The sequence below is a fragment of the Mammaliicoccus sp. D-M19 genome (assembly GCF_022386695.1).
GTDB classification, from domain to species: Bacteria; Bacillota; Bacilli; order Staphylococcales; family Staphylococcaceae; genus Mammaliicoccus; species Mammaliicoccus sciuri.
Genome location: NZ_JAJNHW010000011.1, coordinates 1 through 57,671 on the forward strand (window position 1 = coordinate 1; position 57,671 = coordinate 57,671).

At 34.2% G+C, this 57,671-nt stretch carries 63 protein-coding genes and 2 riboswitches (1 of these 65 running past the window's edge); of the genes, 27 read left to right on the top strand and 36 right to left on the bottom strand.

What is annotated here, in order from left to right; genetic code table 11:
* Nucleotides 1-98 precede the first annotated feature (98 nt).
* Nucleotides 99-1,439 carry a sodium-dependent transporter gene (locus LQ675_RS14025; RefSeq protein WP_107609134.1) on the bottom strand — a complete coding sequence of 447 codons (1,341 nt, stop codon included), beginning with the start codon at nt 1,437-1,439 and terminating at the stop codon, nt 99-101.
* Nucleotides 1,440-1,616: 177 nt separating this feature from the next.
* Nucleotides 1,617-2,276, bottom strand: a complete 660-nt coding sequence (locus LQ675_RS14030; RefSeq protein ID WP_048540236.1) for a nitroreductase family protein — start codon at nt 2,274-2,276, stop codon at nt 1,617-1,619.
* Nucleotides 2,277-2,376: 100 nt separating this feature from the next.
* On the opposite strand from LQ675_RS14030, the gene LQ675_RS14035 reads away from it, so the two are divergent.
* Complete coding sequence (locus LQ675_RS14035; RefSeq protein WP_084756607.1) at nt 2,377-3,417, top strand: NAD(P)H-dependent flavin oxidoreductase; 1,041 nt, start codon at nt 2,377-2,379, stop codon at nt 3,415-3,417.
* 28 nt (nt 3,418-3,445) lie between these two features.
* Here LQ675_RS14035 and LQ675_RS14040 read toward each other — a convergent pair whose 3' ends face one another.
* Together LQ675_RS14040 and LQ675_RS14045 are read right to left on the bottom strand one after the other, a co-directional pair.
* Nucleotides 3,446-4,102 (bottom strand): GNAT family N-acetyltransferase, encoded by a 657-nt coding sequence (locus LQ675_RS14040; protein ID WP_107609133.1) that lies wholly within the window; start codon nt 4,100-4,102, stop codon nt 3,446-3,448.
* A 137-nt stretch (nt 4,103-4,239) separates the two neighbouring features.
* Nucleotides 4,240-5,823, bottom strand: a complete 1,584-nt coding sequence (locus tag LQ675_RS14045; RefSeq protein ID WP_239728236.1) for a DUF2382 domain-containing protein — start codon at nt 5,821-5,823, stop codon at nt 4,240-4,242.
* Nucleotides 5,824-6,078: 255 nt separating this feature from the next.
* A riboswitch (purine riboswitch) is annotated at nt 6,079-6,181 on the top strand.
* Between the two features lie 108 nt (nt 6,182-6,289).
* On the opposite strand from LQ675_RS14045, the gene xpt reads away from it, so the two are divergent.
* The 4 genes from xpt to guaA are packed head-to-tail and all read left to right on the top strand — an operon-like array spanning nt 6,290 to nt 11,203.
* Nucleotides 6,290-6,865 (top strand): xanthine phosphoribosyltransferase, encoded by a 576-nt coding sequence (xpt, locus tag LQ675_RS14050; protein ID WP_037589423.1) that lies wholly within the window; start codon nt 6,290-6,292, stop codon nt 6,863-6,865.
* A gap of 1 nt (nt 6,866) precedes the next feature.
* Nucleotides 6,867-8,135 (top strand): nucleobase:cation symporter-2 family protein, encoded by a 1,269-nt coding sequence (locus LQ675_RS14055; protein WP_048540250.1) that lies wholly within the window; start codon nt 6,867-6,869, stop codon nt 8,133-8,135.
* A 34-nt stretch (nt 8,136-8,169) separates the two neighbouring features.
* The gene (gene guaB, locus LQ675_RS14060) at nt 8,170-9,639 is read left to right on the top strand and encodes an IMP dehydrogenase (protein WP_048540251.1); all 1,470 of its coding nucleotides are present in this window, start codon (nt 8,170-8,172) and stop codon (nt 9,637-9,639) included.
* A 19-nt stretch (nt 9,640-9,658) separates the two neighbouring features.
* Nucleotides 9,659-11,203: a glutamine-hydrolyzing GMP synthase gene (gene guaA / locus LQ675_RS14065; RefSeq protein ID WP_048540252.1), complete on the top strand. Its 1,545-nt coding sequence runs from the start codon at nt 9,659-9,661 to the stop codon at nt 11,201-11,203.
* A 67-nt stretch (nt 11,204-11,270) separates the two neighbouring features.
* Here the strand turns inward: guaA and LQ675_RS14070 are convergent, their stop codons facing one another.
* The 4 genes from LQ675_RS14070 to LQ675_RS14085 all read right to left on the bottom strand — a co-directional run bounded on the left by LQ675_RS14070 (nt 11,271) and on the right by LQ675_RS14085 (nt 13,836).
* On the bottom strand, nt 11,271-12,464 hold the full coding sequence (locus LQ675_RS14070; RefSeq protein ID WP_000237798.1) for a site-specific integrase: 1,194 nt from the start codon (nt 12,462-12,464) through the stop codon (nt 11,271-11,273).
* Nucleotides 12,465-12,490: 26 nt separating this feature from the next.
* A complete protein-coding gene (locus LQ675_RS14075) occupies nt 12,491-12,691 on the bottom strand; it encodes a DUF3173 domain-containing protein (protein ID WP_000633909.1) in 201 nt (66 codons plus the stop codon).
* A 495-nt stretch (nt 12,692-13,186) separates the two neighbouring features.
* Entirely contained in the window at nt 13,187-13,417 is a 231-nt protein-coding gene (locus tag LQ675_RS14080) for a helix-turn-helix domain-containing protein (protein ID WP_000845144.1), read from the bottom strand.
* The gene (locus LQ675_RS14085) at nt 13,414-13,836 is read right to left on the bottom strand and encodes an RNA polymerase sigma factor (RefSeq protein ID WP_000804878.1); all 423 of its coding nucleotides are present in this window, start codon (nt 13,834-13,836) and stop codon (nt 13,414-13,416) included. Before LQ675_RS14085 ends, LQ675_RS14080 begins: the two co-directional genes overlap by 4 nt.
* Before the next feature lie 531 nt (nt 13,837-14,367).
* On the opposite strand from LQ675_RS14085, the gene LQ675_RS14090 reads away from it, so the two are divergent.
* Nucleotides 14,368-14,721, top strand: a complete 354-nt coding sequence (locus tag LQ675_RS14090) for a helix-turn-helix transcriptional regulator (RefSeq protein ID WP_001227349.1) — start codon at nt 14,368-14,370, stop codon at nt 14,719-14,721.
* Between the two features lie 57 nt (nt 14,722-14,778).
* Here the strand turns inward: LQ675_RS14090 and LQ675_RS14095 are convergent, their stop codons facing one another.
* From LQ675_RS14095 to LQ675_RS14185, 18 genes are all read right to left on the bottom strand, one after another.
* A complete protein-coding gene (locus tag LQ675_RS14095) occupies nt 14,779-14,946 on the bottom strand; it encodes a cysteine-rich KTR domain-containing protein (RefSeq protein ID WP_001803271.1) in 168 nt (55 codons plus the stop codon).
* Between the two features lie 118 nt (nt 14,947-15,064).
* Complete coding sequence (gene tet(M) / locus LQ675_RS14100) at nt 15,065-16,984, bottom strand: tetracycline resistance ribosomal protection protein Tet(M) (RefSeq protein WP_000691737.1); 1,920 nt, start codon at nt 16,982-16,984, stop codon at nt 15,065-15,067.
* Between the two features lie 15 nt (nt 16,985-16,999).
* Nucleotides 17,000-17,086 carry a tetracycline resistance determinant leader peptide gene (locus tag LQ675_RS14105; protein ID WP_011058339.1) on the bottom strand — a complete coding sequence of 29 codons (87 nt, stop codon included), beginning with the start codon at nt 17,084-17,086 and terminating at the stop codon, nt 17,000-17,002.
* Nucleotides 17,087-17,360: 274 nt separating this feature from the next.
* Nucleotides 17,361-18,290, bottom strand: a complete 930-nt coding sequence (locus tag LQ675_RS14110; RefSeq protein WP_000584387.1) for a conjugal transfer protein — start codon at nt 18,288-18,290, stop codon at nt 17,361-17,363.
* 16 nt (nt 18,291-18,306) lie between these two features.
* Entirely contained in the window at nt 18,307-19,329 is a 1,023-nt protein-coding gene (locus tag LQ675_RS14115) for a bifunctional lytic transglycosylase/C40 family peptidase (RefSeq protein ID WP_000768374.1), read from the bottom strand.
* Nucleotides 19,326-21,353 (bottom strand): CD3337/EF1877 family mobilome membrane protein, encoded by a 2,028-nt coding sequence (locus LQ675_RS14120; RefSeq protein ID WP_000192390.1) that lies wholly within the window; start codon nt 21,351-21,353, stop codon nt 19,326-19,328. The genes LQ675_RS14115 and LQ675_RS14120 overlap by 4 nt, the downstream gene beginning before the upstream one ends.
* Nucleotides 21,350-23,803 carry a conjugal transfer ATPase TcpF gene (tcpF, locus tag LQ675_RS14125; RefSeq protein ID WP_000941001.1) on the bottom strand — a complete coding sequence of 818 codons (2,454 nt, stop codon included), beginning with the start codon at nt 23,801-23,803 and terminating at the stop codon, nt 21,350-21,352. The genes LQ675_RS14120 and tcpF overlap by 4 nt, the downstream gene beginning before the upstream one ends.
* Complete coding sequence (locus tag LQ675_RS14130; protein ID WP_000723886.1) at nt 23,787-24,182, bottom strand: conjugal transfer protein; 396 nt, start codon at nt 24,180-24,182, stop codon at nt 23,787-23,789. The genes tcpF and LQ675_RS14130 overlap by 17 nt, the downstream gene beginning before the upstream one ends.
* Nucleotides 24,183-24,252: 70 nt before the next feature.
* On the bottom strand, nt 24,253-25,278 hold the full coding sequence (locus LQ675_RS14135) for a hypothetical protein (RefSeq protein WP_000234705.1): 1,026 nt from the start codon (nt 25,276-25,278) through the stop codon (nt 24,253-24,255).
* A gap of 78 nt (nt 25,279-25,356) precedes the next feature.
* Nucleotides 25,357-26,523 (bottom strand): IS256 family transposase, encoded by a 1,167-nt coding sequence (locus tag LQ675_RS14140; protein WP_000195404.1) that lies wholly within the window; start codon nt 26,521-26,523, stop codon nt 25,357-25,359.
* 162 nt (nt 26,524-26,685) lie between these two features.
* Complete coding sequence (locus LQ675_RS14145) at nt 26,686-27,186, bottom strand: antirestriction protein ArdA (RefSeq protein WP_000421245.1); 501 nt, start codon at nt 27,184-27,186, stop codon at nt 26,686-26,688.
* A gap of 61 nt (nt 27,187-27,247) precedes the next feature.
* Nucleotides 27,248-28,009 carry an abortive infection family protein gene (locus tag LQ675_RS14150; RefSeq protein ID WP_000494842.1) on the bottom strand — a complete coding sequence of 254 codons (762 nt, stop codon included), beginning with the start codon at nt 28,007-28,009 and terminating at the stop codon, nt 27,248-27,250.
* A gap of 59 nt (nt 28,010-28,068) precedes the next feature.
* Nucleotides 28,069-28,290, bottom strand: a complete 222-nt coding sequence (locus LQ675_RS14155) for a hypothetical protein (RefSeq protein WP_001009054.1) — start codon at nt 28,288-28,290, stop codon at nt 28,069-28,071.
* A 265-nt stretch (nt 28,291-28,555) separates the two neighbouring features.
* Complete coding sequence (gene mobT, locus LQ675_RS14165; RefSeq protein ID WP_000426691.1) at nt 28,556-29,740, bottom strand: MobT family relaxase; 1,185 nt, start codon at nt 29,738-29,740, stop codon at nt 28,556-28,558.
* 181 nt (nt 29,741-29,921) lie between these two features.
* Complete coding sequence (locus tag LQ675_RS14170) at nt 29,922-31,325, bottom strand: FtsK/SpoIIIE domain-containing protein (RefSeq protein ID WP_001130247.1); 1,404 nt, start codon at nt 31,323-31,325, stop codon at nt 29,922-29,924.
* 21 nt (nt 31,326-31,346) lie between these two features.
* Nucleotides 31,347-32,120: a Mom family adenine methylcarbamoylation protein gene (locus tag LQ675_RS14175; protein ID WP_000185760.1), complete on the bottom strand. Its 774-nt coding sequence runs from the start codon at nt 32,118-32,120 to the stop codon at nt 31,347-31,349.
* Between the two features lie 9 nt (nt 32,121-32,129).
* On the bottom strand, nt 32,130-32,507 hold the full coding sequence (locus tag LQ675_RS14180) for a YdcP family protein (protein WP_001234189.1): 378 nt from the start codon (nt 32,505-32,507) through the stop codon (nt 32,130-32,132).
* A 20-nt stretch (nt 32,508-32,527) separates the two neighbouring features.
* On the bottom strand, nt 32,528-32,842 hold the full coding sequence (locus tag LQ675_RS14185; protein WP_000421280.1) for a YdcP family protein: 315 nt from the start codon (nt 32,840-32,842) through the stop codon (nt 32,528-32,530).
* Between the two features lie 430 nt (nt 32,843-33,272).
* Between LQ675_RS14185 and LQ675_RS14190 the strand changes: the two genes are divergently transcribed.
* From LQ675_RS14190 to LQ675_RS14220, 7 genes are all read left to right on the top strand, one after another.
* Nucleotides 33,273-33,593 carry an antibiotic biosynthesis monooxygenase family protein gene (locus LQ675_RS14190; RefSeq protein WP_037589416.1) on the top strand — a complete coding sequence of 107 codons (321 nt, stop codon included), beginning with the start codon at nt 33,273-33,275 and terminating at the stop codon, nt 33,591-33,593.
* A 189-nt stretch (nt 33,594-33,782) separates the two neighbouring features.
* Entirely contained in the window at nt 33,783-34,565 is a 783-nt protein-coding gene (locus tag LQ675_RS14195; protein WP_048540255.1) for a hypothetical protein, read from the top strand.
* A gap of 170 nt (nt 34,566-34,735) precedes the next feature.
* Complete coding sequence (locus LQ675_RS14200; RefSeq protein ID WP_075578215.1) at nt 34,736-35,497, top strand: zinc ribbon domain-containing protein; 762 nt, start codon at nt 34,736-34,738, stop codon at nt 35,495-35,497.
* Between the two features lie 10 nt (nt 35,498-35,507).
* On the top strand, nt 35,508-36,857 hold the full coding sequence (locus tag LQ675_RS14205; protein ID WP_107602205.1) for a TcaA NTF2-like domain-containing protein: 1,350 nt from the start codon (nt 35,508-35,510) through the stop codon (nt 36,855-36,857).
* Between the two features lie 274 nt (nt 36,858-37,131).
* Nucleotides 37,132-37,710, top strand: a complete 579-nt coding sequence (gene isaB / locus LQ675_RS14210) for an immunodominant staphylococcal antigen IsaB family protein (protein ID WP_048540256.1) — start codon at nt 37,132-37,134, stop codon at nt 37,708-37,710.
* A gap of 138 nt (nt 37,711-37,848) precedes the next feature.
* Entirely contained in the window at nt 37,849-38,427 is a 579-nt protein-coding gene (locus LQ675_RS14215) for an ArsR/SmtB family transcription factor (RefSeq protein WP_048540259.1), read from the top strand.
* Nucleotides 38,427-39,698: an MFS transporter gene (locus LQ675_RS14220; protein WP_048540261.1), complete on the top strand. Its 1,272-nt coding sequence runs from the start codon at nt 38,427-38,429 to the stop codon at nt 39,696-39,698. Before LQ675_RS14215 ends, LQ675_RS14220 begins: the two co-directional genes overlap by 1 nt.
* A 1-nt stretch (nt 39,699) precedes the next feature.
* Here the strand turns inward: LQ675_RS14220 and LQ675_RS14225 are convergent, their stop codons facing one another.
* Entirely contained in the window at nt 39,700-40,281 is a 582-nt protein-coding gene (locus LQ675_RS14225) for an alpha/beta hydrolase (protein WP_048540262.1), read from the bottom strand.
* A gap of 36 nt (nt 40,282-40,317) precedes the next feature.
* Here LQ675_RS14225 and LQ675_RS14230 point away from each other — a divergent pair, with 36 nt between their 5' ends.
* Nucleotides 40,318-41,280 carry a VOC family protein gene (locus tag LQ675_RS14230; protein WP_239728259.1) on the top strand — a complete coding sequence of 321 codons (963 nt, stop codon included), beginning with the start codon at nt 40,318-40,320 and terminating at the stop codon, nt 41,278-41,280.
* Nucleotides 41,281-41,386: 106 nt separating this feature from the next.
* Nucleotides 41,387-41,749, top strand: a complete 363-nt coding sequence (locus LQ675_RS14235) for a hypothetical protein (protein ID WP_048540265.1) — start codon at nt 41,387-41,389, stop codon at nt 41,747-41,749.
* 170 nt (nt 41,750-41,919) lie between these two features.
* Here LQ675_RS14235 and LQ675_RS14240 read toward each other — a convergent pair whose 3' ends face one another.
* Entirely contained in the window at nt 41,920-42,264 is a 345-nt protein-coding gene (locus LQ675_RS14240) for a nuclear transport factor 2 family protein (protein WP_048540267.1), read from the bottom strand.
* A 143-nt stretch (nt 42,265-42,407) separates the two neighbouring features.
* On the opposite strand from LQ675_RS14240, the gene LQ675_RS14245 reads away from it, so the two are divergent.
* Both LQ675_RS14245 and LQ675_RS14250 read left to right on the top strand, forming a co-directional pair.
* The gene (locus tag LQ675_RS14245; protein ID WP_048540269.1) at nt 42,408-42,590 is read left to right on the top strand and encodes a hypothetical protein; all 183 of its coding nucleotides are present in this window, start codon (nt 42,408-42,410) and stop codon (nt 42,588-42,590) included.
* 183 nt (nt 42,591-42,773) lie between these two features.
* On the top strand, nt 42,774-43,346 hold the full coding sequence (locus tag LQ675_RS14250) for a helix-turn-helix domain-containing protein (RefSeq protein WP_207593325.1): 573 nt from the start codon (nt 42,774-42,776) through the stop codon (nt 43,344-43,346).
* A gap of 53 nt (nt 43,347-43,399) precedes the next feature.
* Here LQ675_RS14250 and LQ675_RS14255 read toward each other — a convergent pair whose 3' ends face one another.
* A complete protein-coding gene (locus tag LQ675_RS14255) occupies nt 43,400-43,876 on the bottom strand; it encodes an SRPBCC domain-containing protein (protein WP_048540274.1) in 477 nt (158 codons plus the stop codon).
* A 170-nt stretch (nt 43,877-44,046) separates the two neighbouring features.
* On the opposite strand from LQ675_RS14255, the gene LQ675_RS14260 reads away from it, so the two are divergent.
* The 3 genes from LQ675_RS14260 to LQ675_RS14270 are packed head-to-tail and all read left to right on the top strand — an operon-like array spanning nt 44,047 to nt 45,711.
* Nucleotides 44,047-44,370 carry a PadR family transcriptional regulator gene (locus LQ675_RS14260; protein ID WP_239728261.1) on the top strand — a complete coding sequence of 108 codons (324 nt, stop codon included), beginning with the start codon at nt 44,047-44,049 and terminating at the stop codon, nt 44,368-44,370.
* Nucleotides 44,363-44,923: a DUF1700 domain-containing protein gene (locus LQ675_RS14265; RefSeq protein ID WP_048540275.1), complete on the top strand. Its 561-nt coding sequence runs from the start codon at nt 44,363-44,365 to the stop codon at nt 44,921-44,923. Before LQ675_RS14260 ends, LQ675_RS14265 begins: the two co-directional genes overlap by 8 nt.
* On the top strand, nt 44,920-45,711 hold the full coding sequence (locus LQ675_RS14270) for a DUF4097 family beta strand repeat-containing protein (protein ID WP_048540276.1): 792 nt from the start codon (nt 44,920-44,922) through the stop codon (nt 45,709-45,711). The genes LQ675_RS14265 and LQ675_RS14270 overlap by 4 nt, the downstream gene beginning before the upstream one ends.
* 49 nt (nt 45,712-45,760) lie before the next feature.
* Here LQ675_RS14270 and LQ675_RS14275 read toward each other — a convergent pair whose 3' ends face one another.
* Nucleotides 45,761-46,096, bottom strand: coding sequence for a helix-turn-helix domain-containing protein (locus LQ675_RS14275; protein ID WP_048540278.1), 336 nt, complete (start codon nt 46,094-46,096; stop codon nt 45,761-45,763).
* Between the two features lie 138 nt (nt 46,097-46,234).
* Nucleotides 46,235-46,334, top strand: a riboswitch (guanidine-I (ykkC/yxkD leader).
* A 47-nt stretch (nt 46,335-46,381) separates the two neighbouring features.
* Here LQ675_RS14275 and LQ675_RS14280 point away from each other — a divergent pair.
* Nucleotides 46,382-46,705: a DMT family transporter gene (locus LQ675_RS14280; RefSeq protein ID WP_025906137.1), complete on the top strand. Its 324-nt coding sequence runs from the start codon at nt 46,382-46,384 to the stop codon at nt 46,703-46,705.
* A gap of 1 nt (nt 46,706) precedes the next feature.
* On the top strand, nt 46,707-47,021 hold the full coding sequence (locus LQ675_RS14285) for a DMT family transporter (protein ID WP_037589390.1): 315 nt from the start codon (nt 46,707-46,709) through the stop codon (nt 47,019-47,021).
* Between the two features lie 12 nt (nt 47,022-47,033).
* On the opposite strand, the gene LQ675_RS14290 is transcribed toward LQ675_RS14285, so the two are convergent.
* A complete protein-coding gene (locus LQ675_RS14290) occupies nt 47,034-47,486 on the bottom strand; it encodes a GNAT family N-acetyltransferase (protein ID WP_048540280.1) in 453 nt (150 codons plus the stop codon).
* Nucleotides 47,487-47,571: 85 nt separating this feature from the next.
* On the opposite strand from LQ675_RS14290, the gene LQ675_RS14295 reads away from it, so the two are divergent.
* The 3 genes from LQ675_RS14295 (at nt 47,572) to LQ675_RS14305 (ending at nt 50,997) form a co-directional block, all read left to right on the top strand.
* Nucleotides 47,572-48,468: a TIGR01777 family oxidoreductase gene (locus LQ675_RS14295; RefSeq protein WP_239728263.1), complete on the top strand. Its 897-nt coding sequence runs from the start codon at nt 47,572-47,574 to the stop codon at nt 48,466-48,468.
* Nucleotides 48,469-48,604: 136 nt separating this feature from the next.
* Nucleotides 48,605-49,810: an ornithine--oxo-acid transaminase gene (gene rocD, locus LQ675_RS14300; protein WP_239728265.1), complete on the top strand. Its 1,206-nt coding sequence runs from the start codon at nt 48,605-48,607 to the stop codon at nt 49,808-49,810.
* Nucleotides 49,811-49,926: 116 nt separating this feature from the next.
* Nucleotides 49,927-50,997 (top strand): NAD/NADP octopine/nopaline dehydrogenase family protein, encoded by a 1,071-nt coding sequence (locus LQ675_RS14305; protein ID WP_048540286.1) that lies wholly within the window; start codon nt 49,927-49,929, stop codon nt 50,995-50,997.
* Nucleotides 50,998-51,040: 43 nt separating this feature from the next.
* Here LQ675_RS14305 and LQ675_RS14310 read toward each other — a convergent pair whose 3' ends face one another.
* Complete coding sequence (locus LQ675_RS14310) at nt 51,041-52,201, bottom strand: MFS transporter (RefSeq protein ID WP_107602200.1); 1,161 nt, start codon at nt 52,199-52,201, stop codon at nt 51,041-51,043.
* Between the two features lie 128 nt (nt 52,202-52,329).
* Between LQ675_RS14310 and LQ675_RS14315 the strand changes: the two genes are divergently transcribed.
* On the top strand, nt 52,330-53,088 hold the full coding sequence (locus LQ675_RS14315; RefSeq protein WP_048540289.1) for a nucleotidyltransferase domain-containing protein: 759 nt from the start codon (nt 52,330-52,332) through the stop codon (nt 53,086-53,088).
* A 122-nt stretch (nt 53,089-53,210) separates the two neighbouring features.
* Nucleotides 53,211-54,140, top strand: a complete 930-nt coding sequence (locus LQ675_RS14320; protein ID WP_048540291.1) for a VOC family protein — start codon at nt 53,211-53,213, stop codon at nt 54,138-54,140.
* A gap of 106 nt (nt 54,141-54,246) precedes the next feature.
* Here LQ675_RS14320 and LQ675_RS14325 read toward each other — a convergent pair whose 3' ends face one another.
* The 4 genes from LQ675_RS14325 to gltC all read right to left on the bottom strand — a co-directional run.
* Nucleotides 54,247-55,005: a YibE/F family protein gene (locus LQ675_RS14325; protein ID WP_048540293.1), complete on the bottom strand. Its 759-nt coding sequence runs from the start codon at nt 55,003-55,005 to the stop codon at nt 54,247-54,249.
* Nucleotides 55,005-56,120: a YibE/F family protein gene (locus LQ675_RS14330; protein WP_058590778.1), complete on the bottom strand. Its 1,116-nt coding sequence runs from the start codon at nt 56,118-56,120 to the stop codon at nt 55,005-55,007. The genes LQ675_RS14325 and LQ675_RS14330 overlap by 1 nt, the downstream gene beginning before the upstream one ends.
* Nucleotides 56,121-56,189: 69 nt before the next feature.
* Nucleotides 56,190-56,801: a DNA-3-methyladenine glycosylase gene (locus LQ675_RS14335; protein ID WP_048540297.1), complete on the bottom strand. Its 612-nt coding sequence runs from the start codon at nt 56,799-56,801 to the stop codon at nt 56,190-56,192.
* A gap of 16 nt (nt 56,802-56,817) precedes the next feature.
* Nucleotides 56,818-57,671: the 3' portion of a glutamate biosynthesis transcriptional regulator GltC gene (gltC, locus tag LQ675_RS14340; RefSeq protein WP_048540299.1), read on the bottom strand. The gene runs 34 nt beyond the window's last position; only the last 854 of its 888 coding nucleotides appear in the window; its start codon lies off the right edge, out of view — the gene reads right to left on this strand; it ends in the stop codon at nt 56,818-56,820.

Sequence of the window (57,671 nt, forward strand, 5' to 3'; positions counted from 1 at the left end):
GCTGATCTTCTCAGTGCCCTTTTAGGGCTGGTCAGTAATAGAAGCTTATAGCCGCAGAACAAACCACCCGTTAAACGGGTGGTTTTGATTTGCGTTATTTAAATTAATTGCCCGATGAATACGGCGATGATGATAATTGGAAGTACAAATTTAACTAAGAAATACCATGTATTTACAAAGAGTCTTCCTTTTTTAGTATCGCTCATATTTAATTCTTTCATAATGATTTCTTTATTGAATATATGACCAACAAAGATGGTTACGCCTAATGCACCTATTGGCATTAAGATATTCGCGACTAAGTAATCCATATTATCAAAGAATGTACCGACACCGAATGTAAAGTCTTGGAGTAACCCGTTTGAAAGTGCTGATGGTATCCCGAATATAAAGACTAATATACCAATGATATATGACCATTTTTTTCTATTATCATTATTATTTTTAGTAATGTTTGAGATATTCAATTCTAATAACGAAATTGAAGATGTAATGGCTGCGAATAAAAATAATATTAAAAATAGTAAATAGAATAATTGACCGACAAACATTTGATCAAATACTTGTGGAAGGACGATAAATAATAATCCTGGTCCTTGGTTAGGTTCTAATCCAAATGCGAAAATAGCTGGGAAGATGGCTAACCCGGCTGCTATTGATACAGCTATGTTCATCCATACAATGGCATTCGCACTTTTGACGATATTTGTTTTACGATCTAAATATGAAGCGTATGTCATCATACCACATGTTCCTAATGATAATGCGAAGAACGATTGTCCTAGGGCATATAGTATACCTTCAGCACTTAAATCCGATACTTTTGGTTGTAGGAAATATTGAATTCCGTCTAAAGCGCCGTCTAAAGTGATCGATCTAATAATGACAATTACGAACGATATAAATAAAAGTGGCATCATGACTTTTGAAGCTTTCTCGATACCTTTTTCTACACCTTTACTGACAATAACTACAGTGAAAAGTATAAAAGCAAACTGACTCGCTAATGAATAAAATGGGTTAGATATATAATCATTAAAGATGTTGCCGTAATTATGTGATTGCGTTAATCCAAAGGTGTCTAAAAGTGTACGTATAATATATAAAATGATCCAACCACCGATAACACTATAGAATGAAAATAGTACAAAGACTGTTAAATTTCCAAGCCATCCTACTAAATTCCAAGATGATTTACCGGACACTTTTTTGAAGATGTTAGTAGAATATGTTCTACCATAGCGACCCAATACAAAGTCACTTAAAAGTAGTGGTAAGCCAACAAGCAATGTGAAAATAATAAATATTAATAAAAATGCGCCACCACCGTATGTTCCAGCCATGTATGGGAATTTCCATACAGCACCAATTCCTATAGCTGACCCGGCACTTGCTAGAACGAAACCGATACTGGACGACCATTGAGATAAATTTTTCATATATATACCTTCTTTTAATTGATATTCACTTTAAAGCGGTAAAGCTTTTAAGTAAAAAAATAAAACTCACAGCAATGAATTTTACACTATATTTTTGGATAATGCAATATTAAAAAATATCGGCAACATAAGTTAGTTGCCGATAGGGTATTATAATTAATAGAACGAATAAAGAACTTATTCGCCGATTGAACCGTTACTTTCATCATTCCAAGCGATGATTCTATCTACTGGTAATCTACTAGAATCATGTGGTGGTTTAACACCTTTACCAATAGCGATTAAATGAGCTGGTACATATCTAGAAGTATCAATATTTAATGCTTCTAATACAGCTGTTTTGTCAAATCCGCCGATAGGGTTTGTATCGTAACCATGATCAGTCGCAATAAGCATTAATTGCATAGAGGCTAAGTTTGCATCCATTAAACCTTGTGCATTAAAGTAACTTTCGTCAGCACTGCTAATTAAATTTGAAATTGTTTCAATAAAGTAATCTTTTGAATTTTCATCCATATAACCAAGTTCAACATTCTTCTCGTAAATATCGCTCACATATTCAGCGTGTTTTAAATCTGCAAGTACAAGAATAATTGCACTTGATGAATGTAATTGTCTTTGGTTGAACTGTACTAGATGGTCTAATTTTTGTTTTGTTTCTTCAGAATCGATGATAACAAAGCGCCATGGTTGTAAGTTGATTGATGAAGGTGCTTTAGTAGCAAGTGCTATCATTTCTTTTATTTCTTCTCTTGGAATTTTGAAGTTTGGGTCGAATTCTTTAACTGATTTTCTTTTATTAATAATTTCAGTTAATGAAAGCTTTGAGTGTGTCATTTTATTTCTCCTTTTAGTATGATGTCATTATAATGCACCAATTAACTAAAAAAATAAAATGATTAGCTTACGAAATAAATTTTTTTAGGAGGGATTGTCATTGGAATCGAAAATATTAATCACAGAACTGGATAAACCGATTTTTCTAGCGGGTATGGCTGGAGGTATTACAACACCTGATTTAGTGGCTTCGGTTTGTAATGAAGGCGGCTTTGGACAAATTGGTGCTGGATATATGACGCCTGATGCTTTAGCTAAAGATATAGACCAAATTAGACAAATGACGACTGAACCGTTCGGCGTCAATTTATTTGTGCCAGAGTATCCGGCTGTTGATCAAGAAAAAGTTGATTTTATGAATAAAATATTACATCCCATAACTGAAAAATTAAACAGCAAACAAATACAGGATGTTTCAATAGATGTGAATTTTGATGACATGTTAAACGTGATTATAGATAAACATGTTGAATATGTAAGCTTCACATTTGGTAAGCCTTCAGAAAGACTCGTTCGCAAATTACATGGTCATCATATTAATGTAATAGGGACAGCAACAGATGTAAATGAAGCTCAAGCTTTGGAATCCATAGGTATTGATGCGATAGTGATTCAAGGTAGTGAAGCGGGTGGTCATAGAGGTTCATTTGAACAATCATTGCCAGAAAATCGCCTTACAACTGAGCAATTGTTTAATCAAACGTATCCTTTGATTAACGTTCCATTAATAGTAGCGGGTGGTATCACAACACCTGAATTAGCGAAAAATTATATTCAAAAAGGTGCTAGTGCAGTTCAACTGGGTACAGCATTCTTAACGACACATGAAAGTGGTGCGCCAGAAGTGCATAAAGAGGGCATATTAAAGGCACATCCAGATGATATTATATTAACGAATACGTTTAGTGGCCGTTATGCAAATGGTATTATAAATCCATTTATACAGTATATGGAACAGTTTAAAGATGATATTTGTCCGTATCCTATTCAAAATATATTAACACAACCTTTAAGAGGGCAGTCTAAAAAGTTAAAGAATAAGGATTATATGAATTTATGGTGTGGAACAAATCCGGAAGGCGCCAAAGATGAAAGTGTCCGTGCATTAATGGATAGATATCATAAAGCAATAAAAAGCTGACTTCGATTGCGATGTCAGCTTTTCTAATTTATAAATCCATAGATTCTAATAATTTGTATACAAATTCTCGATTGTTTTCATTTCCGTGTATATATTTGTTGATGTAACAAGAACGAATACTCGGTGAGATAACGTCTTTTTGAAGCGGCAAGTATTGCTTAATATATAAATCTATTGGCGTAGGTGCTAATGATTTTTGTGGATTCGGTTGTATATAAGGGATGTCTTGTTGAACTTCATAACCATGTCTATTAAAGAAGTTCTTACGTAAAATCGCTTCTTCTTTACCACTGTTGTTTTCGTATGATTCTTCTCCAAACGATTCCAACATAATCATGTTAGCATCTCTTCCATGAACATCTTGAGCATGTTTATGAAGTTCTGTTTCAATTCTTTCCAATGTTTGTCCGCCAACACGCTGATTGCGGTATTCAGGATGCGTCATTAAATAAATAATAAAAGCTGAATTTGTTGTAGGTTCATAATGACCTGTAGATAAACTTACGACCGTGTCATCAATTAAACCAACTAAAAATATATAATGTTTCTTTATGTAATCAGATGTTAGCGAATGGATAAAGACATGGCGGTCTTCTCGCAACTCTGCCTTGAAAATATCTTCATACATTTCTAATGCTTTTTTGAATAATGGATCATCGATAGATGTGACAACTTCAAAATTCATAGTTATGAACCCCTCATAATCAATATTTTATAATATTATAACATAAGATTTTAATGGTAGTAGTATCGTATTGAGGAAATAAAAAGAGAGACCGGGACATTACACTATGTCCCAGCCTCTTAAGATATTATATTGTCTTATTTAGGATTATCATCTGTAGGGTTATTGATATCTGCTTCTTCATGTCTGACTTTTTCAGAAACATGTTCAGTATCTTGAACTTTATTTTTCTTAATGACGATTTCTTCAGATATGACATTTTCTTTTTCTACGTTTACACGTTCTTCGTGTAATGGAATGTGTACGGAATCATCATCATTTGCGTTAAAATCTTCGTCTACTTTCTCATTAACAGGTCTACGTTCGATTGTTACTTCTTCACGTTCAACAGGTACATCAAATTCTTGTTCTTCTTCAACAACATGTTTATCAACAGATGCTTCACCTGTTTCAACATTCTCTTTGTCTACATTTAGACGTTCTTCATGAAGTTGAACAGCTTCTTCATCTACATTGTTATCTTGTGTGTCGTTATTGTAGGACTGTTGAGATGCATAAACATTTGTATCTTGTTCATCTTGACTAGAAGAGAAGTTAGATTCACGTGTTGTTGTTTCATTTGATGTTGGTGGCTCAACACTTTCGTTTGGTTTATCGTAATTTAAGCTTGAACGCTCTGTTTCCACATCATCATCATGCACTCTTGAGAATGATGATTCATTTTCTCTTGTTAAATCTCGTTGATCTTTAACGTTATCTGTTTCACCATATTGAGTAGACGTATTTGTCGTTTCTCGATTATTCAAGTCTTCTAAATCTCTTTCATTATCGCTAGAGTAGACTCTTCTATCATCTTGTACTTCATCTTCTGTTTCTTGTTGTTCTCTTTGTTCGTTTGCATAACCAGCAGCGCCAAGACCTGAAGCACCAGCTAAATTAGCTGAAGTTGATGTGCCATCATGGTTGATGTTTGAATCATCTACATCATCATGGGCTACATCTTCTTCATTAATATTATTACCATATCGATTAGTATTTACATCTCTATCTGTTTCAGCTTCATTATCGAATGATGATGCTTCTGTTTTTTCTGTTTCAGCACCTTTAGTAATATCATTTTCAGATACTTCATCTTGTTGCTGATTAAATTCATCTTCTCTTTCAGCTTTATCAAAATCAGATGCTTCATCTACAGCTTCATCATGATCTTGATCAGAAGATGAATGCGCGGCAGCGGCACCAGCGCCCGCAGCACCTGCACCTAATCCGGCACCAGCAGCTGTACCTTTAGATACGCCACTTTCTTCGCTCTCATCACTAGAAAATGGTTTCGTGTTATCGTAATGCTCATTTCCTGTTTGAGAGTCTTTAGGGTGATCTGAATCATAGTTTTCAGTATCACTTATATTGTCATTATCAACATATAATAATATTTTTCCGTTATTAAGTTCTTGTTTGTATCCATCTAATTCTTCTTCTGGAACATTTAAACTAGATAGTACACGTTCTTCAGCACTTTCACCTGAGAATAGTGCAGTAATCTTGTCACTAAATGAACCTCTTGAGTTCTTCACTTTAACATCCGTGTAGTCTAAGGAGTTATCATCTAACCTGTCTTCGGAAATAACTTGTAAGTCACTTTCTCCGACGCCTTCTTCTTTTAATTGATCAATACGTTGCAGTAAATCACTTTCGCTACTAAATTTTTCTATTTTACCCATACTAAAACCTCCATAAATTTGTAATGTGTAAAAATCTTATCAACAGTGATTATTCTCTAGGTGTTTACATACTTAATAAATATTGTCTACGTAAATACAATATAATTCACAAATACCCTTGTGGAGGAGAATCAAACAAAATTCTATTAACTTTCTAATTATTTAGATTTTTCAGTCTATTTAAAACCGCTTAAAATAGCGCTAACATAAGGTTTTGCCTATTGTAAAAATACTGAAATTTTGTTATTATCAATGAATAATTTATTACTAAAAACTCATATAATCTGAAGAATATGGCTTTGGAAGTTTCTACCGTGTTGCCTTAAACGACACGACTATGAGTAAATGAATAACACTGGAATCAGACTATCCAAAATGGTGTGGTTTTATATTATTTTTTACTCATCTTACCTATTTTCTAGGATTAAGGTGTGTTTTTTTTAATCTAAATGAGGAGGCGAGTAGTGTGAGGACACTACAAGATAGGGTTAAAGAAGATGGTGTAGTCATCGATGAAAAGATTCTTAAGGTTGATTCATTTTTAAATCACCAAATTGATGCAAAGTTAATGTATGAAGTTGGTCAAGTTATTACGGAACATTTTAAAGACAAGAAAATTACGAAAGTACTTACGATTGAAGCGTCAGGTATCGCGCCTGCTATTATGGCATCCTTACATTTAGATGTGCCATGTTTATTTGCGAAAAAAGCAAAACCATCTACAATGACATCTGAATTTTATCAAACAGATATTCACTCATTTACTAAAAATACAACGAGTACAGTGGTTATTGCGAAACAATTTTTAAATGAGGATGATCATGTATTAATTATTGATGACTTTTTAGCGAATGGAGAAGCATCATTAGGATTACATCGCTTAGTTCAAGCAGCAAATGCAACAACATCTGGAATTGGAATTGTTATAGAAAAAAGTTTCCAACCGGGCAGAGAGAAGTTGGAATCTGAAGGATTAGAAGTCTTATCTCTATGCCAAGTTGCTTCATTATTAGGAAATACAGTCAAACTGGTAGGAGAATAACATGAAAAATTTCATCTTAAGTGTTCAACATTTACTTGCTATGTATGCTGGTGCCATAATGGTACCTATTATCGTCGGATCTGCTTTAAAATTCACACCTGAAGAAGTGGCTTACTTAGTCGCAATTGATATCTTTATGTGTGGTGTAGCAACATTTTTACAAGTATATAAAGGAATAGGAATTGGACTGCCGGTAGTCTTGGGATGTACATTTACTGCAGTTGCACCAATGATTCTAGTTGGTAATACACACGGAATAGGTGTGTTGTACGGTTCTATATTTCTTTCAGGGGTTATTGTAGTCTTAATTTCTCCATTTTTCTCGTATTTAGTAAAATTATTTCCACCTGTTGTTACAGGAAGTGTCGTTACAATAATCGGTATTACGTTAATGCCAGTTGCCATGAATTATTTAGCTGGTGGTCAAGGTGAAAAGCATTATGGAGATAGTAAAAATATATTCTTAGGATTATTTACATTAGTGATCATCTTATTAATACAAAGATTATCTAAAGGGTTCATTAAATCTATAGCGATATTGCTCGGTTTATTAATAGGCACAACCGTCGCTTCCTTCTATGGATTAGTGGATACATCGAATTTAAAAACTTCCAATTGGTTAGAATTACCTAGACCATTTAGATTTAGTGGTTTTGAATTTGAATTTGGTACAACAATCGTCTTTGTCATTATTGCAATCGTTAGTTTGATTGAATCAACAGGCGTGTATCATGCTTTAAGTGAAATTACGAAACAACCTATTACTAGAAAAGATTTATCAAAAGGTTATAGAGCTGAAGGAATTGCGATTATCATTGGTTCAATTTTTAATGCGTTTCCTTACACAGCTTATTCTCAAAACGTCGGGCTAGTTTCATTGTCTGGAGCTAAAAAGAATCAAATCATGTATATGATGGTTGCGTTATTAATCGTTTGTGGCTCCATACCTAAACTCGGTGCATTAGCAAGTATGATTCCATTTCCAGTTCTAGGTGGTGCGATGATTGCGATGTTTGGAATGGTTATGGCATACGGTGTGAAAATGCTTGGTGGCATAGATTTTAACAAACAAAACAATTTACTCGTTATTGCCGTATCGGTCGGAATTGGTGCAGGTATTACAGCAGTACCTCAAGCACTTGAAACATTTGGAGAAAACTATGCATGGTTAACACAAAATGGTATCGTATTAGGTACTTTCTCAGCTATTATATTAAATTTATGTTTTAATGGATTAAACAATCAACAAAACAGTGAAAATGTGAAATAATAAATATGAAAATAAATTAATGGAGGTTATATACATGTGGGAAAACAAATTTCAAAAAGAAGGCTTAACGTTCGATGATGTATTATTAGTACCAGCAAAATCAGAGGTATTACCAAGTGATGTCGACTTAAGTGTATCTCTTTCAAAAAATATTAAGTTAAATATTCCAATCATTTCAGCTGGTATGGATACTGTTACTGAAGCTAAAATGGCGATTGCTATGGCTAGACAAGGTGGCTTAGGTGTTATTCATAAGAACATGTCTATAGAAAATCAAGCAGATGAAGTACAAAAAGTTAAACGTTCTGAAAATGGCGTTATTACGAACCCATTCTTCTTAACACCTGAAGAGCAAGTGTACGCAGCAGAAGCATTGATGAGTAAATACCGTATTTCTGGTGTTCCAATCGTTAATAACGAAGAAGATATGGAACTTATCGGTATTATTACAAACCGTGACTTAAGATTTATCGAGAACTTCTCAATTAAAATTTCTGATGTTATGACTAAAGAAGATTTAGTAACAGCGCCAGTTGGTACAACGTTAGAACAAGCAGAAGAAATTTTACAAAAATATAAAATTGAAAAACTTCCATTAATTTCTGAAGAGGGTAAACTTAAAGGATTAATTACAATTAAAGATATTGAAAAAGTAATCGAATTCCCATATGCAGCAAAAGACAGTGAAGGACGTCTACTTGTTGCAGCAGCATTAGGTATCGCTAAAGATACACCAATTCGTGCTCAAAAATTAGTAGAAGCGGGAGCAGATGCACTTGTTATTGATACTGCACATGGTCACTCTAAAGGTGTCTTAGAAGTCGTTAAACATATTAGTGAATCATATCCAGAAGTTACAATTATCGCAGGTAACGTTGCAACTGGTGAAGGTACTAAAGCATTGTTTGAAGCGGGAGCAGACGTGGTTAAAGTTGGTATTGGACCAGGTTCAATCTGTACAACACGTGTCGTTGCAGGTGTAGGTGTACCTCAAATTACAGCTATTTATGATTGTGCAACGGAAGCGCGTAACTATGGTAAAGCAATTATTGCTGACGGTGGTATTAAATTCTCAGGTGATATCGCGAAAGCTTTAGCAGCAGGCGGAAATGCAGTTATGTTAGGTAGCTTACTTGCTGGTACAGAAGAAAGCCCTGGACAAACAGAAATCTTCCAAGGTCGTCAATACAAAGTTTATCGTGGTATGGGATCACTTGGTGCGATGGAACAAGGTTCTAAAGACCGTTACTTCCAAGAAGATACTGCAGCTAAGAAATTTGTACCAGAAGGCATTGAAGGTAGAATTGACTTTAAAGGCCCATTACAAGATACAATTTATCAATTAATTGGCGGTATTAAGAGCGGTATGGGTTACACAGGATCAGCTAACCTAGAACAATTAAGAGAAGAAGCTCAGTTTATTAGAATGACTGGCGCAGGCCTTAAAGAATCACATCCACATGATGTTCAAATTACTAAAGAAGCACCAAACTACTCATTTTAATTAAAGGAGAACTACAATTATGGAAATGGCTTTTGAACAAGAGTTAATTCTTGTATTGGATTTTGGCAGTCAATATAATCAATTGATTACACGTCGTATAAGAGAAATGGGCGTATACAGTGAGTTACACGACCATGAAATCTCTATCGAAGAAATTAAAAAAATGAATCCTAAAGGTATTATACTTTCAGGTGGACCAAATTCAGTATACGAAGAAGGATCATTCACAGTTGATCCTGAAATCTTTGAACTAGGTATTCCTGTTTTAGGTATTTGTTACGGTATGCAATTAATGACTAAATTATTAGGTGGTTCTGTAGAAAGAGCTAACGAACGTGAATACGGTAAAGCAACATTAAATGTTAAATCAGATGACGAGTTATTCTTCAGCTTACCTAACAGTCAAACAGTTTGGATGAGTCACAGTGACAAAGTAATCGATATTCCTGAGAACTTTGAAATCATTGCAGACAGCCCAAGTTGTCAAAATGCAGCAATTGAAGATAAATCAAGAAAATTATACGGTGTACAATTCCATCCAGAAGTAAGACATACTGAATACGGAAATGACTTATTAAGAAACTTCATTCGTCGTGTTTGTGAATGTACAGGAAACTGGACAATGGAAAACTTTGTTGAAATCGAAGTAGAAAAAATTAGAGAACAAGTTGGCGATCGTAAAGTATTATGTGCGATGAGTGGTGGCGTTGATTCATCAGTTGTAGCAGTATTACTTCATAAAGCAATTGGCGATCAATTAACTTGTATCTTCGTAGACCATGGCTTGCTTAGAAAAGGTGAAGGCGACATGGTAATGGAGAACTTTGGTGAAGGATTCAATATGAACATCATTAGAGTAGATGCCAAAGAACGTTTCATGAATAAATTAGCTGGCGTTTCAGATCCTGAGAAAAAACGTAAAATTATCGGTAATGAATTTGTATATGTATTTGATGACGAAGCATCAAAATTAGAAGGTGTAGATTTCCTTGCACAAGGTACGCTATATACAGATATTATTGAGTCAGGTACAAAGACTGCACAAACGATTAAATCACACCATAACGTAGGTGGATTACCAGAAGACATGCAGTTCCAATTAATCGAACCAATTAATACACTATTTAAAGACGAAGTACGAGCACTAGGAATCGAATTAGGCATACCAGAACATTTAGTATGGCGCCAACCATTCCCAGGCCCAGGTTTAGGAATTCGTGTATTAGGTGAAATTACTGAAGAAAAATTAGAAATCGTAAGAGAATCAGACGCAATTCTAAGAGAAGTCGTGCGTGAAGAAGGTCTAGAAAGAGACATTTGGCAATACTTCACAGTGTTACCAGATATCCGTTCAGTAGGTGTTATGGGAGACTACCGTACATATGACTACACAGTCGGCGTACGTGCAGTAACATCAATAGACGGCATGACAAGTGACTTCGCAAGAATTGACTGGGAAGTCTTACAAAAAGTATCAAGCCGTATCGTAAACGAAGTAGACCACGTAAATAGAGTTGTCTATGACATTACATCTAAGCCCCCAAGCACAATCGAGTGGGAGTAGTTGTAGGAGAGCCAGAAATCCTTGTTTATCAAGGGTTTCTGGCTCTTCTTATTTTTTTACTGCACTTTTATTGCACTTTTTTCATTTCTTTGTTTCGCAAGTAGTCTACAGTAAATTGATTCTTTGGTGAAGTATCATAATTTTGTTTTGCTTCTTTAAAGGAAATGGCTCCATTTAATTTGTTAGCTACCTCAAAATTACTGTTAGGATAAAGATGTCCATACGTTCCTAAAGTCGTCTCAATATCTTCATGTCCTAAACGGTCTTTAATGATGAGTGGGTTTTCTCCCATACTGATTAACAAGGAAGCATGCGAATGCCGTAAACCATGAATTCTGATTCGATGAATACTAGCCAGCTTAGCATAGCGTTCAATAGCATGTGCTAGCGTATGTTTTTGGGTAGGAATACCGTTATAGCTCATTACAAAGTCTGTCTGAATTAGATTTTGTTGTGCTTTCTTCCATTCGGATAGATAATTTAGAGTACATTCATCTAATACAATATGACGAACACTCGCCTTTGTTTTTGGTTCAACAAATCTATAATCCGATTGATTCTTGTAATAAAGTGTTTTGTTGATGGTTAGTACTCCAGAGTCAAAATCAATATCTTCCCATTGAATGGCAGTAGCTTCACCAATTCGCATTCCAGTCATAAATAAAAACCACAGAGAGATAAATAAAAAGTGTTGATAGTAATCTTCTTTATAAATTAGAGAGATTACTTTTTCAAATTCTTCTTTTGTCCAAAATTCAATTTTAGACTTTTGCTTTTTCACATTGCCAATAATCTTAGATGGATTTGTGGTGGTTATCCCAAGGACAATTGCTCGATCCATAGCAACTGAAAATAGTCCTTGAACAGCTCTCACATAAGAAGACTTACATTTCTTTGATAATTTTAGTTGCCAATTTTGCACATCAATAGGCTCAATATCGGAAACAGCCATTTTATCAAAATAAGAGAAATGTTTCTTAATAGTTGGTAAGCGATTTTCATATGTTCTGAGCTTTACCTGTGTCTTATACCATGGAAGAAAAATTTCAAAGATATAATGATTAAACGTCATTTTATCCTTATTCTCACTTAATTCTTCTGGTTTCATCAGTAGTAGTTTTGAATATTCTTCTCTTGCTTCTTTTTTAGTAGTGAATCCACTACGATATTTTTGAATTTTTTTTCCTTTAGAATCATAACCTAGATTTGCACGAAAATAATAGGTTCCATTCTTTGCTTTTTTTATTGGGTCTTTAACCATAGTTTTTACTCCTTACTGTGCAAAAACTACTCAGACCTGTTTTCATTTGAAAACCGAATTCCTAGAATTTCTTCAACAGCTTCACGAGGGACTCTATCTAACTTTCGAGATTGATAGTAGGTATGCCCTTTTGTAATCATCAATTCTTTTGCTTTTTTTATGATGTCTGCTGAAAAAGAAGTTCCATATCCTAGCTCAACTAAATCTTTTTTTGTGACCGTTATCATTATTACTCCTTTCCCATTATAGGCTAGGAAAACTCCAATATTCACCTATAATTATATCAAATATTTTTATGATAATACATTGACAAGAGAAGAATATCCCAGCAATCGAACAGCTCTAGCAAAGCTCACGGGCATTTCACCCCTGCATGATTTTCATGTAGCCGTACCCATTGTCTGCGACGCTACTAACGCTCGGACTGTGGCTATACGGGAGTATCATTATCACGATAAGAAAGTCATGGCAACAATCCTGCTAAAGATTGTTTACGAAGTTTTAACATGAATCGCTCGCTATCTTCATAGATCATGGCGTGTTAGTTCGTTGGCTCTTTTCTTATCGAAACGTATTCGATTGGCTTTATTCAATTGTCAAAGAACGTTTGGCTTGTTAGCCTATCAAAACATACTGAACATACAGTAGGCTTTGATGGAATAACAAACCTCCCAAATCGGGAAGCGTGGAACGGTTCAACACGCTTCCACGAAAAAATGAGATTATTTAATTTCGAACGCTAAAATCTTGGTGATGAGTTTTGTTTCCATTCTGCCACGTAGGGTTTCATCAATAACCATATGAGAATTGCCATATTCGTCTGTCATGCGACGCAAAGAACGTTTTGAGGTATACCCTCGATAATGTTTAACAATCTGATTAATTGCTTCCACGTCGCCATCTGTCGCCTTTACAATGAGGGGGAAGGGAACCCTTGGATAGGCTGTTTTCATTCTTTACACTCCTTCATGAATTCTTTAATCATGGCTAGTCCACTTATTCGATGACGATAAACTGTTGAACGATTTACATTTAGTAATTCTGCAATTTCCACATCACTCATATCCATAAAATAATGAAGTAAAATGATGTTCCGCTTGTTCTCTGGAAGGTGGCGTAAGGCTTCGCTTAACAAATCACTTTCAACATTGATTCTTAATCCATACAATGTGAATAGTTGAAAATCAGTGACATACGTATCAACCGTAGAAAAAGAGGTGACAAGGTAGTTATCTATTTCAGAAAATGAAACTTCTTTTTTGGACAGTCTGCTTAGATGTTTGAAATAATCTTTCCGTTCATCTTCAATGGCTTGTTTGCAGATATAGTCAAACTGATTTTCTATGGTTTCTTGAAAAGAAGATGGTTTCATGTTTTTCACCCCCTTTCTGTCGTGAAAGGGAGTGGCATGTACTTCTTTATCTCCCTTCATACTAAGTCCCGACACGAAAGGGGGATTTGTTGCATAAGTGAAGAAAAATCTTAAAAGATATTCACGAAGTAGCCAAAAAAACACATAAACAGATTGTTTTCTCTGTTCATGTGCTTCAATTGTTCTGTCTATACGATTTGTAAAACCACATTGATGGTCATATTTATCTAGTGTAGGTGGGTAAGTTTTTTTGATAAGAACCTAATTAAGAGAATTAGATAGTGACGTATCTTTTTCATGGCGACTGTGACCTCCATTCAGTCGCCAATTTTATCTACTTTTTAGCAGCATAACTAAATTTTATATAGTTGTATGGGTAAATAAAATCAGCGACCTTTCTATTTGAGATTGGATTTATCACATTCATAAGCATAATAGCGCTCTTAAAAGAACTCACAAACTACATAACACGTTTTTCTATACCTGTTTCCACTTGGATAGGAACAGTAAAATGTATAGAGGTGGTTTATTATGCGTAAAAAAGAAGATAAATACGATTTTAGAGCCGTTGGTCTAGCGATTAAAGAGGCTCGAATAAAACGTGGTCTCACCCGTGAACAAGTAGGAACAATCATTGAAATTGACCCACGTTATTTAACAAATATAGAAAATAAAGGGCAACACCCAAGTACACAGGTGCTTTATGATCTTGTATCATTACTCCATGTGTCTATTGATGAATTTTTCTTACCTACAGATAATTTGATAAAAAGCACTCGAAGGCTACAGATAGAAAAATACATGGATAGCTTTACAGACAAAGAACTATCCTTAATGGAAGCACTAGCAAAAGGTATCAATGAAGCAAGAAATATTGAAGGCTAGTCAGTAAAATTCAGATAAACAAAAAGAGCCGATAAGATGAGAGTTTCATTTCTCAAATTATCGGCTCTGCGTCTTGGCGTCTGGCTCTTTGATTGTTATTATATTCATTTTTTGAACATTAATTAAAGTTTCGTTCTTACATTTGGGGCAGTATAAAGGGAAATTTTTAAGTATAGTATCCACTCGTATTCGTAGTCTTGTTTTATTTCCACAAATAGGACACAATATCCACTTGTAGTTTATAATAACAATCTCCTCCTTTCCACTTTAATTCAAATCTATATTAAAGAATATTTCATCTTATTTAATAAGAAACCATATTTATATAACAACATAAAACGCACTAAGTTATTTTATTGAACATATATCTTACTTTATCTATCCGACTATTTAGACGACGGGTCTGGCAAACAGGTTCGCCAGTGGTAACCTGATATCCTTTTAGCTCTGCTAAACAAACACTAAGCCCATTTGTAAAAAAAGTTAAATCATTGCGATAATCTTGAATACATCGAGCAGGAATTTCTCCAATAATAATGACCTCATTATTTTTCAGTTGAGTATTTACGATATTTGCACAATATTTGGGAGCATCGTTATATGCCCGTGAAAGATATTCCTGTGGTGCATAAACTTTAAAACTAAGATATGGCTCTAACAATTCTGTTCCAGCTTTTCTAAAGGCTTGCTCCAGTACAATAGGAGTAAGCATCCGAAAATCTGCTGGAGTACTAACAGGGCTATAGTATAAACCGTACTTAAAACAGATTTTACAATCCGTCACATTCCAACCATATAATCCTTGTTCGCAACCATAGCGTATCCCTTCCATAACTGCATTTTGAAATGATTGATTTAAGTATCCAAGAGAAACCGAGCTCTCATACTGCATTCCACTTCCCAACGGAAGCGGTGATACAGATAAACCAATGGAAGCCCAGAAAGGATTTGGCGGCACTTCGATGTGAATGGTATATTCTGCATTTTTTAACGGTCTCTCCATATAAATGACTGTAGGCTCTTTTAGTTCTATCTCCACATGATACTTTTCTTGCAACAGTGCACTAATCACTTCCATTTGTACTTTCCCTAAGAAAGAAAGTATAATTTCATGTGTCGTAGAATCCACGTAATATCGTAGAAGCGGATCACTATCTGAGATTTCCAAAAGGGCATCAAGCAACATTTCTCTCTGTTCAGGTTTACTCGGTTCAACAGTTGTTTGTAGTAGAGGGTGCGGATTTTCAATCTTTTTTCTCTGTGGCAATAGTTTTGTATCTCCAAGAACACTATTTAACTTCAAAAACTCATTTTGCAAAATAACAATTTCTCCAGAATAAGCTCTATCAATCTTACATAATTCACCATTTATTGAAGTATACATTTCTGTAACTTTTATTTTTTCTTTTTCTGATACTCTAACCGAATCTCGTAAATGTAGTACTCCACTATAAAGGCGTATATATGCAAGACGTTGTCTTTTTTTTGTATATTCAATTTTGAAAACATTTCCGCAAAGTTCAGACGGACCTCGATGTGTTGATGAATAAAATTTATTAGTAATAACTTCTATAAGGTTATCAATCCCTATATTACTTTTTGCACTTCCATGATAAAGAGGGAACAGAGAACAATTCTGAAATCTTATGCTTTCCTCTTGTTCGAGTTCCAATGCTTCTAATGATTTACCGGACATATATTTCTCTAAAAGGTCATCGTTTCCCTCTATTACCGTATCCCATTGTTCAGATTCGGTAAAGTTCGTCACACACATATTAGGATACAGTTCTACCTTCTGTTTGATTACAATTTCGGCAGAAAGTTTCTCTTTAATATCCTGATAAACCGTTGATAAATCAATTCCATTTTGGTCAATCTTATTGATAAAAAAGATTGTGGGAATCCCCATTTTCCTAAGTGCATGAAATAATATACGAGTTTGTGCTTGTACGCCATCTTTTGCAGAAATCAGTAGAATTGCCCCATCTAAAACTGATAATGAACGATATACTTCTGCTAAGAAATCCATATGTCCTGGCGTGTCTATGATGTTCACCTTCGTATTTTCCCACTGAAAAGAGGTTATTCCTGTCTGAATTGTAATTCCTCTCTGACGTTCTAAAAGCGTATTATCCGTCCTCGTTGTACCTTTGTCCACGCTTCCTAATTCTGTAATCGCTCCACTGTTATATAATAAGCTTTCTGTTAAGGTAGTTTTTCCTGCATCAACATGAGCTAAAACTCCAATATTAATAATTTTCATGTGATTTTCCTCCATTCAAAAACCCAAAAGGGCATAAAAATCCCAGTGATAAATACTTTTATCACTGGGATTTTTATGCATAACCATAGGTATACAAAGCATACAGATATTCTCTGGATACTTTAGAATCACATGATAAAGGTATTCTTAAACTGGGTACAAAAAACTAAGCCCTCCTAAAAAAGGACATCTAATTATTTGTTCCCGCTATCAAATTGACAGTTTATTTAAGAATACCTTGCCGCATATTTATTAACTCCTTTTAAATAGTCACTTAAATAATAGCACGTAAGAGCATATTTGTAAAGGAATCTCCAATTTTTTATCAAAAAGAGTACATGATTACAAAGTATCTGTAATCATGTACCAATATTTGTTATTTTACAATCTTCCAATTATCTTGTTTTTCTAATATCAACTCAAATTGCGAGATTTGGGTTGCCTTTGTTTCTTGATCTAAATATTTCACAGCGACATTCACGATTACTTGGTTATCTTTTCTGGTAAAGATAGGATTCACCAATTCCTCGAAAACATATTCCTTGTTAATCATAGGTAACACATGATTACTTACATAGTAAGTCAATTCTTTTTCTGTGGCGGTAGGATAGAGCTGGAAGAACGTTTCTAAAAAGCTAGTGATTTCGTCCATCGTTTCTGTATCTACTGTATGGTCACTTTCTAGCTGTTTGGGTTGGTAGTCCGATTTTTGAGGTTTCTTACTCATTGTCGGATTTTTGATAATAACCATATTATCTGATTCATCTATATGGACAACCACATGAAAGCTAGACGATATAGTTTCCTTGTCTTTGTCTTCGGTAATAACTTGTTCAACAGAAAACAGTACCTCAAAGGTGTTCTCATTCACTTGAGAAACCTGCCACACCTGTATATCGTTCACACTAGAACTAGTAGGAATATCCTTACGAATCATTTCTTCATTTAATACCTGCAATTCTTCCGTCAAATAATGGGTCAATTTTTCATTTCGTTTATCAATGGCTTCTTGGGATTGTTGCCACGAAAAGTAGTCTTTCGCAAAGGATTTCACAAAACTTTCTACTTGGTTGGTATCGACAATCTGCTGTTTAATGATTTCTGTTTCACGGACAGTATGAGTGTCAATGGCAGTAAAATTTTTATAGATTCCAAATCCGACACTACCAATCAATAAAACCCATAAAACAAAGGTTAATTTCTTATGCGTGCCAACTTTAATCATCGGAACTTTTCTTTGCTTGCTCGGTTTTTTAGATTTCTTTGGTTTCTCCTTCTTTTCTTTTCGCTCGATTTTTATAATCATTTGATTCATTCCTTTCTTAGTTATGAATAACACGTCTAGCCCCAATCAGATGGTCTTGCCAATAACGACTGCTTAAGTCGCCATAACCGATTGGGTCGCCTGCATGATAAAAGCGATTTCCCTCTAAATATATCGCCACATGAGTCACATATGTGCCTGCATTATAGGTTGAATGAAAGAAGATAAGGTCGCCTGCTTGGGCTTCTTCCATAGAGATTTCTTGCGTAGCGTCATACTGATCTTGGGCGACACGAGGGAGAGAAATGCCAGCTTTGTCATACACCCATTGTATTAAGCCACTACAATCAAAAGAGGTGGTAGGCGACGCCCCTCCAAAGACATAGGGAAACCCTTCGTATTTCAAGGCTTCGTCCATAATGACTTGCACGGTTTCATCATCAAATTCTGTTGGGGAAGTGTCGGTTAGGTATTGTGAAACCAACTGAACATAAAACTGATTTCCATAGTTATATCGCCAACCACCATTCACAGGTATGGCTATGGGATTGGGATAGTCTGCTTTTTGACCACCCGACTTCTCTTTAGAAAACTGTTCGGCTAATTCATAGGTATATTTTTTCCCATGACTCCTCACATAATTTAAAAAGCCACCGCCATAATTATAAGATTGGATAACAGAATCTATATCCACTCCTTGTTGTTCTGCACTGGTTAATAATTCACTGAAATATTTAACCCCTTGTTTGATGGACTCTTCGGTACTCAAACTGTTGGGCGGTAAACCCAAAGATTCGGAACTTTGCATAACATCTTCTGCTGTACCGCCCGATTCCACTTGCATAATGGCTAAGATATAAGAAACATAGTCTTCAATCCCATATTCCTTACCATATTTTTCAATCAACGGACGGTGTGCCAACACTTCTGGTGAAACGGTCACACCGCCTTGTGAAATAGAAGAATCCTTGTTGTTTTCGCCACTGTCCGTATCATCTGCAAAGAAAATGACTAGGAATAATAAGAGAAAAAAGAAGAGAGAGAAGACCACACTACAAATCACTGTTATTTTTAGCTTCATGTTTGTTGTCCTCGCTTATCCGTTCTTTTATTTAGCTTCCTCTGATTGAATTGCTTCGGTGGTGTCTTTTGTTTTTGCTCTTTTTTCAATGGTCGCTGATGATTTTCACGTTTAGTGTTTTGTGACAAAACAGGCGTGACGGTTTGCTGACGCTTGCGAACATGCTGCTGGTTATTCTGAACAGGAGATGATGGGTTTTCTTTTCGTCTTTTTTCTTTTGCTTTATCCAGCTCCAAACGCTTTTGAGCAATGTTCTTTCGTTTTTGCTCCTGCTGGTTCATACGCTGTTGTTTGCGTTGAGCTTTGGTATCTGCCATAGATTGTTTAAAGTCTGTTACATTATGAGTGACATTCTCTTTTCCTTGATGAAGGGCATATTTGACATGGGTTGGTGTCGCCTGTATCTGTTGTTTAGCCTGCTTTCTTTTATTGACTAGACGATTTTTCGTGTCCAATACATGGGCTGTCTTTTCACCTAATCGTTGCCCGATACCGCCTTGTTGCTTTTTCACATTGGAAAGTGCTGTTTCTTTCTTTGGTGTAGTCCGTTCATTTTGACGAGTATGGTTAGCTTTATTGGTTTGATTCTGCTTTGTTGTCATTGTCTTTTGCTTCGTTGACCCTGCTTTTCCACGAAAAATCTTACTCATACTGCGTTGAAATCTTCTGGTTTGTCGATTCATCATTTGACGAGGTCTGCGAAACACTTGTCTGCCCATGTTTTGAGAGTCGTTGCTTTGTAAAGAGAATAGGCTCATTAAATCGCCCAGTTTAAAATAAATCCCTGCAAAGGTCACAATTTGTAAAAACATAATCATGAAAAAGGGAGAACTTGCTGACAGCGAATAAAGCATAGTGGAAATACTAAAGGCAACGGTAATAATCAAGGTAATACCAGCCCTTGTCATAATCACATTAAATAACTTGGTAATGGCATGCCTGCCCATGCCATCAAAACTCGGCAACATACTTAATAGGAAACTGATTGGCAAAAACATAGCGAAAATAATAAATAGCACTTGCGAAAAAATCATGATTCCTGTTAGAAGGAAAACAAAAATCGAGATACCAATATTGAATACAAACAAAAAGAAGACCGTTCCTAATCGGGAAATGGTCTTCGGGAGTGTTAAATAGGTATTGTCATGATCTTCAATTTCTTCAATCACTACATTTTCTCTATCTTCACCATTGTTTGTATCTGGACTGGTAGCCAATAACTTTTCCACACGGTCTTCACCTAAGGTTTCTATATCGGTTGAGCCATATTGAAGTAATAACCACGGTTGCTTGACTTGAACAGAAAATAGGCTATCACGTATCATATCCACACTGTCTTTGCCTTGACTATCCGTATCGGGAAGGACAATCTTTGTCCCAATATCTAAACTGGCAGTGCTCACATCTTTGGAAAAATCATTGATTTTCGCAATATAATCGGGAGCATACGCAATAAAGGAAGCTGATAGAATAAACACCACCACAAAATTTAACACAGCTCGTATAGCTTTGGTCGTTTCTCGTTTCACCAGTCCTGTATAGGCAACGTAGATTCCAACAATCAGAATAAAAAGAAGAAGGAAGCCGACATAAAAACCCGAACTGGAAAAGCCATTCGGTGTAATCCCTGCAATGGTCTGCATGTTCTCACCAATCGCTTGAGACGTTTGACTAATGAAATCCAAGGCGTAGGCTTCTTTGACCAAATAGCCTGTGGCGTTGGAAAGATAAAGAGAAATCGTCCAAATGAAATTGGTAATGGCATACAGTCCATACATCACTGATTGCCCTATGCCGTCACTCCAATTCCACGGCAGCCAGCCCCAGCTATTGTCCACATAATAATCAAGCTGATAATGATTTAAACCATACTTGGAATACTCGTTGCTTGTATCAATGGTTTCATCAACTAAGCCTGTTGCTTGTACTGCATTGCCCAGCGTGCCTAATAAAAGTAAAATAACGCCCACACAAAGGAGCGTTATCCAACTATAGTGAAGAAATTTCTTTTGTTTTTGTGTCATTTTTCCCCCTCATTTCGCACAGGCGGTCTGGTATCAAAGGCATGAAGCAACTCTTCAAAAATCGGGTGAAACTGCATAACCCCTACACGACCATAGATGTCTGAAACTAAACATTGTCCATTTTCTAATTCACGTAAGCGTTTCTGATTGTTTTCATCTTCCTTGTCCACGCCAAAAAATTCTAAGGTCTTTTTGATTTCCACTAGGTCAGTGGAACGAAAGGCGAATTTCAAGCCAATATTATTCTTCATCTTTTCATCTAGTAAATCGTCGGCGTTTTGAGTAACGAAATAGACCCCTGCATTCATGGCACGCCCTGCCCGAACTAAACGCATAGATAGAGCTTTTCCTTGTGCCACTTGTAAAAAACTCCAAGCTTCATCAAGGTCAACAATTTTAAAAATGGAACGGTCAGAGTGGATAAAGTCTAAAGCAAAGGTACTAATGACAATCAGCATTGCCACACTTAATAATTCCATGGTGGTGTATTCTTCAAAAGAGCTATTGGAATCGGGTAAGACCAAATCTGCCACTTGAATAATATTGAGTTGTTTTTCCAAGCTAATGGATTGGGTGACATTGCCATCACTGAATAACAGATGGGCAAAATCATAATCGACAAAGCTTTCGATATGGTCAGCAATACTATTGCTGATGGGTGTATCTTCTTTTCGCAATTCATCAATCACCAATAACAACCCTCGTTGTTCGCTTTGAGTGACACTCCGAATCGCTTTACGCAGGACAGGAAACTTCTCGCTATCTCGGCTGGAAATGCCTGTTAAGAACGTGAGAATATCAATGGCTAGGCTTTCTGAATCTTTCGGGAGTTTTAAGATCACATAAGGGTCAAGTAACCCTTTATTGTCGTTCTCACTCGTGAGATTAACGATATTGATTTCATGGGCAATATCAGGTAAGGTTTCTTTCCATTTGCCACGTTCAGCTTTTGGGTCTACAATGATTGCCTGTCCGCCAAAGAGTACCGAATAATAGACCAGCATATTGTTAGAGAATGATTTTCCGCCACCTAATGAACCAATAAAAGCAGACGCTAACGCATTCGTCACAGAGCCTTTAATTCCTTGACTTGCAAGGCTGGGTTGGAGATAAATATTTCTGCCTGTATCGAGATTGTAACCGACGTAAATACCAGAATTTTCACCAAGCATTTGTGTAGCTCCGAAACCAAGACCAGCCAAAAAATCCGACGTGACATATTGAATATAGTCATTGATATATCGCTTGCTTGAGGGAATAAATTCATTATGCAAGCCTAGCATATCGCCAAAAGGTCGTACTAATTTGATAGACAAATCATCATAAAAATCTTTTACTTCATCACAACGTTGTTTCAACTCGTCCAGATTTTTTGCCGATACCCGTACCACATAGCTTAGTTTGTACATGGATTCTTTGGTTTGGTCTAGGTTGGTTTCTAATTCGTCGACAGATTCTAAAGCGTCCACCACATTGGTACTGGTTTCATTGTCGCTTTCCCATGCGTGACTATCCAAGTCTTTCAATTCTTTCTTTTTGTTGCGAACGGTAGACAGAGCTTTTTTATTAGCAACAATTTCAACATTCATGCTGGTATCAATCGGGAAAGTGAACTGTTGTTGCTGGTAATAAAAAATCTCACTATTGGGGAAATCCAATTCGCCGACGATACTGTTAATCGTAAAATACGCCACATAAGTGGTAGTATCTTCCTGTTCCATCCGTAAGTAGCGTTGCTTTTCTTCGATTAAACAGCGAGTGGGTTTAATAATATCGTATTTCTTTACCAACACTTTTTTATCTTCATATCGTTTGGGTAAATGGTAGTCGTAGTCATCAAAAGGAATCCCTGTTTGACCGTAAAGGTGGGCAATGATATACCCAAAATCATCTTTCCCCAATGGGCGAATGTGAAAGCGTCTGGATAATTTACTTTCTAATAACTGTTCCATTTTAGAAAAGCGTTCGATTTCTGACATAGGCATAGAAACAAAATCGCCCATCAACTTGTGATTCACGCCATGAAAGAATTCCGCAAATGCTTTTTGAATGTCTTTGCCAATATTTTTGACCGATACTTCCTGTTCATTCAGCAAGAGTTTAAAACCAATAAAAAAGCGATAGTCCACTTGATTGTCACCAATCATAGAAACTAACGCTTCGGTCTGTTCATCTATTTTTTCGTAAGCTATCTCTTTTAATCGTCCAGTGATTTCTTTTTTCGATTGTTCCTGTGTCGCTCGAATACTTGATTCGGTTGCTAGTTGCAGGGCATGAATCTTACCATCACGATTTTGGGCAATCAATTGACGGAAATTATCATGAACTTGAACTTTTTCATCGGAACTTAAAAAACTGTAATTATAGGGAATTAATTCATAATAAGCAAATACTTCGCCATCATGATTAAATACGAGATTATCTTCGATATATTTAATGGGGTGTGCCATTTAATTGTTCACTCCTTACAATCGTGATTGATTCATTCATTTTTTCTTTATTTAATCGTATTTGTTTGCCAGCATAGGTTATTTTAGGGCGTAGAGCATAGGTAATAATAGATTTTAAAAATCCATAGGGTTTCTTCCCGTCAAAGGTTTTTTGACACATGAACCAAGTGAGGACAACGGGAATCCCTAAGTATTTGAGTAGTGCTCCGTCAATCAAGGAAAGTGGTGGTAAACTGCCAAAGATTATAACGACAAACAAAGAAACGATAAACCATGTCATTTGTGTAAAGGTTATGGGAAAAGGGAGTTGTAAATCATTAATTGCATAAATCACTTTTTCTACTGACCAAATACTGGTGTAACTTCTTATTTTTTTCATGTCTTCACGTCCTTTCCGTAAAAATAGAAAAAGAGCAATCAAAATAGGTGATTGCTCTATAAAATAATAATTATTTTGTGACTTTTAATTGTTGAAAAATAGTTATTCTGAGTAAATCATCTAAAAGACAGCAGGTATGAAGTAATACCCAATTTAATCTACTGTATTCTGTATAGTCAAAATGAAAGTGTTTCATAAATTTTTGAGCGAATTTTTCTGCTTTTTCGTTAAAACCTTTGAAATCACCATGTCCGATTTTATTTCTCATTTGTCTTAATAATTTTGCTACTTCACTCGAAACCTCTCCATATTTCTTATCAAGATAAGGTATTAGTAATTTGTCAATTTCATTTGTATTCTGATTTGGTTTTAATAATACAAGTTCTAACAAAGTAAAAGTCTTTAAATAATGATTTTGATTATAACTATTATCACTATATATCCCGTTCATAATATAATCTAATTTGTAATAATCGTTTTCCGATTTTAGTATAGAATCAATTCGGTTGCCCATTTTTTTAAGTTCCGTAATGTAGTCGTCTGTAGTCCTGCACCCTTTAAAGTTTGAATCAATTCTAAAACTTAGATTTGATAATATCCTAGTATGCTCTTTAGGATTCATATTACTTGTATAAATGCAGTTCATATGAATACCATTTTGTATATCATGATTTACAAAGTTACTAAAATACATCACTTTTTCAGCGTAATCCTCTTCACAAAAACGACCATCAAAGCAATTGCTTGTCCAATCAAAAAAAGGCATATCCTGATATTCATAGTCAAAGAATAGACATATCATATTATCAACAAGGCATTGAAGACATGACTCAATAGAATCTAAATTATATTTTGTATAGTCTTCAACATTGGCGTGAACGATTTCTTTCAAATAAGATATAGAATATTCTGTTTGAAATGTTTTACCATACCTTTTCAAATTATCTGCCATGTCAACTTTTTGTTGTCGAATTTCTTGTAACATGTCTTCTATAATGCTTTCCTTCCAGTCATCAGAAACATTAGATATATATAGTTTCAATTTATCTGACAATTTTATTTTTGTTATTTTCCCATAAACATCTATTATTACCAATTGAACAATCCTCCTTAAAGTCAAGTCCATAAAATTGTGTAAAATACAGTACACTGTTTTAAAGCTTTAACCTATAGGTTAAAATTGAATATATTTTCTGGTAGAGCTTAGCCAGTCTTCGTGACGGTCAATAAGAACTGCACCGATTAAACGATTGGCAGAGGCGTGATTCGGAAAGATTCGGATAACTTTTTCTCTGCGTCTGACTTCTTCATTTAACCGTTCAAGAAGATTCGTGCTTTTTAATCTCGATTGACCTTTACCGACAACGGCGTATTGAAAGGCATCTTCGAATCCTTCATCTAGTTTTTCACAGGCTTTATGGTATTTTGATTGTTCGCTATAGGCACTTACTATAGTATTTTTAGCCTTGCGAGCCGTTTCAATATCCGTAAATTTGAAGAGTGCTTTGACTTCTTCTCTGAAAGGTTTTGAATCTTTCTTAGGGATACAATTGAGGATATTACGCATAAAGTGAACCTGGCATCGTTGCCATGAAGCGTTTGTAAATGACTTCTTGATGGCTTTGACTAAGCCTTTGTGGGCATCGGAAATGACCATTTCCACTTCACTTAACCCTCTGGTTTTGAGGTAGTCGAAGAAGAGAGACCAAGTTTCGTCACTTTCTTCATCTTGAATCATAAAGCCAATAATCTCACGCTCTCCATCTTCTGATATGCCAATCGCTATATGGCAGCTTTTAGATACGACACGATGATTCTCTCTGATTTTGATGTAGATAACATCTGTCATAACATAAGGGAAAGACCTGTCTGATAGAAAACGATTTTGCCATTCAGAGACCATAGGGTCTAACTGGGCAGTTAAACTGGAGACAAAGGATTTAGAGACTGATTTACCGCATAGTTCTTCAACGATTTGAGAGACTTTACGTGTAGAGACACCAGAAATATACATCTCTAACATAGAGGCTAACAAAGCCTTCTCATTGCGTTGATACCGCTCAAATACAGTCGGTGCAAATTCACCGTCGCGTGTTCGGGGAACTTTCAACTCAAGAGAGCCAATACGAGTCGTTAATTCTCTTTCATAATAGCCGTTGCGTTGGCTTCTTCGATCGTCTGATCGTTCATAGTTTGTGGCTTGAATATAATCTGTTCGCTGCTCGTCCATCAACTGATTAAATACAGTTTGTAAAATTTGTTTAGCCGCATTATCTTTGACCGACTGGTCAATTAAACTTTGAATATCTTCTGTTTCCAGTGTAAAATGTACTTGGGTCATATGATTGCCTCCTGGGTATGTTTTTAGTGGTTAAAAACATTGTACCGTAAAGAGGCGTTCATATGGCCTTTTTGCTTTTACACAATTATATGGACTTTATCCTCCTTAATTCAGAACGTATAAAATTATTATAGCAGTATTGCTAGTTTAGAGTAATCCATGTTAATTAGAATACTCAAATACTCCATGAGAGGTGATAAGATAATTTCCCTCTATTTCCATATCACGTCCCAAAGCTTGATAATCAATATAATTTTGTAAATTAGAAGGTACTTCACCAAGTTGTCCTGTTTCTTCCACATAATAACGGGCGACATCTTCCATAGAATCACATTCACTATAACAATGAATATTCTCTTTGTTTTCCAGTAATTCTTCCAAGCTACTAAACCACATGCCTTGAATTTCTTTGAGTTCATTATAAATAGGTGTACCTTCGATTTCTTGAATGGCTTCACATAGACGGTTGATTTCACTAATTGGCGTGTATTCGTCCACATCAAAAGGAAGCTCAAAATCATGTATGGCGTATTCTTCGTAGTTCTCATTTAAACCGATTCTTTCTGCCATTTCTTCCTCATCAATTGGTGGAGTAAACCATGATCCAACTAATTCACCTTCATTATACCGTCCCAAATTTGCCACATAGACTTTCAATTCCAATTCTTATCACATCCTTTTTATAAAATATAGTCAAAAAAAAAGTAGCAATCAGTTAATGACGCTACTTATCAAGGTATCCGCTAATATAATCTGTAACTGTACTTGAAATACCTATTATTAGTTTTGCTTCTCTCTTTCCAATAATATTTGTATTAGGATGTGCAAGTGAATGCCTATTTCTTGCTTCATTAAGAGAGCTAATCATTCCATTTGATGACCTTATCGTTGTCTTCACTATATCAGCAAGTTCAGTAGGTTGAATTTCTTTTTCAATTAATTGTTGTATCCTACTATATAATTTAGATAGATTTTCGTCTCTAGGAACTGTAATTTCATATTTTTTTAGTATTTCAATTAAATATCCATGAAAAGCAGTGTGAACTCTGTCAAAGGCACGTTGATATTCACCATTACTCATGAAAGACTCAGCGTCTTCAATAGCTTGTGAAATCACATCACTAATTTTCAACTGACTAAAGTTAATTACTTCGTAATTCTCTGGAAGTGGTACTAAAATAGTATCCACTAATACATTATCACCTTGTTTATCATATATGGAGCTTGCTGTCTGGGTAAGCAAATCTTTATGACTTTCAAAAAAGTCTAAATCATCAAAAGGAGCTCTTATTTTAAGATAGGTGCAAAGCGTATTCCAATCCCTTTTGTATCCTTTATAATAAGTAAACTCGTTAGTCTCATCTAAAGTTACCTCTGATATTTTCATTTTAGAAACAATCTCGTTACCTCCTTCATAATAATTTGAAGAGCTCTTTCTTTCTAATGTTTTAATTAAAAGAGATTTAAATTGATCATTTGTAAACATATTCATGGATCCTTTCATAACAAAATATATACTTCCTATTTTATCATGAAAAATATCTGTTAAGCACCAATGATTCGGTTAAATAAGTTTAATAACACATCTTTCACGCCAGCTGCATTGAACACAAGTCCGACGGCGATTAAAGCAATAATCAAAAAGCCAATAAGTTTTGAAAATTCTCGTTTAAAACCTAAAAACAGTCCAATGACGACAATCGCTAACAATACCAATGACTGTGCATTATCCAAGAACCAGTTGTACAAATTCTGCCCAAAATTCATGTGATTGTCCTCCTTTCCTTAAGATATTTTTCTCGATAGTAGATATAGCTTTTTACACGCTTTAATAATTGAAAAGGAGTTAAATGCTCTCCATAAACAGTTATTCGACTGGTATAATTCTTATAAAAGCTCACTTTGTAAAAATCATAGGTATAGATGGTATCACCAGCTTGCCGTTTTCCCTCAATAATGAGAGACGTATATTTCCCTGTATTTTGTATATACGCTTGAAACCCTAACTTCTTTAATTCTTCTGTTAAGAGGCTCATGTAATCAAATCCTCCATGCCTAGATGTTGTTGTTCAATTAATTTCTCATGTTTTTCTGTCAGTTTGGCTTCATGAATCATGGTGGAAATAATGGTTGTACCGTTGAGAATATCTAAAATGCTTGCGACTTTTAATGTAGGGGCGACTTGATGATGTAACCAGTTCAATGTTCGTTCAAAAGAATAAGGTTCTGGCTGTATGGTTAGGCGTAATGCTCCACGATTTTTGCCGATAAACCATTCCCAGCGTTCATTGGTTTGCCAATCACTCCGTCGCTTGGTTTCGTCCTTATCGGCAAAGCGAATATAACGATTGATAATCTCAAACGCTGTTTTTTCTGCATTTTGATGTTCCAACAAATCTTTCATGGCTTGAGTGGCTCTGTCGTTTTTCAAACGAATTTCAAAGCGATTCTTTATTTCTGCGTCTTCTAAGGCAATATCATTTTTCACGTATTGCTCATAATCTTTCTCATATATACAGAAATAGACTTCGCTTTTTAATGAGCCAATATAAAGGGTGTTTCCCATGTCTGGTTTTTCATCACGGTGAACCAATTCACCACTGCGATAATTTTTAAAGCTCCGAAAGACGGAAATACATTCTTCCTGTTTACATTTCTTTGCCAATTCTGGAATATTCAAAATCCCTGTTTTATCGTTGATGGCTAAATCCAAGCGTTTGAAAATACCTTTATGTTCCATGCAATCTTGAAAGAAACCATACCAGCTCCGATGTTGAGCCAATAGAAAGTTTTCAAATTGCCGACAGCCTTTTCCTTTCAGTTCTAATAAAACCCCTTTACTTACATCATGAGAGACTAGGACAACAATATCACCGAAACGATAGTGTTCGGGATAAGAATAATAGCCAAAGTCTTCGTGTAGCATATAATCCATATTCAAGCGTAAAACCTCACCGATAATTTGAGACACATCATTGGTAGGGAATCGAATCCGTACATAGTCGAATAACATCTCCAATGGGTTATCGGGATTGAAGCGTTCCAAAGCGTTCAGTAAATCTTCTTTCACCTGTTGAGTAGGGACTGCCTTGCCTGTTTCAATATCCGATAGGTAAGGTCTGGTAATATGAGAAGCAACCGCCAGTTTATTTTGAGAAACGCCATAAGCCAGTCGCTTTTCTTTCAATTCCTTAATCCAAATTTTTTCGTTTTCCATTCGCAAACCTCCAATCTAAAAAAGATGTAAACTATGACCCTTGAGTTTACATCTTTCCTATTTTCCGCAATTCCTTGTACCATCAACATTGGTTGATGAGAATTGCCTGTTTTCAGTTGTATTTGTGCCCCCCTGTTAGGTAGAGGGGGCTAAAGGATTGGCGTGGCTAACGCCACACCAATCAAAGCAAGTCTGAACCTGTACCTTTCACTTCGTGCGGTACAGGCTCAGATTGCTTTTTTTGAATGACTTTTCCTATTTCTCCTAAGAAATCATACCTTTTTGGTACAAGGGGTGTATAAAACTCACTAATCACACTTTTTCCTGTATCCACATAACCTCTTCCCTTGATGGGTTTTAAGAAAAATTGTTTTTGTGTATCGCTTCCAAACATCATACCGAAGCCCATTTCAGACATACGACCCAAAGCCACACGGAAGTTAAAGTTATCTCGAATACCATCACTAAAATATTTTGCGTCTGGACGCTGACAGGCAAGAATTAAAAAGAAGCCTGCTTGTCGTCCGAGCATAACAATTTGTTTGAGTTTATTCATAACTTGTGCACTATCACGACCTAACATATCCATCATCGCCACATATTCATCAAAAATCAGGAAGTTCGCAGGTAGACCAAGATACGCATAATTTTCTCCTGTTTTGTAGTTCGGGTGTTGCTTCATGGTTTCACTACGGGCAATCATATCGTCGTAAAATTGACTAATACATGCCAGCATATCGTCTTTACGGTAATAGACATTATCTATGACCGCTCCTAAGTCTGCCAAATCAGCATTTTTAGGGTCGAGAATATAAAGCTTCGCATTTGTATGCAGGAGAGATTCAATCAATGTGAGAATAAAATAGGATTTTCCACTACCCGTGCCCCCAGCAATTAACATGTGAGGGAGAGAATCAAACTCCCAATAGACCGATTCCATCAATTTGACACGTCCATCTTGAGCTACCACATCTTCAATGCCAATTCGATTGCCAATGGTGTCATAAAGTAGAACATACTCTACATAAGAATCTTTCAACGTTTTTTCCACTAATTCACAATACAAGCCTGTTTCTAGTTTGTTTTCTAAGTGCAAGAGCTGATCTTGATATTTCCCTAAAGTGATTTCTACATGAATATGGATCAGTCCATCTTTCATTCGGTAATACATTTTAGGAAAATGGCGGATTCGTTGTTTGGTTTTCTTGCTGGATAAGTCTTTAAAGAATCCCTCTGATTGAGTTTCTTCGGCTTCATACCAATGGTTTTCTAAAATCATACGAGCTAACTTTTGACGGTGCTCTAACTGTTTTATAGAATCTATGCGATAGTGATAATAGAGCCAGCTGATGAGTCCGCATACAAAAAAAGCAGTGAGAATACTGCTCCAAAAGTATGGCGTATGCAGTTGATAGAAAAATGTATCTAACTGAACTGTTTGCCAATTCACCGATTGTAACGTTCTCCAATGAAAAGGGAGTAGAACGACTAGAAAAACTATCAGCAATGAAATCAGCACAAAATGATAGACCAAGTCCTTATCGTTGGCTTTGATTCGCTTTCCTCTGTCATGAAGCAATGGCATAAAAATCCTCCTTTCCATCTATCAAAATAATTGTGTATTGTAGATACGAGCCTGTTTATCAAAAGTTGGTTGAGAAATGGCTTCATATTTCCGATAAGCGATTCGCTTTTCAAAGCGTAAATCTTTTTCTTTCGGATAATAATGACGTCGATAGAGCGTGTGTCCTAACAGTTTTTTCGCTTCTTTTGTCAACGGATAGAGATAGCGAAACATGCGTCCATTGATTTTCTCAATCCCTTTGTATTCGCAAAATGCCTGGGAAAGCCAATGCTTTTTCTCTACCTGTTCAAAACGAGCATTTTCCTCTAATAAAAGGCGAGCACTTCGAGGGTGTATCTTTTCCCATGACTGTTTATCACGATAGACACTTGTCTTGAAATACCCGCAGTAAAAGAAGTTGGACGCTTGATAGACATAGCCACATTTTCCCTCAATTCCATCTGCCAATGTATATAAAAAATGACAGTCCGTATGTTCTTTCAACCACTTAATTAGAGCTGAAAGAGCTTGACTGCCAAAATAATTGGTTTGATTCATTTCTGGAAGAAAACACATCTTTCCAATTTCTAAATAATCTGTGGTTTGAAGGGAACTGTCGGGAAAGAGTTTGCGTATGGTTTGTAGGGGTTGCGTACCCCAGCCTAATTCCACAACGCCTAATAATTTTTCTTCTGAAAAAATCCCTAGAAAGTATTTACACAATCTAGGGAGTATCTTTGAATAATGGTATTGCCGAATAAAAGAAATGGCTTCATCTTTCGGAATTTCTTTCAAAATCAATGGTGTGTTTGTCATAAGCAACACCTATTTTTCACTTTCGGACGCTTCTTTTTTATATTTCTGATGAGGTTTTGTCTGTCCTTTTAATACAAGATCGTCTGCTTTCACGTACCAATCAACGTCTGCCCCTCGAAAAGTAGCCGTCGCTACGGTATCTGCCACAGGATTGATTAATTCCACTTCTGCGTTGTAGTCAAATTCTTTCAAAGGAACAGAAGCGGGGATACTGACTTGTATCATGCGTCCTTGTCCTTTTGATTTTAAGTCATAGGTACGTTCTTTAATTTCTTCGGAAACCGAACCATCTTCATTTTGAATACGAACCTCACGACGTAAAGCGGAAAATTTCAATGTGCCAAATGTCTGGTCTTTTTCAATCACAATACCTTCTGCTAATCTCATATTTTTTCACCTTTCCTTTCTTAAGCTTTCACCATATCGTCTGCGTGCATAATGTAATTGGTAAATCCTCTATTGCCAATTTTATAACCTTCTGCGGTAATACGTGGGTTGATGAGTCTGACTTTTTCGTCGGATTCAAAATGTTTCTCGCCAGCTTCGGAGGGAAGAATGACAACAATATCATCTGCTCGTTGAATCGTTGAGTATAAATTGTAGCTACGAGAGAGAATAGTTGGTCTGCCATTGACTCGACGTTGTTCAATATTCCCTTCACCAGCATATTCTAATTGACCAAATGTTTTTTCCATATTGGGAATGACATATTTTAATTCCATAAGTGTATCGTTCCTTTCTCACATAAAATATTTTTGGCTTACTTTATTCATTTAAAAATTTGTTAGTATCACAACCTTTCAAAGCATAAAAAATAGACGCTCATTATGAACGTCTATCATTTAAATGAATATTGAGTTTAGAATTCCATTTCGAATTTAATCAGGTCTGCTTAGGTGCAAATACTGCACTTTTATTGCACTTTTTATTTTTTTAAATATAATTTATTCGATTTTATACGTTTCCAAAATCCTTGATATTACAGCATTTTCGCTTATATGCCATACCCTTAAAACAGAGTGGGAGTAAGATAATTAAACACCCCTTTAGCCTTAACGGTTAGAGGGGTGTTTATATTTTCATAAAGCGTTTCATATGTTTGTAATTTTTAATTTTGATATATTGGAATATATAGACAAGGAGGCGTTATGAATGTTCGTTGCACAAGCAATTTTTTCTACTAAAGATGAGGCATCTAAGGCTATATTAGATAATAAAGCTAGTCATGCTAAACAAGATTTTGAAGGTTTTGAGGGCTTTATTGATGCTCAAGTTTGGAAGTCTGAAACGGGAAGTAAGTTAGAATATGCAATTGTTTCTAAATGGAATGATAAGAAAGATTTTCAAGCTTGGATTTCTAGACCTTCTCATGTTGAAGAGCATAAAAACATGAGTAAAGAAAAGAAAGAAAACGAAGAAGCGAAAGTTTCAAAAATCGAAAAGCAAATTAAAAAATACGAACTTGTAGATTAATAAGTAAGTTATTTTAAGGAGCTTATAAAATAAAAATCACGAGTGATTTTAGGTGGATATTCATCTTTAGTCACTCGTGATTTTTTTGTAGAAGTCATACTTATAACTGTAAATTTTTGTATAATATAAGAGAACTTAAGTATATAAATAAATTCCTAAGTTATGAATTGAAACGCTTATTAGGAGGGATTGGCGATTAAAAGGTTAATCGTATTATTTTGTATATTCATCGTAGTTGTGGTCAGTGTGATGTTGTTTATATCAAATGAAAGAGATAATGATCGTGATGTTCGGAATTTTACTTCTAAAAATGGAACGGAAGGTGAATATTTAATTTATCCTGTTAAGGACGCTAAGGGGATATTAGTGTGGTTACATGGTGATGGTGCTTATGAGTTTCATCATCCTGATTCAGAAGTCTATTTAGCTGGGAAAGATGGCATCCGTCAAGTTGCTAAAGAAAAAGGGTTAACTTTAGTTGTACCGAAGTCTGTTAACGATGAAGAACAATGGTGGAAGAATGGAGAAGCAAATGTGCAATATTTAGTTGAATTGATTTCTTCTTTACCAAATCATGAAAAATTATGGATAGGCAGCTTTTCAGGTGGTGCAGAAACAACAGCATATTGGATGTTAGATAAATTACCAGAACTAAATGTTCAATCTGGCGGCGCTATAATGTTTGGTGGAGGAGGCTCTCCAAAGAAAGAAGGGATTGCCACTCATATAGAAAAGTCACAACATGTTAAAGGATCATTTCCATTAACATGGATTGTTGGAGAAAATGATCACGTAGGTGGAAAAACTGAAGATGACCCATTTGATGCTTTCGCTACAAGTAAAGAAGGTGAAGCATTCTATGCTCAAGAAGGTTGGGTAACAAAGAGGGTTGTCTTAAAACATTATAGTCACATATTGGCGAATGGAGAAGTCGGACTGTATGGGAAATATTTAAGAGAATATATTGATTGAAAATTACTAATTCATATTAAATATTTATTAGTTTCTAGAGTTTATATATAACTAAAGCTGTATTACTTAAAATTAATATTATGAATTTTTTGATTTATTTGAATTTACCATCTTAATTTTAATTTATTTATGCTAAAATTATATATAAATATATATAAGGAGTGTTTAATATGAATTGTCCTAAATGTGGTTCACCTGTTATGCAAGATGATAGATTCTGTGGTGAATGTGGTGAAAAATTAATTCAGTCTAATGGAAACACGACTGCAGTAGAATCAACTAACAATGAAAAAGTTGAAAAGTTTAAGAGTTCTTTAAATACATATAAAAATGAAACTTTAAATGAGAGTAAAGGTTTCTTTAAGAATATTTTCGCAAATTTAGATCAAGAGATCTCAAGTACACACACATATAGTTATAAATTTATAGCTTCTTTAGTAGGTGCAGGTATTCTATTGCTATTAATTTTCTTGTTAATTATAGTACCTGCAGATATAAGCTTTTTTGGACCATCTAAATCAAGTATTGTTTTCAGTGTTTTATTTTCAATCATTTTCAGTTTAGCACTGTTATTTGGTATAAATTTAGGTATTGTTAAACTGTTGAATACGAATATTAGCGTGCATAAACTATTATCAGACTTTGTTTCATTTAATTTATTTTCAACAGGATTTTTCTTTGTTGGATTATTATTTGTGCTCATTAAAGTGCCGAGCTTCGCAGCGATATTAATCTTGTTAAGTATTTTATTATTTGTAGTATCTCCTATCTACTTAATGACGAACTATAGTAATCAATTTAACTTCCGTTTTCAAGTGGTGTACGGCATTCTTATTTACTTTGTTGTTGCATCGATTATATTACGTATATTAGTAGAAAAATCAATTTCGGATTCTCTAGATATAGTTAATTCGTTATTGACTGATTATTAGGAGGTAAGTCATGAAATATTGCAAAAATTGCGGGAATAAACTTTCTGATGGACAAAAGGTATGTACAAATTGTGGTACGCCTGTAGCTCAAGGAAATCAAACGAATCAGAATGTTGAACATAAGAAAATGAATAAAAAACCACTGATTATTATAGCAATCATAGCATTACTATTAATATTAGTATTTGCCGTTTATAAAGTCATCGAATCACAACTATCTCCTGTTAATGAAGCTGAAGAAATTGCTTCAGATATTAAAAAAGGAAATACTAAATCTTTAAAAAATCATTTGAAATTCAATAATCGTGATTTAAGCCAAACAGAAAGTAGAGCCTTTTATGATTATGTAGTAGAAGCGGATAGTTCAGATAGATTTGCTGATGAGGTTGAAAGCCAAGTGAAAGATATGAAAGATAGTGATGCGGAAAGTACTTCTATAAGTGCTGGAGAACAGCCTGTTATTCAAGTTAAGAAAAATGGTAAGAAATATGGCATCTTTGATAATTATGAATTTGAAGTTGTAAAAGAAAGTGTTTCAATACAATCAGATTCAGATAGTACAATTACGTATGACTACAATGGTAAAAAGAAAAATATCAAATTATCTAAAGATAACGATAAAGTATTTGCAACACTGCCTATAGGTAATTATCATTTAGATGCTACTAAGGCAATTGATGATAAGAAATTTAAAGGTGAAGTTATAGTTAACATGGTAGATTCATCAGAAGTTATAGAGAATTTCAAGCAGAAAAATGTTAAAGTAAATATCGACTCAGAGTATAGTTATGGCGAGGAAGATGTAGATATTTATATCAATGGAAAGAAACGAGGTACTTATCAAACATATGACGAAACAACATACGGCCCGTTCTTACCAGATGAAAAAGTAGCCATATATGCACAAACTAAAGTAAATGGTAAAGTATTTAAAACAAAAACTGTTAATGTTACGAAAGCTGATGACGGTGAAGATGAAATAACGGTGGATCTTTCGTTTGATGATGATGCAATCAAAGATTATAAAGAAAATGAAGAATTAAAAGACGATGTACAAACATTTATGGAAGATTATACTGATGCATTAAATGAAGCATATGAGGAAGAAGACTACATGTATGTATCTAGTTATATTAAGAGTAGTTCAGATACAGCAGATCATATAGAAAATGTTGTTGAAGAAGGCGGTAGTACAGAGTTCTCTACACCTAAAGTGACAAAGTATGATAAAAAAGGTGACACCATTACAATTGAAACAGAAAAGAAAGACCAAAATGGTAAAAGTATTAAATCTAAATACGTATTAGATTATGATTCAACATTCTCTGACTTTAAAATTAAAGATTATACAGATATCTAATTTAATCAATAGAGTTTAGAATCTAAGGCATTAGTATTGTCTTAGATTCTTTTTCTATATTTTATATATAAGAATATAGCACTATTTTCACTTGAAATTATATATATGTATTGTATCATGGAGGTGAATAATTACACTCAAGAAATTTTAATATAAATTTGAGGGGGTGATAATTATAAAGCTAAGGTTTGGAGATTGTCATAGTTGCGTTGATTGAATGTTTAAACGAGAAGTTATCGCAAGTAAGTACTCAAAATTTAAGGAGTGATTGATTATGCGTAAAGTAAGTAAAGTACTTTCAGCAACGGTCGTCTTATCAACACTTGTAGTAGGGTCTTCAGCGGTGCCTATAACAGGTAGTAGTTCAGATGTTCAAGCAGCAGAAAAAGTTCAAGAATGGGGTCATGGTGAAGGTGGAAGCGGTGTTAGTACAGAAAGTACTGCAGATACACAATCGCAAATACCATGGTATAACTATGAAGGCTATACAACATATGATCCAACATTTACATTAGATTATAATTTTGTTCGTGCAATGAAATATGATAATTTTACGCTCAATGGCTATAAAGCAAATCCAAAAGCTAACCAAAACCATGCTTATACAGTAGATTCTTATGGTTCTCAAATAGATTTTAATGAGAAAGATCAAGTTATTCAAATGGAATTCAATACAAAACCACACGCAGTCACTAAAGCACAATTTAAAAAAGCGCACGCATCAAATGATAGTACAGCAGAAGGAAAATTTGAAGATGGTAGTACATTCATACCTTATAATACAAATAACGGCGCTTATAAAGCCTACTTTGATAAAGATGGTTATTTAACACATATCCGTATTGGTCAATAGTGTATGATGATGTGACTGATTATATATAAAGAATAGACAATCCTCTAAACTTTTGGTTTAGAGGATTGTTTTAATTCGATTGATTTATTTTTATTAATCGGTTAAAATAAATTAACCGTAAATAGAAGGAGAGATTTCATGCAATCAAATCGATTTGAAATAAATACATTCGAGGAACTGAAGTGTATATCTGATCAACTACGAATGAAAATATCTATGCTATTGATAGAACGAGAAATGACTGCAACGGAAATTGGGAAACATTTGAATATTCCAAAGGCTAAGATATTTTACCATTTGAAAGAACTTGAGAAATATGGAATGGTGAAAATCAATCGTACAGAGGTTAAAGGAAGTAATGTTTACAAATATTATGTAGCAACTCATAACGGATTTAAAGTGAATCCACAACTATTAAATGAATATCGAGATGAAGTGTCAGATTCAACAAAAGATATGGTAACTTCACAGATTAATCGAACAATTGATGTGTTAAATCAATATGGTTTAATCATGGATGATGAACAGTTAATATCAAAGACTGTACAAGCGAAGTGGTCTCAGAATCAGTTCGATACATTTAAGCAAAAACTTGATGCATTAATTGATGAAGTAGATCAACAATCCAATGATGAAGATAAATCATATTATTATTTGAATATAATTGGATTTGAAATGAGAGATAAAGTCTTTAATCGTGAGGAGAATGATGATTAATGAGAGCACTCTTAAAACATACTGACTTTATGCAACTCATTTTTGGACGAATATTAACCAATACTGCAGATAGTATTTATTTTATTACGACTATGTGGTTAATTTATGATATAACAAAAAGCTCTGCACTTACAGGGCTTTTAAGTAGTTTGATATTAGTACCGAAATGTTTACAGATGTTTTATGGGCCAATTATTGATCATTTCAGTTTGAAGAAAATTTTGATACATTCTCAAACAGTTCAAGCAGTCTTAGTGGGTATAATAGCTATTCTCCTATTCTTTCACTATGAAAATGCTATACTTATTATCATTCTTGTGGTGGCAGCAGCAATGGTAGGTGAAATTTCTTATCCTATTAGTAATAAGCTAGTGCCAGTGTTATTACCTAAAGATAAAATTGTGTCAGGTAACGCAATGATGTCATTTTCTAATCAAAGTATGGATTTAGTATTAAATACAGTCATTACGATATTGATTTCTTTAGTCAGTATATATACGTTATACGTTATGAATACAATTATTTTTATAAGCGCAGCAGTTATATATGCGATGATAAAAGTTCAATCCCAAAAATCTACTGGTAGTACATTGGATTTTAAAACATATATGAAATCATTAAGTGAAGGTTTATATACAGTGAGACATTCATTATTGTGGATATTCCAGATTGGCGCATTTGCAGTTAACTTTGGAATTGGCATGGTTTATACAGCACTACCTGTTTTATCTCACTACCTTAATCAACCAATATATTATGGATTGTTTTTATCTGCTATATCATTAGGTATGGTATTATCAACGCTAGTTGTTGGATATGTTAAGAAATATCCATTTGGTAAATTGATGGTAGTAACTTTTATTTTATCAGGTGTTTTTCTATTGTTAGGTTTTGTAACACCTATTTATATATTTATTATTTTGTTTGGCTTAAGTTGGCTATCTGTAGGATTGGCGAATATTTTATTCCTGTCAGCTGGCCAAGCAATCATACCAGAGTACATCTTAGGAAGAATAACTTCAATTACAAGTAGTTTAGGTGTCATTGGTTTACCTTTAGGAAGTCTAATAGGTGGGTTTTTACTAGAATTAATGAACCCAATTGCTTTAATCAGTATAACAGGTTGCTTTTTTATTGTTTTGGGGATTATTTGGCTAGTGCATCCAAAACTTAATAAACTAAGACCTATTGATTTATTAACTTTGGATGATTTTGAAATAAGTGTAGATAATAAGAATATTGATATAAAAAACGATGCTCTAGGAAGTTAAATTAGAGCATCGTTTTAATATGTTCAATTTCTGGTTCTTCTAGTTCGTGGGCGCCGTCGAGTAGTTCGAATTGAACGTTTTTAAATAATGGTTTAAGTTGTTCTGATAGTGCTTTTACTTTGCCAGGTATTGTTAAATAATCATTTGAACCTGTCGTAATAATGACGGATGTTTCTTTATAAGTTTCTGTAATATGATAGTCGAGGTCTGATGGGTGCAGTAATAAGATTTGATCAACTTTAATAAGGTGTTGTTCCAGTAATCCTAATATGAAATTCGCACCGTTTGAATAACCTAAAAATATGACTTCTTCATAATCATGTTCTTCGATAAATGTATTCCAAAAATCTATAAAAGATTTCGTTTGTTGCTCGAAGTCATGTCGGTCTAATGTGTTGTTCTGAAGCGGTGCAAAGAAACGTCTTTCTTGCCCTTCGCCAACACTACCTTGTAAGCTTAAAATGTTAGCTTCAGGGTTTAATATACTTGAAAAAGGAAGAAGTTGGTATTGATTGCCACCTGTTCCATGAAAAAGTACAATTAAAGTATTGCTATTCGGATTTTCTTGTAAGAAATATTCCATTATATCTCCTCCATTAATGTGAAAGGGCTGTTGTTTATGAATCACAATTCAATTATACATCATGTATCTATTATAAATCATGATGCAGAAGAATCATTCAATTTTTATCGTAATATATTAGGTCTCAATTTACTAATGAAGACTGTTAATCAAGAGAACTATGAAATGTATCATGTTTTCTTTGCTGATAAATATGGACGACCAGGTACAGAAGTGACGCTTTTTGAAATGAAAGAAGGTAAAGATAATCAGTTTGGTTCAAATGCATTTGATCGATTACTTTTTAAAGTGCCTTCTGTAGAATCGTTAAAATATTGGGAAGCACGGTTTGATGAATATGAAATATGCCACTATGGTATTGAAGTTTACACTGACCGTAGTCTAATTCGTTTTGAAGGACCGGATAATACGCCACTCGGTTTAATCGTCATTTCTGATCAAGAAAATGTCCATCAATTTAATACAGATGAAGAAAGTACCGTGCCAGTAGAATATCAAATACTTGGTCTAGATTCTATACATGCACGTGTCAGATATCCTAAAGCAAGTATAGAACATTTCCAACAATTATATAATTGGACATCAGCAGGTCAGCAGACATTCTTTGATACAGATTTAACTGTTGAGATTTTGCATAATCATAATCAAGATATGTATCATGAAATACATTTTATTTATGACACATTTAATCCACTTGAAGATCAAGGATTTGGCGGTATACATCACGTTGCTATTTCAGCTGAAGACGAAGGTGAATTGCAAGAAGTTGAAACAGCTTTAGATAAATTAAATATGGACCATTCCCCGATTAAAAATCGAGGATTCTTTAAATCAATTTACTATAGAGATCCAAATCAATTGCTATTTGAAGTTGCGACTTTAAAGCTTAATATGAAAGAAATTGCCTTTGAAGACAAAGCATTTCAAGACATCCCGTTATACTTACCAGAACATTTAGAAGAGAAACGCGCATATATAGAAAATCAATTACAAAAATAGAATTGAGTAAAATAAGGTATTTTATATAATACAAGTATTTGAAATACGATATATATAACCATATAATATAATTAACATTGAATATTATATTTGAGGGTTGATATTTATGAATACGATTATTAAAAATATTAAACAAAGACCTAAGCAATTTATATTATGTGTAGCGATTCCATGTTTATGGCCATTACTACTATTATGGGATAATATAAAAATAGAGTCATTTATAATAATAGGAATCGGAATGTCAATCATGGTATTTGTCAATTTCAATATGAATGCGTCTCATGAAGTATTAGGTGAAGAACTTAACCAAATCATAAAAAAGCATGGCATTTCAAAAGAACACTTGTTTGAAATAACAGGATTAACAAAGTATGAAGTAACAGAAAAAGACCATCAATTTGAGTTTCATGTTTCACCAGGAAGAAAGAAAAAGTATTTAAATATGTTGAAAGAATATTATGAGTAAATAATAAAACCAGCAAAAATTACACATGACTTGTGAATTTTTGCTGGTTCTTTTTTGTGGAATAAATCAAGTGCACGTTAGGTGTAAGCAAGTCCAAGCGCACGAAGACTGAGAGATATCGTGCGCAAGGGTACAAAATCAGTGAGTAACGCACGAAGACTATATAATACTTACTTATTCTCTATACAATATGACTGTATTTTTATAATCTTATCTTCACTAAATGTGTATATGTCACATGCATCTATCTTGTTTATTTGGATGCTATCTTTATAAAAATAACCAGTACCTATAACGACAATTTGGTGGACACTTTTAATCGTATCGTGAATTTCAAATTGTGTTGTTACGGTTTCAAAATAATGTGAGACTTGTGTGCAATAATTTGCAACTTCTTCATAACCTTTCAATGTTGTATCGCCAACAATATGCCATTCGATATCTTGATCTAAATAAGCATTACATTTATCAAAATGTCCTGTAGAAAAACTTTCTGCAACTGATGAGTTAGACAATGAAGTTCACCTCATTTTAGATAAATTATATCAATCAGAGTGTAAAATAACAATTTGGAGGCAGAATATTGTCGAAATTGTTACAATATTTTATAATAATTACAAATATTAACATTCTTGTTATGTGAAAGGGGGCGGTCAACATGCACTTTATTGTCACATTAATTGCTGCATTAGTAGTTGGCATATACACGTATAAGAAGAAAGTTCCTGTTAATGCTAAGACATTGTTGTTTACTATGGCTTTTGTAATAATGTTGCTAGCATTATCAGATTTCTTTGCAGGAATATTAGAGGGTATTCAAGACGCAAGGAATAATAGATAACGTAATATATTAAAGAAGCTTACACGGTTTTTAAAGTGTAAGCTTCTTTTTATAAACCCTTTCATATCAACGATGCAAAATATCTTTGGCAATGTTTTTTCAGGATTTTTAATGCAATGACAACGATGTTTGATACACTGTTTTTGAATCTTTTATTAAGGTGATGACAAGGAGGACATCAATATGAATTTAAGTAAGCAAATTATTCATTTGAGAAAAGAATATAACTTATCTCAAGAAGATCTAGCTGAAAAAGTCTTTGTGAGTAGGCAGTCTATTTCTAATTGGGAAAGGGGTAAGAGTTACCCCGATATTGAATCTTTATTGCTACTTAGTAATATATTTGATGTCTCCTTAGATCATTTAGTAAAAGGAGATGTAAACATGATGAAAAGAGAAATGGATAGAAAAGTATTTGATAAGTGGACTTGGTTAATGATGACCTTTATGGGACTTGCTGCTATTCTACTTATACCGAGTATGATGTTAATGGGCATGTATGGATTGGTTGTACCTTTTGTTCTTTGGTTAATCGGTATGTACTTTGCTTATAAAGTAGATGAATTTAAAGAAGTCCATAATATTAAAGCATATAGTCAAATTATGGACTATATGAATGGTAAAGATGTAAAAACAATTCGTGAAAGAACAAAGAAAGATAAATTTAAAGATAGAGTCGTTGCTATTGTAACGCCAATTATATTCGCACTTATCGCATTTATAATTGCTTATTATGGCATGAAATTAATAGATTGATCAAAAATAATGCCAAATCACATGATTGCTCATGTGGTTTGGCTTTTTTTACTCTAATTTAAGTTTAAAGCTTGTTTTATTTCGTCGGTCTTTGACTTAAAATCAAATGCATCTTTCGATAATGGTTGTCCTGTTTCGGCTAATTTTTTTACACTTTGTATTTGAAAATACCAGCCTGTAAAATCATTCGCAATGGTTTCGAAGGTGAATGGTAACGATTCTTTAAATGTTAACGTTACAGTGTCCCCATTTTCTTCTAATGAAAAATCTACATGACCTTGGTCCCAGTCATATCCAATATGATCATTTGGATGATAGTCTGTAATCTTCGCATATTCATATTCATTATTACCAAGGTCGAAGATTAATTGACTACCTGCTCGTTCTTCTTCAAAAGATAATTCAGGAAACCATTGTTTAATACCTTCAGTCGTTCCTAAAAGTTTGAATACATGTGACTTATGTGAATGTATGGATACATCAATCGTTTGATGAGCGTGCGTTTCGTCAGTTCTGTAATTTACGTTCATTCTAATCCCCCTTACTGTTAGTTGTACTTAATATACCAACAATTTATCCAAATATAAAAAATTTATAGCATAGTATAATTTAGTACCTTGCAATGTATAATAGTGTATGTTATATTTTCATCAAGAGCTATTATACATTGTATAGTACTGGGTTAAGTGGAGGAAAAAATATGAATATACAATTTAAAAAAGGCGCACTTGAATTTATTGTATTGCTTATTATTAAAGGCGAAGATCAATACGGTTATTCATTAATTCAAAAAATCACACCTAGAATCACCATTTCTGAAGGAACGGTTTATCCTTTGTTAAGACGTCTCGTAAAAGAAGCATATTTAACAACATATTATGAGCCATCTACTAAAGGACCAGCTAGAAAGTATTATAAGATCACAGATTCTGGTAATGAGCGATTAGAACAGTTGTTAAAAGAATGGCAAAGTTTCACAGATGCGGTGAATTTGTTTTTAGAGGAGAGTGAAAGTAATGAGTAAGAAAGAATACTTAAATTTGTTAAGTAAGTATTTAAAGAATATATCTGAGGAAGATAAGCAAGATATTCTAGCTGAATATGAAACGCATTTTATAAGTGGTGTTGAAGACGGGCAAACAGAAGAGGATATTGCTAAAGAACTTGGTCATCCGAGAGATATTGCCAAGGAAATAAATGCAACTTTAGCGATAGATAGAGCAGAATCTCATCATAAAGTAGGTAACGTGTGGCAAGCGATTATATCTGTAATGGGACTAGGTTTATTAAATTTCTTTGTTATTTTAATTCCTTTTGTCATTATTATTTCGGTGCTATTTAGTTTTATGGCGACAACTCTATCTTTACTCGTTACGCCAGCGATGTTGATTGTAAAGGGTGTCTATAATGGCTTTGATGCAGTTCACCAATTAGATGTATATATTGTGTTAGCCAGCTTTGGTTTAGGGCTCGTGCTGTTTGTGGTTACTTACTTATTAACTAAATGGTCATATCAATTAACGGTTAAGTATTTACGTTGGAATATTTCTATCGTGAAAGGAAGTGCTAAATCATGAAGAAATTATTATGGATTTTATTTAGTCTAGGACTTGCTATATTTATCGTATTTGGTACACTTACATTTGCTGTCGGGAAAAAAGAAGCAGATAATACGAAACGAGAAACGATCTTAAATAAGACTTATCAAGAAAAAATTAAACATATAAATGTTAACGCATCAGATGCCGCTGTAACCATCAAAAAAGGCGATCAATTTAAAGTGACATCTGTAGGGAATAAAGATGAATTTGATATAACTTCTAAAGTAGAAGACGAAACATTAAACGTCAATTTAAAAGAACAAAATTTGATGATTAATTTTAATTTCTTTAAGAATGCATATAATGAAATTGAAATAACTGTACCTAAAAATCTTGAACAACTGGATATAAAGACAGACACAGGTAAAATTAATATGCACGATATTAAATCTGATAACACATCTTTAGTTGTAGATACGGGCATGATAAATGTTAATGGTTCAGATTTAGGGAATTTTGAAGCATATTCAGATACAGGAAAAATTTTAACTAATAAGACGAACTTCAAGAATGGAAAAATTCAAAGTGATACAGGAACAGTTAGATTAAATGATGCACCAACCGATACACCATTAGACATTGAAACAGATACAGGGTCTGTGAGATTGGTTTATAATAAAGCATTGAAAAATACGTTACTAGATATTGAACAAGATGTAGGTAATACACAAATTAACCGCAATGAATTAAAGAATAAAAAAGTAGGTTCAGGGGATAACTTAGTCAAAATTAGAAGTGATGTTGGTTCTGTTCAAATAGATTAATAATAAAACGCTAACGATTGATTCGTTAGCGTTTTATTTAATTTAAACGTTATGATTTTTGAGATATTTCTTGTATATATGCTAATGCTTGTCTTTTTTTCTCTTTGCTTAAACCACGTAATAATTGAATGGCATCATTAATAATTTGTGAATCTTCTTCATCTTCGTATGCTTCTGGTACGTTTACCCAGCCCATAATATAAGCGGGTGTTGTAGACAGTGCGATTGATAATTTTTCAACTACTGAAGGTGTTAATTTAGATGTTTGACCAGTTTCATATCTGGAAATGGTCGACTGATTGACGTTAATCAGTTTAGCTAATTTATACGTGCTAAATCCGAGTTCTTCTCTTCTTTGTTTAATTCGATATCCTGTTTGATTCAATGCTTTCACCTCAATCACTTCAAATGACGATCTATTAATTCTATTATATCTGATTTGAGTTGTGATTTGTAATTTTCAGATACGAATGATACTTTATTGACCAATAAATATTCATTTGCTATAATTCGAACTAATCGAATAAAAGCTTTCTAGGGTTCCGTAACCGAGTGGTTAGTCTGGACCGAGAGAAAGCCGCAAGTTGATACTTGTGACACGGAGGGATAAAAGCCTGGGAGACTTATTAAATAAGTTTCCCGGGCTTTTTAATTTAAGGAGGAAATGTAAATGAACTGGATAAAAATTATCATTGGCGCAATATTTGAAGTTGGTTGGGTAGTCGGCTTAACACATGCAAATAATACATTTGAATGGATTCTGACAGTTATCGCGATTGTCGTAAGTTTCTATTTATTAATTAATGCATCTAAATATCTGCCAGTAGGTACTTCGTATGCTGTATATGTTGGGTTAGGTGCGACGGGTGTAACCATTGTGGATTTCGCATTATTTGGTGAACCTGTTGTTATCGGAAAAGTTATTTTAATCGTGACGTTAATTATAGGTGTCATTGGCTTGAAACTTGTAACACGTGAAGAGGAGGGTGCATAACATGGCATGGATTGTATTGATTTTGGCAGGTTTATTTGAAATGTTAGGCGTATTATTTATGAACATTTATGCAAAACGTAATAATATCCCATCGTTATTAGGACTAGGGTTATTCTTTGTATTAAGCTTTATTTGTTTATCCATCGCAATGAATACAATACCTATGAGCACGAGCTATGCAATATGGACTGGTATCGGTGCTGTCGGCGGTGCGTTATTAGGTATTATATTCTATGGGGAGTCTAAAGAATTTAAACGTATATTATTTATCGGCATTATTCTAGCAAGCACGATAGGTTTGAAGTTAATCAGTTAACTATTTAATAGCTTATAAATCATAATTGATTTCCATCCATTCGTTGACTTCTTTGAAACCAAGCTTTTTGTACACTGGTTTACCTAGAGTAGAAGCGGCGAGGAAGATTTTTTTGATATTTCTTGATTCGACATCTTGAATGAGTTCAGTAATGATTTTTTGGGCGATGCCTTGTCCTCTAAAATCTGGGTGTGTATAAATATTAGTAACGTATGCTCTTTCACCTGAAGGGTTTGTGAACGATGGTGGAAATGGGTAATAGATAATCGCACCACTTGCGATAATTTTATCATCAACAATGGCTAATAATTGATAAAGCGATTTGTTCGTTAACATGTCCGTGAAAAATTGTTCTAGTTCAACATCTATATTAGGTGTTGGGTTAGAACCTTCATCAATTAATTGCGCTTTGCGTAATTCGACTAATTCACTTAAATCTGAAATGGTTGCTTGTCTAATAAACATATTTAACCTCCTTAATATCTATATAAATGGGTATATATTATTATAGATGATTTTATACAACAACTTAAATTAAAGTGGGGATAAAATGAAAAAAATATTAATGACAGGTGGAACAGGTCTAGTTGGATCAGCTTTAGTTGCACATTACTTAAATACAGATAGTGAAATTTATATATTAACAAGAAGTGATAGAACGTCAGGTGAACCGTTTGTGCATTATATTAATTGGTCTGAAGATGGTTGGGAAGAGTATTTACCTCAAATTGATATCGTGATAAACCTGGCTGGTGCTAGTCTCAACAACCGTTGGACGCCAGAGCATAAAGAAGCCATTATGAAGAGTCGTATTGAATCGACTAAACGGTTATATAATTATTTTGAAAAGCAAAATTATGTGCCAAAAGTATTGTTTAATGCAAGCGCAGTTGGATACTACCCGCCGTCTAAAATGGTATCTTACGATGAGTATGATCAGTTTCTATCACATGACTTTCTATCGACGGTTGTAGAAAGATGGGAGCAAACAGCATGGCTATTTGATAAATTAGGAACGAGAGTCGTTATAGGTCGATTTGGTGTTATATTATCCAGTGAGGGTGGTGCGCTACCTACAATGGTTAAACCGTATCAATTCTTTGTTGGCGGCCCACTTGGTTCAGGTAAACAATGGATGAGTTGGATTCACATTGATGATTTAGTAAAAGGCATCACTACGCTCATTCAAAATGAACAATTTCAAGGTGTTTATAACTTATGTAGTCCTCATCCAGTCCAACAAAATGAGCTCGGCGAATCAATTGGAAAAGCGATTCAAAGACCACATTTATTACCAGTACCAAAATTTGCATTGCGCTTGTTATTAGGAGAGCAGTCTACCGTTATTCTAGATGTTCAAAAAGTATTCCCTAAAAAGTTGCAAGAACAGAATTTTGAATTTGATTATCCATATATAGATGATGCCATTAGTCATTTATTAAAATAAATATTAATTATAGAAGTGGCTGGGACATAATGTAGTGTCTCAGTCACTTTTTTCTTTTGACTTATATACAAAACAAATGTATGATAATGAATATTAATACGAATTATAGTATATTTATTATAAAGGTGGGTACTCAATGAATCAGTTTATCGCATTAACAGAAAAGTATAGCCCGAATAATTATAGTCCATTAGATATTGTTTTGACTGAAGGCAAAGGTGCACATGTCAAAGATTCAGATGGCAATACATATATTGATTGTGTTTCTGGATTTTCAGTTCTAAACCAAGGGCATGGTCATCCTAAAATTATTCAAGCATTTTTAGATCAAAGTCAAAAGATTACAATGACTTCTAGAGCTTTGTATAGTGATAATTTAGGCACTTGGGAAGAGAAGCTTTGTAAGTTAGCCAATAAAAATAAAGTTTTACCTATGAACACTGGAACAGAAGCGGTAGAGACTGCCATCAAAGTAGCAACGAAATGGGGTCAAGATATCAAAAGTATCAATGCACTTGATGCTGAAATTATTGCGATGGAAGGTAATTTTCATGGTCGAACAATTGGTTCGCTGTCCTTATCATCAAACGATAGTTATAAAGAAGGCTTTGGTGTACTAGCAGGTAATATTAAATACAGTGAATTTGGCAATGCTGAAGAAATTGCTACTCTTATCACGCCAAATACAACAGCAATCATCTTAGAACCTATTCAAGGAGAAGGTGGCGTTCATATCCCACCTAAAAATTTCATTAAAGAAGTTAAAGCTTTGTGTGAACAACATCAGATTCTCTTGATTGCAGATGAAATTCAAGTAGGATTAGGTAGAACAGGTAAGATGTTTGCGATGGAATGGGAAGGCGTTGAACCTGATATTTATTTATTAGGAAAAGCTTTAGGTGGCGGTCTTTATCCTATTTCTGCGGTCGTAGCGAACGATGATGTCATGCAAGTATTAACGCCAGGTACACATGGTTCAACATTTGGCGGAAATCCATTAGCATGTGCTGTTTCAATTGTAGCTTTGGATGTACTTATAGATGAGTCGCTTCCTGAACGTTCGCAACAACTTGGTGAAAAATTATTAAATGGTTTGAAAAAAATAGATAGTCCAATTATAAAAGAAGTGAGAGGACGTGGGTTGTTTATCGGTATTGAACTTAATGAGCAAGCACAATCAATCGTATCAAGTATTAATGAACAAGGTGTCTTATGTAAAGAAACACAAGGCAATATTATACGTTTAGCTCCACCACTCGTTATTGAAGAACAAGACATTGATACTATTGTTAATGTCATTACACAAACAATAGAAGAAAAGTCAAAACAATATCAATCATAGATTTTTTATAAAAAGTGAGTAAGGCATAAATCAATGTCTTACTCACTTTTCTTTTATGTTAAAATTTCCTGGGTATATATTTATATATACTAATTTTTATTGAAGGGAAGGATAATATGAAAATAGCAATAGTAGGTTCAGGTAATGGTGCCGTAACCGCTGCTCTAGACATGATATCTAAAGGACATGAAGTAAAATTATATTGTCGTAATCAATCTATTCATAAATTTGATAAAGCTTTTGAACGAGGTGGCTTTGATTTTATAAATGAAGGTGAAAAGACATTTGTTAAGTTTACTGACATAAGTGATGATATGTCGTATGTATTAAAAGATGCAGAAGTGATACAAATGATTATCCCTTCATCATTCATCGAACATTATGCGAAAACGATGGCGCCTCTTATCAATAATGATCAACTGATCTTATTCAATATCGCAGCAGCTATGGGATCTATTAGGTTTATCAATGTGTTAGAGAAAAAACATATTGAAACAATGCCAAAGTTTGCTGAATTGAATACATTAACGTACGGGACACGTGTAGATTATGATAAAGCAGAAGTGAATTTATCTCTTAACGTTCAGAAAGTACACTTCTCAACATATGATAAAAGCTATTTAACAGAAAGCTTTAAAATGATTAAAGAACTATATCCGTATATCGTCAAAGAAGAAAGTCTTTGGAAGACAAACTTAGAAAACGGGAATCCAGAAGTCCATCCAGGTCCAACATTATTAAACGTAGGCAGAATAGACTATGCAGATGAATTTGCCTTATATAAAGAAGGTATTACACCTCATACTGTGAAGTTATTGCATGCAGTCGAATTAGAAAGATTGTCACTAGGTAGAAAATTAGGTTTCGAGCTTAATACAGCAAAAGGTGCACGAATAGAACGCGGTTATCTATCTAATGATGATGAAGACGAACCACTCAATAAATTATTCAATACAAGTCCAGTATTTTCACAAATCAACGGACCAAACGAAGTAGAAAATAGATATTTAACAGAAGATATCGCATATGGTTTAGTACTATGGTCAAGCTTAGGAAAAGTAATCGGCGTACCAACACCAAACATAGATGCCATTATCATAATCGCTTCAACAATATTAGAGCGAGATTTCTATACAGAAGGTTTAACAGTCGAATCATTAGGATTAGAGAAATTAGGATTGGAATAGAAAACGCTTAGCTCATCTGCGAGCTAAGCGTTTTTTCAATTTATTAAGCGATATTTTTAAATAATGATCTACTAATTATTGCGGCTATTACTGTTAATAAGAGTGTTAAGATGCCGATACCTATCCATGCGTATTGTACGAATACATAACCGCCGAATATTGTTAATAAACTTGATCCTACATAATAACCTAATAAATATAAAGTTGAGGCGTGTGATTTGCTTGATTCGGTTAATGTGGCGATATAACTGCTTTGAATGGAATGTGCGCCAAAGAATCCGAATGTCATTGCGGCGAGTCCTAATATATCAATTGGTAAGTATGTTATGAATGTAAGGATAATACCTACAATCATAATTGTTATGGCGATTGCATATGCTTTTTTTATTCCAAGTTTATAACTGAGTTTCCCAAAGTTAATGGAGCTATACGTACCTATTAAATATAAAATAAATATAAAGGCAATTGTAGACTCACTAAGTGAGAATGGTGGGTGTTCGAAACGTACCGTTATATAACTGTATATTGTGACAAAGGTACCCATTAATAAGAATGCTAGTGACATCGTTTTTAAAACGGCTGGGTTCTTTAACAGCTTTCCGTATTTAATGAAATGTTGTTTCGGTGATACCCATTGTGGTGTGTGAACTGTTGAAGTTGGTAATAAAATAACCATTAATATTGCGAGTATTAAATTAAGAATGCTGAGCGACGCGATCGCAACTTGCCAATTCGCGATGTCTGTTAGAATACCAACAACTACACGGCCAGACATACCTCCAAAGGTCGTTCCTGCTACATATAAACCCATTACTTTACTGACTCTATCTTTATGTACTTCATCAGCTATATACGCCATTGCGATAGAAGGCACACCACTTAAAGCTAATCCCATCAGACCACGAATGACGAGAAATAAATGAAAGTTCGTTACGAATACACTGATGATAGATAATACACTTACAAGTAATACAGAAATAGACATCATACGTTTCTTCTCAATATTATTGAGCATAGGCACTAAAATTAAACCAATACCAAGCATAAAAGTAGAAACGGATAAAGTTAAACTGATATCAGATAGCGACACGTTAAAATATTGACTAAGCCCATTAAATATCGGTTGCGTAACATAAAGGCTAGAAAAAATGATGAATCCTGCTAATAATAATGAAATAGATCTCTTTTTCTGTTCACTTGTCATATTGTATCTCTCCCTACAACAATAATCATAACGCTAAAAAAATCATTTTTCGAAAAATATGCATATATTATTCAATTGTAATTGTGATATATTATAATAATCTGAATTTTTAAGTAAGGAGTGGGAATATGAGATACGAAATAGCTTTAGAGAAAATTGTACCTGCTTTGAAAAAAGTAAATGGAGTTTTATCAATATTTTTAAAAGGGTCTATTGCTAGAGGGGAGAATGATGCATATTCTGATTTAGATATTTATGTCATGTTAGAACGTGATGTACAAGTTGAAGAAGTATATGACAGTATTGTAGATGCACTAGAGCAATATCAATCGCTGTTATTTAAAGAAGTTGTCGAAATTATATGCCCTCAAATCGTTGGTGTATTTGAAGATATGTTACATATAGATTGTTATATTGTTCATGAACATGATTATCCTCAAACAGATGATATAAAAGTGATGTATGACCCTAATGATAAATTGAAGGAATATGATAAAAAAGATTTAAGTATAACTGAAGAGGTATTTATAGATTCAGCATTAGATAGTTGTTGGTTTATCTTTCAATATGATCATATAGTTGGAAGAGGACAATATTTATGGACGACTCAAATGATAGATAACGCACTTAATCATGCAATTAAAGTATTGTTATATAAATATTATCCTGAGAAGGCAGTTCTAGGTAAAAAAGCTGCTCATCATCTGCCTGCTGATATTTATTCAAAGTTAAATCATATAAATGATTGTAATAATTCTATAAAGCATAGAGAAGCGGTTGCTCAATATATGAATCTTTACCAAGACTATATTAAAGACATAGTTGAGGAATATTGGGTTGAAGGATTCGAAAAAATATACGACTATTTATATAAAAAATATGCATAACTAGACACCAGTCATAGTGACGTCACTATGACTGGTGTCTATATATTTACATGTGAGTATAATTTTTGTAATGATGAAACTGATGCGCGTATAATGTAGTTAAATTAATGGGAGGTACGATTATGATAGAAATTTTAGGGCACCACCATATTTCGATGCTTACGAAAGATGCTAAGTTAAATAAAGATTTTTATGTGGAAAAATTAGGACTACGTTTATATTTAAAAACAGTGAATCAAGATGACCCTTCTATGTATCATTTGTTCTATGGTGATGAGGTCGGTTCGCCTGGTACTTCTTTAACATTTTTCGAACTTAAACCGATGGGACAAACTTATAAAGGTACGAACTCAATTTCAAGAATTGGATTGTTAGTACCAAGTGAAGAAAGCTTGAATTATTGGAAAGATCGTTTTGAAAAGCTTGATGTTGATCATGACGCTATTGGTATTTATAACGGTATGACGGCTTTGCATTTTAGAGATCATGAAGGATTGGAAATGGTGTTATTACCTAATGGTGAACGTAAAGTGCCGCAAAGTTGGCGTCATAACAGATACACAGATGTACCAGAAGAACATCAAATTATGGGTATGGGCCCTGTAGAATTTAAAATTGATGATGTTTCAGAAATGAAAAATTTCCTGGAAAATGATTTGCATTTTGAGTTAGTAGATTCTGAAAGTGAGTTATTATATACGATTGATTTTGAAGGATTGTATAGCGATATTATATTGAAAGAAGTAGAAGGTGAAAGAGAAAGGCCTGGTAAAGGAAGTATTCACCATCTTGCATTATCCGTAGCAGACGAAGAAGAATTAAATAAAGTGAAAGAATTATTAGATGAAAAAGGCGTTGTACATTCTGGAATAGTAGATAGAGATTTCTTTAAAAGCTTATATTATAGACATTCACATATATTAATCGAATTTGCGACAGAAGGACCAGGTATGCCATATGATGATGTGTCACAACTTGGACAACAGCTGGATTTACCAGGATTTTTAGAATCAAGAAGAGCAGAAATTGAAAGTAATTTAGAACCTATTTAATAGAAGAATGTAGTGTTTCTAATGATCAAGACTGAAAAACAAGATCGTTAGCCCTTCATATATACAAACAAAAGCACCTTTTGACCGAGTCAAAAGGTGCTTTCTTCTATATTTTATGTTGTTGTTTCTTTATTAATCTCACTGTGATAAATGAGGTGATTGGTATAGCGATACTTACAGCGATGCCACCTAATAATATGGTTATGATTTCTGCTGCAAATATTTTAGCATTGATTATTTCGCCAAAGGTGTAATTTAATTTACCAAACCAGAAAAATAACGTGATTTGTCCGCCTATATAGGCGAAATAAATTGTATTGGTTGTTGTTGATAGGATGTCTCTTCCTATTGTTAAGCCAGACTTGAAAAGTTGTTGCAATGATATTTTTGGATGTGCTTCATATAGTTCGTACATTGGAGAACTAATGGATATTGTTAAATCAATCACTGCTGCGATTACGGCTAATACGACTGTAAATACCATGAGCTCAGCATAGTTTATACCTACATTCATTGAAAATATATACGTTTCATCTTGTTCTTCTTCAGTGAATCCTTGCAACATTGAAATATCTACAATGAAATAGATTAATCCTATTAAGATAAGCGTAGATATAATGGTCGCGAAAAAGGCAGCAACTGTCTTAGTATTATATGCATTAATATAGAACAAGTTAATACACGTAATAATTAAACAGAAGATGATTAATACGATGAATATAGGCGCTTTATAAATGATGAGTAATAACGCAATAAACAACGTCAGCAAGTTTAAAAATAACGTTACGAACGATCTAAATCCTTTCTTTCCACCAACGATGATCATAAGAATGAGTAATATACTGGCTAAAATAAATGTCGTCATTATTTAGCCTCCTCTCGTTGCATGAACATCATTGCAACAAATATTGTGATAGGTATCGTAATCACAATACCAATACCACCCATGAGTGCTCTTGTAATTTCTAATGACCAATTCATGGATAAGGTGTACGTGATTGTATTGCTATTTTTAAAGTAAAGAATAATCATCGGAATGCTACCAGATAAATAAGCAAAGAATAAGATGTTCGTCATTGTGCCCATAATATCTTTACCAATGTTTGTGCCAGATTGACGCAATTGTTTCAATGAAATTTCGGGGTGTTGTGCCTTAATCTCATATAAGGAACTTGTTAACGTAATTGCAACATCCATAACGGCACCAAGCGAACCTATCAGCACAGACGCAAGAAATATTTGTGTCGGCTGAATCGTTAAGAAACTCATCGTTTCATATTTAACGCCGTCACCATTCGTAAACATCATGACAAGTTGAGCGATACCGATACTTAAAAATGTACCGAATAAAGTTGAAATAATCGCAACAAAAGTTCTCCGCTTAAAGCCACTTACGAGCAGTAAGGATACGATTGTTGAGAATATAACTGTTGCTGTCATTAATATAAAGAAGTGATGATTATTATGTTTCATGAAATAATCAATCATTAATAGTAGAACTGTGACATTAATAATGAGTGAAATAATGGAATATAGTCCTGATTTTCTACCGACGATAAGTAAAGTTAATAAGAACAAACCAGTCATTAACGTGACAGCACCATCTCGTTTTAAACCTTTTATAATAGCAGTGTCTTCTTTACCTTTATAGGATAAGAGGACTTGGTCGTTTACATGGTATTTCTCAGAGTCCGTTAAAGAATCCGTGTATTTATGAGAAACTGTAATGCGGTCTCCTTTATGCTGGCCATTCTGAATCTCTAAATGGATTTGTTCTTTATGTAACGTATCTTTATTTTTATTTTGGTCAACCGTTGTTTGTGAAGATTGGTGTGTAATATCCGTAATTTGACCAATCGGTGTTTTGTAATATTGCGCATTATGTTGGGTGAATATATAGGTTATTACAACGCATACAATAAATATGAGTATCGCAACATTAAATGGTTTCGTTAATTGTTGTTTGATTTTTGAATTCATGTTTTGCCACCATCATTTTTCTTTGATTTGAACATACTATAGTATACGTACATAAGTGGTGTACTTCAATTATTTCCATGTTTCAGCACAAGGTAGTGAATCGCGTTTTCTAGCTTTTGAGACATACGGATGTCCTGCTACTGTGAAACGTAAAGGTTTGTCTGTCCAAATACCTTTATTTGGGATGCCGATTCTTGCTGAACGCTCAATTTGTTTAGGATATCTTCTATTTGTTGTATCAATTTTTAAGCAATTAGCATTAAGTTTAGTGCCATCTAATGTTTTAGATATTTGCATCGCTTGCGTGAATTTGCCAGGTCCATTTGTTAATTCTATACCTGTTTTGCCGTTACGGTTCAATGCCATTTGCTCAGTGCCATGTTCAGGTTCAATCGCTCTAATTAAGACACCTTGAGGTTCACCTTCAACTTGTGTAACAAAGTTAATCAGTAGTTGTTTGTGCATGGAGTGTGCATAAATCGTTCCACCCTCACAGTACAAAGATTTCACGCTTTTAGTATTTCTACCATTGAATGAATGGGCAGCTTGATCGTGTTTACCAATATAAGCTTCAGTTTCAACGATATAACCTGTATATACGATATCTTCTGTTTCGTGAATGATTTTGACGCCAAGTAAGTCGGCAGCAATTTCTTCAGTCGTTCTATTGATAAAATCCATTTTGAAAATATCCTCCTTAATGATATGTTGCTTGTCTTTGTAATAAAGAACGTGTATGTTCAATAAAAGTCTTCAATTTACTGTTTTGATTATTGTCTTGATAAACAATGTTAATGGTTCTCTTAAGTTCGGTATGTGTTAACGGGATTTTTGTAAGTTGTTCATTTTCAATACCATTACTTAAATAATCAGGCACGATGAGTACGCCTTTTTCAGATAGTAAAGTTTGTCGTAATAATGCAAAGTTTGAAATAGGGTAAGTCTTCTGTGATGCATGTTTACGTATTAAATGTGATATCTGATCAGGTAATGTGTTGAAATGGTAAATGTATTGTTGGCTCAATTGTGATAAAGGCGGTTTAGGGTTCATTGATAAATCGTTGTTGTTGTGTACGTATAAATTATATGTTTCTTCGAATAGTGTATGTTTAATAGTATGTTTATTGTTTGTTAGTTTCGGTGTGAGTTCGCATAACGCGACATCTATTTGATGAGATAATAAACCTTCTTCGATTTCTAATGGTGTCATCATCATAGGTCTAACTTCTATTTTAAAATCTCGCTCGTAAGTCTTAATAATAGCCGGTAAAGCTTGTGATACATAACTTTCTGTATAAGCGAGTTTAATAGAACGTCTATCTGAATGTTCTTGGTGTATAAATAAATCTTTCGTCTCTTCTATTAAATTTAAAATTCTATTTGTCTGTGTAAGTAACAGTTCGCCACTGTCTGTTAATTTTACATTTCTGCCTTCTCTTAAAAATAACGTCGTGTTTAATTCTTTTTCTAAATTCGCGATTTGTCTACTGACCGCAGATTGGGCGATCTCTAGTTCGAGCGCAGCCTCTGAAATATGCTCTCTCAAAGCAA

Coding starts and splice junctions, on each gene's coding strand:
- LQ675_RS14025 (WP_107609134.1), bottom strand. CDS start 1,439: ATGAAAAATTTATCTCAATGGTCGTCCAGTATCGGTTTCGTTCTAGCA.
- LQ675_RS14030 (WP_048540236.1), bottom strand. CDS start 2,276: ATGACACACTCAAAGCTTTCATTAACTGAAATTATTAATAAAAGAAAA.
- LQ675_RS14040 (WP_107609133.1), bottom strand. CDS start 4,102: ATGAATTTTGAAGTTGTCACATCTATCGATGATCCATTATTCAAAAAA.
- LQ675_RS14045 (WP_239728236.1), bottom strand. CDS start 5,823: ATGGGTAAAATAGAAAAATTTAGTAGCGAAAGTGATTTACTGCAACGT.
- LQ675_RS14055 (WP_048540250.1), top strand. CDS start 6,867: ATGAAAAATTTCATCTTAAGTGTTCAACATTTACTTGCTATGTATGCT.
- guaB (WP_048540251.1), top strand. CDS start 8,170: ATGTGGGAAAACAAATTTCAAAAAGAAGGCTTAACGTTCGATGATGTA.
- guaA (WP_048540252.1), top strand. CDS start 9,659: ATGGAAATGGCTTTTGAACAAGAGTTAATTCTTGTATTGGATTTTGGC.
- LQ675_RS14070 (WP_000237798.1), bottom strand. CDS start 12,464: ATGGTTAAAGACCCAATAAAAAAAGCAAAGAATGGAACCTATTATTTT.
- LQ675_RS14075 (WP_000633909.1), bottom strand. CDS start 12,691: ATGATAACGGTCACAAAAAAAGATTTAGTTGAGCTAGGATATGGAACT.
- LQ675_RS14080 (WP_000845144.1), bottom strand. CDS start 13,417: ATGAAAACAGCCTATCCAAGGGTTCCCTTCCCCCTCATTGTAAAGGCG.
- LQ675_RS14085 (WP_000804878.1), bottom strand. CDS start 13,836: ATGAAACCATCTTCTTTTCAAGAAACCATAGAAAATCAGTTTGACTAT.
- LQ675_RS14090 (WP_001227349.1), top strand. CDS start 14,368: ATGCGTAAAAAAGAAGATAAATACGATTTTAGAGCCGTTGGTCTAGCG.
- LQ675_RS14105 (WP_011058339.1), bottom strand. CDS start 17,086: ATGCTTTGTATACCTATGGTTATGCATAAAAATCCCAGTGATAAAAGT.
- LQ675_RS14110 (WP_000584387.1), bottom strand. CDS start 18,290: ATGATTATAAAAATCGAGCGAAAAGAAAAGAAGGAGAAACCAAAGAAA.
- LQ675_RS14115 (WP_000768374.1), bottom strand. CDS start 19,329: ATGAAGCTAAAAATAACAGTGATTTGTAGTGTGGTCTTCTCTCTCTTC.
- LQ675_RS14120 (WP_000192390.1), bottom strand. CDS start 21,353: ATGACACAAAAACAAAAGAAATTTCTTCACTATAGTTGGATAACGCTC.
- tcpF (WP_000941001.1), bottom strand. CDS start 23,803: ATGGCACACCCCATTAAATATATCGAAGATAATCTCGTATTTAATCAT.
- LQ675_RS14130 (WP_000723886.1), bottom strand. CDS start 24,182: ATGAAAAAAATAAGAAGTTACACCAGTATTTGGTCAGTAGAAAAAGTG.
- LQ675_RS14140 (WP_000195404.1), bottom strand. CDS start 26,523: ATGACCCAAGTACATTTTACACTGGAAACAGAAGATATTCAAAGTTTA.
- LQ675_RS14150 (WP_000494842.1), bottom strand. CDS start 28,009: ATGTTTACAAATGATCAATTTAAATCTCTTTTAATTAAAACATTAGAA.
- LQ675_RS14155 (WP_001009054.1), bottom strand. CDS start 28,290: ATGAATTTTGGGCAGAATTTGTACAACTGGTTCTTGGATAATGCACAG.
- mobT (WP_000426691.1), bottom strand. CDS start 29,740: ATGGAAAACGAAAAAATTTGGATTAAGGAATTGAAAGAAAAGCGACTG.
- LQ675_RS14170 (WP_001130247.1), bottom strand. CDS start 31,325: ATGCCATTGCTTCATGACAGAGGAAAGCGAATCAAAGCCAACGATAAG.
- LQ675_RS14175 (WP_000185760.1), bottom strand. CDS start 32,120: ATGACAAACACACCATTGATTTTGAAAGAAATTCCGAAAGATGAAGCC.
- LQ675_RS14180 (WP_001234189.1), bottom strand. CDS start 32,507: ATGAGATTAGCAGAAGGTATTGTGATTGAAAAAGACCAGACATTTGGC.
- LQ675_RS14185 (WP_000421280.1), bottom strand. CDS start 32,842: ATGGAATTAAAATATGTCATTCCCAATATGGAAAAAACATTTGGTCAA.
- LQ675_RS14190 (WP_037589416.1), top strand. CDS start 33,273: ATGTTCGTTGCACAAGCAATTTTTTCTACTAAAGATGAGGCATCTAAG.
- LQ675_RS14200 (WP_075578215.1), top strand. CDS start 34,736: ATGAATTGTCCTAAATGTGGTTCACCTGTTATGCAAGATGATAGATTC.
- LQ675_RS14205 (WP_107602205.1), top strand. CDS start 35,508: ATGAAATATTGCAAAAATTGCGGGAATAAACTTTCTGATGGACAAAAG.
- isaB (WP_048540256.1), top strand. CDS start 37,132: ATGCGTAAAGTAAGTAAAGTACTTTCAGCAACGGTCGTCTTATCAACA.
- LQ675_RS14215 (WP_048540259.1), top strand. CDS start 37,849: ATGCAATCAAATCGATTTGAAATAAATACATTCGAGGAACTGAAGTGT.
- LQ675_RS14220 (WP_048540261.1), top strand. CDS start 38,427: ATGAGAGCACTCTTAAAACATACTGACTTTATGCAACTCATTTTTGGA.
- LQ675_RS14225 (WP_048540262.1), bottom strand. CDS start 40,281: ATGGAATATTTCTTACAAGAAAATCCGAATAGCAATACTTTAATTGTA.
- LQ675_RS14230 (WP_239728259.1), top strand. CDS start 40,318: ATGAATCACAATTCAATTATACATCATGTATCTATTATAAATCATGAT.
- LQ675_RS14235 (WP_048540265.1), top strand. CDS start 41,387: ATGAATACGATTATTAAAAATATTAAACAAAGACCTAAGCAATTTATA.
- LQ675_RS14245 (WP_048540269.1), top strand. CDS start 42,408: ATGCACTTTATTGTCACATTAATTGCTGCATTAGTAGTTGGCATATAC.
- LQ675_RS14250 (WP_207593325.1), top strand. CDS start 42,774: ATGAATTTAAGTAAGCAAATTATTCATTTGAGAAAAGAATATAACTTA.
- LQ675_RS14255 (WP_048540274.1), bottom strand. CDS start 43,876: ATGAACGTAAATTACAGAACTGACGAAACGCACGCTCATCAAACGATT.
- LQ675_RS14260 (WP_239728261.1), top strand. CDS start 44,047: ATGAATATACAATTTAAAAAAGGCGCACTTGAATTTATTGTATTGCTT.
- LQ675_RS14265 (WP_048540275.1), top strand. CDS start 44,363: ATGAGTAAGAAAGAATACTTAAATTTGTTAAGTAAGTATTTAAAGAAT.
- LQ675_RS14270 (WP_048540276.1), top strand. CDS start 44,920: ATGAAGAAATTATTATGGATTTTATTTAGTCTAGGACTTGCTATATTT.
- LQ675_RS14280 (WP_025906137.1), top strand. CDS start 46,382: ATGAACTGGATAAAAATTATCATTGGCGCAATATTTGAAGTTGGTTGG.
- LQ675_RS14285 (WP_037589390.1), top strand. CDS start 46,707: ATGGCATGGATTGTATTGATTTTGGCAGGTTTATTTGAAATGTTAGGC.
- LQ675_RS14290 (WP_048540280.1), bottom strand. CDS start 47,486: ATGTTTATTAGACAAGCAACCATTTCAGATTTAAGTGAATTAGTCGAA.
- LQ675_RS14295 (WP_239728263.1), top strand. CDS start 47,572: ATGAAAAAAATATTAATGACAGGTGGAACAGGTCTAGTTGGATCAGCT.
- rocD (WP_239728265.1), top strand. CDS start 48,605: ATGAATCAGTTTATCGCATTAACAGAAAAGTATAGCCCGAATAATTAT.
- LQ675_RS14305 (WP_048540286.1), top strand. CDS start 49,927: ATGAAAATAGCAATAGTAGGTTCAGGTAATGGTGCCGTAACCGCTGCT.
- LQ675_RS14310 (WP_107602200.1), bottom strand. CDS start 52,201: ATGACAAGTGAACAGAAAAAGAGATCTATTTCATTATTATTAGCAGGA.
- LQ675_RS14315 (WP_048540289.1), top strand. CDS start 52,330: ATGAGATACGAAATAGCTTTAGAGAAAATTGTACCTGCTTTGAAAAAA.
- LQ675_RS14320 (WP_048540291.1), top strand. CDS start 53,211: ATGATAGAAATTTTAGGGCACCACCATATTTCGATGCTTACGAAAGAT.
- LQ675_RS14325 (WP_048540293.1), bottom strand. CDS start 55,005: ATGACGACATTTATTTTAGCCAGTATATTACTCATTCTTATGATCATC.
- LQ675_RS14330 (WP_058590778.1), bottom strand. CDS start 56,120: ATGAATTCAAAAATCAAACAACAATTAACGAAACCATTTAATGTTGCG.
- LQ675_RS14335 (WP_048540297.1), bottom strand. CDS start 56,801: ATGGATTTTATCAATAGAACGACTGAAGAAATTGCTGCCGACTTACTT.